The 55,464-nt window shown below is 62.2% G+C and carries 55 protein-coding genes and 1 pseudogene (2 of these 56 only partly in view); 22 read left to right on the top strand and 34 right to left on the bottom strand.

Annotated elements, in window-relative coordinates; genetic code table 11:
* Positions 1–1,106, top strand: the 3' portion of a protein-coding gene (locus RL_RS21075) for a glutamate synthase subunit beta (RefSeq protein WP_011653494.1). The gene continues 349 nt to the left of window position 1, outside the view; only the last 1,106 of its 1,455 coding nucleotides appear in the window; the start codon falls outside the window, past its left edge; the stop codon is at positions 1,104–1,106.
* A gap of 171 nt (positions 1,107–1,277) precedes the next feature.
* Here RL_RS21075 and RL_RS21070 read toward each other — a convergent pair whose 3' ends face one another.
* Both RL_RS21070 and RL_RS21065 read right to left on the bottom strand, forming a co-directional pair.
* Positions 1,278–2,519, bottom strand: a complete 1,242-nt coding sequence (locus RL_RS21070) for an SGNH/GDSL hydrolase family protein (RefSeq protein WP_028742250.1) — start codon at positions 2,517–2,519, stop codon at positions 1,278–1,280.
* 173 nt (positions 2,520–2,692) lie between these two features.
* Positions 2,693–3,916, bottom strand: coding sequence for a lytic murein transglycosylase (locus RL_RS21065; protein WP_011653492.1), 1,224 nt, complete (start codon positions 3,914–3,916; stop codon positions 2,693–2,695).
* Positions 3,917–4,120: 204 nt separating this feature from the next.
* Between RL_RS21065 and galU the strand changes: the two genes are divergently transcribed.
* On the top strand, positions 4,121–5,008 hold the full coding sequence (galU, locus tag RL_RS21060) for a UTP--glucose-1-phosphate uridylyltransferase GalU (protein WP_003542870.1): 888 nt from the start codon (positions 4,121–4,123) through the stop codon (positions 5,006–5,008).
* A gap of 69 nt (positions 5,009–5,077) precedes the next feature.
* Here the strand turns inward: galU and RL_RS21055 are convergent, their stop codons facing one another.
* Positions 5,078–6,616 carry an outer membrane beta-barrel protein gene (locus RL_RS21055; RefSeq protein WP_011653491.1) on the bottom strand — a complete coding sequence of 513 codons (1,539 nt, stop codon included), beginning with the start codon at positions 6,614–6,616 and terminating at the stop codon, positions 5,078–5,080.
* Positions 6,617–6,759: 143 nt separating this feature from the next.
* Here RL_RS21055 and RL_RS21050 point away from each other — a divergent pair, with 143 nt between their 5' ends.
* Positions 6,760–7,755: a KpsF/GutQ family sugar-phosphate isomerase gene (locus RL_RS21050; RefSeq protein ID WP_011653490.1), complete on the top strand. Its 996-nt coding sequence runs from the start codon at positions 6,760–6,762 to the stop codon at positions 7,753–7,755.
* Between the two features lie 28 nt (positions 7,756–7,783).
* Here RL_RS21050 and RL_RS21045 read toward each other — a convergent pair whose 3' ends face one another.
* The 12 genes and pseudogenes from RL_RS21045 to RL_RS20990 form a co-directional block, all read right to left on the bottom strand.
* Entirely contained in the window at positions 7,784–8,239 is a 456-nt protein-coding gene (locus tag RL_RS21045; RefSeq protein WP_003542867.1) for an NfeD family protein, read from the bottom strand.
* A 3-nt stretch (positions 8,240–8,242) separates the two neighbouring features.
* Entirely contained in the window at positions 8,243–9,283 is a 1,041-nt protein-coding gene (locus tag RL_RS21040; protein WP_011653489.1) for an SPFH domain-containing protein, read from the bottom strand.
* A 185-nt stretch (positions 9,284–9,468) separates the two neighbouring features.
* Positions 9,469–10,503, bottom strand: a complete 1,035-nt coding sequence (hemH, locus tag RL_RS21035; RefSeq protein WP_011653488.1) for a ferrochelatase — start codon at positions 10,501–10,503, stop codon at positions 9,469–9,471.
* A gap of 124 nt (positions 10,504–10,627) precedes the next feature.
* Complete coding sequence (locus RL_RS21030; protein ID WP_011653487.1) at positions 10,628–12,589, bottom strand: 5'-nucleotidase C-terminal domain-containing protein; 1,962 nt, start codon at positions 12,587–12,589, stop codon at positions 10,628–10,630.
* Positions 12,590–12,762: 173 nt separating this feature from the next.
* Positions 12,763–13,083, bottom strand: a pseudogene (locus tag RL_RS21025) (hypothetical protein).
* 32 nt (positions 13,084–13,115) lie between these two features.
* Complete coding sequence (omp10, locus tag RL_RS21020; RefSeq protein WP_011653486.1) at positions 13,116–13,484, bottom strand: outer membrane lipoprotein Omp10; 369 nt, start codon at positions 13,482–13,484, stop codon at positions 13,116–13,118.
* Between the two features lie 171 nt (positions 13,485–13,655).
* Positions 13,656–15,107, bottom strand: a complete 1,452-nt coding sequence (locus RL_RS21015) for a homospermidine synthase (RefSeq protein WP_011653485.1) — start codon at positions 15,105–15,107, stop codon at positions 13,656–13,658.
* Between the two features lie 195 nt (positions 15,108–15,302).
* A complete protein-coding gene (locus RL_RS21010; RefSeq protein WP_011653484.1) occupies positions 15,303–15,668 on the bottom strand; it encodes a DUF4440 domain-containing protein in 366 nt (121 codons plus the stop codon).
* 17 nt (positions 15,669–15,685) lie between these two features.
* On the bottom strand, positions 15,686–15,970 hold the full coding sequence (locus RL_RS21005; protein WP_011653483.1) for a YciI family protein: 285 nt from the start codon (positions 15,968–15,970) through the stop codon (positions 15,686–15,688).
* A gap of 2 nt (positions 15,971–15,972) precedes the next feature.
* Entirely contained in the window at positions 15,973–16,602 is a 630-nt protein-coding gene (locus RL_RS21000; RefSeq protein ID WP_041936611.1) for an aminotransferase class IV family protein, read from the bottom strand.
* A complete protein-coding gene (locus RL_RS20995; protein ID WP_041936463.1) occupies positions 16,599–17,759 on the bottom strand; it encodes an aminodeoxychorismate synthase component I in 1,161 nt (386 codons plus the stop codon). Before RL_RS20995 ends, RL_RS21000 begins: the two co-directional genes overlap by 4 nt.
* Before the next feature lie 93 nt (positions 17,760–17,852).
* Positions 17,853–19,709: a M3 family oligoendopeptidase gene (locus RL_RS20990; protein ID WP_011653481.1), complete on the bottom strand. Its 1,857-nt coding sequence runs from the start codon at positions 19,707–19,709 to the stop codon at positions 17,853–17,855.
* Between the two features lie 312 nt (positions 19,710–20,021).
* Here RL_RS20990 and RL_RS20985 point away from each other — a divergent pair, with 312 nt between their 5' ends.
* Both RL_RS20985 and RL_RS20980 read left to right on the top strand, forming a co-directional pair.
* Positions 20,022–21,566, top strand: a complete 1,545-nt coding sequence (locus RL_RS20985) for a sigma-54-dependent transcriptional regulator (protein WP_041936462.1) — start codon at positions 20,022–20,024, stop codon at positions 21,564–21,566.
* A 178-nt stretch (positions 21,567–21,744) separates the two neighbouring features.
* Positions 21,745–23,592 (top strand): DUF882 domain-containing protein, encoded by a 1,848-nt coding sequence (locus tag RL_RS20980; protein WP_011653479.1) that lies wholly within the window; start codon positions 21,745–21,747, stop codon positions 23,590–23,592.
* Positions 23,593–23,751: 159 nt separating this feature from the next.
* On the opposite strand, the gene RL_RS20975 is transcribed toward RL_RS20980, so the two are convergent.
* From RL_RS20975 to RL_RS20965, 3 genes are all read right to left on the bottom strand, one after another.
* Positions 23,752–24,015 carry a DUF2312 domain-containing protein gene (locus RL_RS20975; RefSeq protein WP_003542853.1) on the bottom strand — a complete coding sequence of 88 codons (264 nt, stop codon included), beginning with the start codon at positions 24,013–24,015 and terminating at the stop codon, positions 23,752–23,754.
* A gap of 91 nt (positions 24,016–24,106) precedes the next feature.
* Positions 24,107–24,412, bottom strand: a complete 306-nt coding sequence (locus RL_RS20970) for a DUF1244 domain-containing protein (protein WP_011653478.1) — start codon at positions 24,410–24,412, stop codon at positions 24,107–24,109.
* A 49-nt stretch (positions 24,413–24,461) separates the two neighbouring features.
* Positions 24,462–25,250: an N-formylglutamate amidohydrolase gene (locus tag RL_RS20965; RefSeq protein ID WP_011653477.1), complete on the bottom strand. Its 789-nt coding sequence runs from the start codon at positions 25,248–25,250 to the stop codon at positions 24,462–24,464.
* A 201-nt stretch (positions 25,251–25,451) separates the two neighbouring features.
* On the opposite strand from RL_RS20965, the gene RL_RS20960 reads away from it, so the two are divergent.
* The 3 genes from RL_RS20960 to RL_RS20950 all read left to right on the top strand — a co-directional run bounded on the left by RL_RS20960 (position 25,452) and on the right by RL_RS20950 (position 28,135).
* Entirely contained in the window at positions 25,452–25,937 is a 486-nt protein-coding gene (locus tag RL_RS20960) for a DUF1036 domain-containing protein (protein WP_011653476.1), read from the top strand.
* On the top strand, positions 25,937–27,376 hold the full coding sequence (gene pyk / locus RL_RS20955) for a pyruvate kinase (RefSeq protein WP_011653475.1): 1,440 nt from the start codon (positions 25,937–25,939) through the stop codon (positions 27,374–27,376). The genes RL_RS20960 and pyk overlap by 1 nt, the downstream gene beginning before the upstream one ends.
* Positions 27,377–27,499: 123 nt before the next feature.
* Positions 27,500–28,135, top strand: coding sequence for a LysE family translocator (locus tag RL_RS20950; protein ID WP_011653474.1), 636 nt, complete (start codon positions 27,500–27,502; stop codon positions 28,133–28,135).
* A 2-nt stretch (positions 28,136–28,137) separates the two neighbouring features.
* Here RL_RS20950 and RL_RS20945 read toward each other — a convergent pair whose 3' ends face one another.
* Genes RL_RS20945 through RL_RS20935 form a run of 3 tightly spaced genes read right to left on the bottom strand, consistent with a single transcriptional unit; the run spans position 28,138 to position 29,512 of the window.
* Positions 28,138–28,695: a DUF4865 family protein gene (locus RL_RS20945; protein WP_011653473.1), complete on the bottom strand. Its 558-nt coding sequence runs from the start codon at positions 28,693–28,695 to the stop codon at positions 28,138–28,140.
* Positions 28,692–29,096 carry a cupin domain-containing protein gene (locus RL_RS20940; RefSeq protein WP_011653472.1) on the bottom strand — a complete coding sequence of 135 codons (405 nt, stop codon included), beginning with the start codon at positions 29,094–29,096 and terminating at the stop codon, positions 28,692–28,694. Before RL_RS20940 ends, RL_RS20945 begins: the two co-directional genes overlap by 4 nt.
* A complete protein-coding gene (locus tag RL_RS20935; RefSeq protein ID WP_011653471.1) occupies positions 29,093–29,512 on the bottom strand; it encodes a tautomerase family protein in 420 nt (139 codons plus the stop codon). The genes RL_RS20940 and RL_RS20935 overlap by 4 nt, the downstream gene beginning before the upstream one ends.
* Positions 29,513–29,629: 117 nt before the next feature.
* Between RL_RS20935 and RL_RS20930 the strand changes: the two genes are divergently transcribed.
* Together RL_RS20930 and RL_RS20925 are read left to right on the top strand one after the other, a co-directional pair.
* Positions 29,630–30,526: a LysR substrate-binding domain-containing protein gene (locus RL_RS20930; protein WP_011653470.1), complete on the top strand. Its 897-nt coding sequence runs from the start codon at positions 29,630–29,632 to the stop codon at positions 30,524–30,526.
* Positions 30,527–30,757: 231 nt separating this feature from the next.
* Complete coding sequence (locus tag RL_RS20925) at positions 30,758–31,564, top strand: phytanoyl-CoA dioxygenase family protein (RefSeq protein ID WP_011653469.1); 807 nt, start codon at positions 30,758–30,760, stop codon at positions 31,562–31,564.
* 38 nt (positions 31,565–31,602) lie between these two features.
* Here RL_RS20925 and RL_RS20920 read toward each other — a convergent pair whose 3' ends face one another.
* Entirely contained in the window at positions 31,603–32,547 is a 945-nt protein-coding gene (locus RL_RS20920) for a GlxA family transcriptional regulator (protein WP_041936610.1), read from the bottom strand.
* Positions 32,548–32,674: 127 nt separating this feature from the next.
* On the opposite strand from RL_RS20920, the gene RL_RS20915 reads away from it, so the two are divergent.
* Positions 32,675–33,472, top strand: coding sequence for an SDR family NAD(P)-dependent oxidoreductase (locus RL_RS20915; RefSeq protein ID WP_011653467.1), 798 nt, complete (start codon positions 32,675–32,677; stop codon positions 33,470–33,472).
* 67 nt (positions 33,473–33,539) lie between these two features.
* On the opposite strand, the gene RL_RS20910 is transcribed toward RL_RS20915, so the two are convergent.
* The 3 genes from RL_RS20910 to RL_RS20900 form a co-directional block, all read right to left on the bottom strand.
* The gene (locus RL_RS20910; RefSeq protein ID WP_011653466.1) at positions 33,540–34,514 is read right to left on the bottom strand and encodes a threonine ammonia-lyase; all 975 of its coding nucleotides are present in this window, start codon (positions 34,512–34,514) and stop codon (positions 33,540–33,542) included.
* Between the two features lie 156 nt (positions 34,515–34,670).
* Positions 34,671–36,407 carry a gamma-glutamyltransferase gene (ggt, locus tag RL_RS20905; protein WP_011653465.1) on the bottom strand — a complete coding sequence of 579 codons (1,737 nt, stop codon included), beginning with the start codon at positions 36,405–36,407 and terminating at the stop codon, positions 34,671–34,673.
* Between the two features lie 138 nt (positions 36,408–36,545).
* On the bottom strand, positions 36,546–37,403 hold the full coding sequence (locus RL_RS20900; RefSeq protein WP_041936461.1) for a helix-turn-helix transcriptional regulator: 858 nt from the start codon (positions 37,401–37,403) through the stop codon (positions 36,546–36,548).
* Between the two features lie 116 nt (positions 37,404–37,519).
* Between RL_RS20900 and RL_RS20895 the strand changes: the two genes are divergently transcribed.
* The gene (locus RL_RS20895; protein WP_011653463.1) at positions 37,520–38,236 is read left to right on the top strand and encodes an SDR family oxidoreductase; all 717 of its coding nucleotides are present in this window, start codon (positions 37,520–37,522) and stop codon (positions 38,234–38,236) included.
* 50 nt (positions 38,237–38,286) lie between these two features.
* Here the strand turns inward: RL_RS20895 and RL_RS20890 are convergent, their stop codons facing one another.
* From RL_RS20890 to RL_RS20865, 6 genes are all read right to left on the bottom strand, one after another.
* Positions 38,287–39,363: an alpha/beta fold hydrolase gene (locus RL_RS20890; protein ID WP_041936460.1), complete on the bottom strand. Its 1,077-nt coding sequence runs from the start codon at positions 39,361–39,363 to the stop codon at positions 38,287–38,289.
* A gap of 113 nt (positions 39,364–39,476) precedes the next feature.
* A complete protein-coding gene (locus tag RL_RS20885; RefSeq protein WP_028742225.1) occupies positions 39,477–40,112 on the bottom strand; it encodes a hypothetical protein in 636 nt (211 codons plus the stop codon).
* A gap of 112 nt (positions 40,113–40,224) precedes the next feature.
* Complete coding sequence (ykgO, locus tag RL_RS20880; RefSeq protein WP_003566454.1) at positions 40,225–40,350, bottom strand: type B 50S ribosomal protein L36; 126 nt, start codon at positions 40,348–40,350, stop codon at positions 40,225–40,227.
* A 163-nt stretch (positions 40,351–40,513) separates the two neighbouring features.
* Positions 40,514–41,590, bottom strand: a complete 1,077-nt coding sequence (locus tag RL_RS20875; RefSeq protein WP_011653460.1) for a 5-(carboxyamino)imidazole ribonucleotide synthase — start codon at positions 41,588–41,590, stop codon at positions 40,514–40,516.
* Positions 41,587–42,081 (bottom strand): 5-(carboxyamino)imidazole ribonucleotide mutase, encoded by a 495-nt coding sequence (purE, locus tag RL_RS20870; RefSeq protein WP_011653459.1) that lies wholly within the window; start codon positions 42,079–42,081, stop codon positions 41,587–41,589. Before purE ends, RL_RS20875 begins: the two co-directional genes overlap by 4 nt.
* An 18-nt stretch (positions 42,082–42,099) precedes the next feature.
* A complete protein-coding gene (locus tag RL_RS20865) occupies positions 42,100–42,303 on the bottom strand; it encodes a YdcH family protein (RefSeq protein WP_003542832.1) in 204 nt (67 codons plus the stop codon).
* Between the two features lie 228 nt (positions 42,304–42,531).
* Here RL_RS20865 and RL_RS37105 point away from each other — a divergent pair, with 228 nt between their 5' ends.
* Positions 42,532–42,705, top strand: a complete 174-nt coding sequence (locus tag RL_RS37105) for a YdcH family protein (RefSeq protein ID WP_003542831.1) — start codon at positions 42,532–42,534, stop codon at positions 42,703–42,705.
* A gap of 205 nt (positions 42,706–42,910) precedes the next feature.
* Here the strand turns inward: RL_RS37105 and RL_RS20855 are convergent, their stop codons facing one another.
* Complete coding sequence (locus RL_RS20855; protein ID WP_003542830.1) at positions 42,911–43,171, bottom strand: ArsR/SmtB family transcription factor; 261 nt, start codon at positions 43,169–43,171, stop codon at positions 42,911–42,913.
* 96 nt (positions 43,172–43,267) lie between these two features.
* Complete coding sequence (locus RL_RS20850) at positions 43,268–44,032, bottom strand: sulfite exporter TauE/SafE family protein (RefSeq protein ID WP_011653458.1); 765 nt, start codon at positions 44,030–44,032, stop codon at positions 43,268–43,270.
* Between the two features lie 107 nt (positions 44,033–44,139).
* Here RL_RS20850 and RL_RS20845 point away from each other — a divergent pair, with 107 nt between their 5' ends.
* A complete protein-coding gene (locus RL_RS20845) occupies positions 44,140–44,793 on the top strand; it encodes a thiamine phosphate synthase (RefSeq protein WP_003542828.1) in 654 nt (217 codons plus the stop codon).
* A 10-nt stretch (positions 44,794–44,803) separates the two neighbouring features.
* Positions 44,804–45,886 (top strand): tetratricopeptide repeat protein, encoded by a 1,083-nt coding sequence (locus RL_RS20840; protein ID WP_003542827.1) that lies wholly within the window; start codon positions 44,804–44,806, stop codon positions 45,884–45,886.
* 133 nt (positions 45,887–46,019) lie between these two features.
* Here the strand turns inward: RL_RS20840 and RL_RS20835 are convergent, their stop codons facing one another.
* Complete coding sequence (locus tag RL_RS20835) at positions 46,020–47,762, bottom strand: hypothetical protein (RefSeq protein WP_003542826.1); 1,743 nt, start codon at positions 47,760–47,762, stop codon at positions 46,020–46,022.
* A 342-nt stretch (positions 47,763–48,104) separates the two neighbouring features.
* Here RL_RS20835 and RL_RS20830 point away from each other — a divergent pair, with 342 nt between their 5' ends.
* The 7 genes from RL_RS20830 to RL_RS20800 form a co-directional block, all read left to right on the top strand.
* Positions 48,105–48,434 (top strand): STAS domain-containing protein, encoded by a 330-nt coding sequence (locus RL_RS20830; protein ID WP_028742222.1) that lies wholly within the window; start codon positions 48,105–48,107, stop codon positions 48,432–48,434.
* Positions 48,431–48,799: a response regulator gene (locus tag RL_RS20825; RefSeq protein ID WP_003542824.1), complete on the top strand. Its 369-nt coding sequence runs from the start codon at positions 48,431–48,433 to the stop codon at positions 48,797–48,799. Before RL_RS20830 ends, RL_RS20825 begins: the two co-directional genes overlap by 4 nt.
* Positions 48,796–50,847, top strand: coding sequence for a chemotaxis protein CheA (locus RL_RS20820; RefSeq protein WP_011653456.1), 2,052 nt, complete (start codon positions 48,796–48,798; stop codon positions 50,845–50,847). The genes RL_RS20825 and RL_RS20820 overlap by 4 nt, the downstream gene beginning before the upstream one ends.
* A complete protein-coding gene (locus RL_RS20815; protein WP_003542822.1) occupies positions 50,844–51,353 on the top strand; it encodes a chemotaxis protein CheW in 510 nt (169 codons plus the stop codon). Before RL_RS20820 ends, RL_RS20815 begins: the two co-directional genes overlap by 4 nt.
* Before the next feature lie 33 nt (positions 51,354–51,386).
* Positions 51,387–53,096 carry a methyl-accepting chemotaxis protein gene (locus tag RL_RS20810; protein WP_041936459.1) on the top strand — a complete coding sequence of 570 codons (1,710 nt, stop codon included), beginning with the start codon at positions 51,387–51,389 and terminating at the stop codon, positions 53,094–53,096.
* 269 nt (positions 53,097–53,365) lie between these two features.
* Positions 53,366–55,288 carry a HAMP domain-containing methyl-accepting chemotaxis protein gene (locus RL_RS20805; RefSeq protein WP_011653454.1) on the top strand — a complete coding sequence of 641 codons (1,923 nt, stop codon included), beginning with the start codon at positions 53,366–53,368 and terminating at the stop codon, positions 55,286–55,288.
* A 173-nt stretch (positions 55,289–55,461) separates the two neighbouring features.
* Positions 55,462–55,464: the beginning of a methyl-accepting chemotaxis protein gene (locus tag RL_RS20800; protein WP_011653453.1), read on the top strand. Its footprint extends 1,815 nt past the window's final position; 3 of the gene's 1,818 nt are visible here — the first part of the coding sequence; its start codon is at positions 55,462–55,464; its stop codon lies off the right edge, out of view.

Here is a 55,464-nt window from a genome sequence, read left to right as displayed (position 1 = left end):
CCATCAAGACGGTCGAACAGGCAATTGCCGACAAGGCCTATGAGCTCGGCTTCATCCGGCCGCAGCCGGCCACGGTCCATACCGGCAAGAAGGTCGCCGTCATCGGCTCCGGCCCCGCCGGCATGGCGGCCGCCCAGCAGCTCGGCCGCGCCGGCCACGAGGTGCATCTCTATGAGCGCGAGACCAAGCCGGGCGGCCTGCTGCGCTACGGCATTCCCGATTTCAAGATGGAGAAGAACTTCATCGACCGCCGCGTCGAGCAAATGAAGGGCGAGGGCGTCACCTTCCATTGCGGCGTCAATGTCGGCGTCGACGTCAAGGTTGAGCAACTGCTCATCGATCACGACGCCGTGCTTTACTGCGGCGGCTCCGAGACGCCGCGCGAGGCGGGCATTCCGGGCACCGACCTTGCGGGCGTGCATGATGCGATGCCCTATCTGGTGCAGCAGAACCGCCGCGTCGGGCGCGAGAACATCGATAGCGTCGGCTGGCCGTCGGACCCGATCCTTGCCGGCGCCAAACATATCGTCGTCGTCGGCGGTGGCGATACGGCTTCGGACTGCGTCGGCACGGCGTTCCGCCAGGGCGCCGTCAAGGTCACCCAGCTCGACATCCGGCCGCAGCCGCCGGAGAAGGAAGACAAGCTTGCCGTCTGGCCTTTCTGGGCGACGAAGATGCGCACCTCTTCCTCGCAGGCCGAGGGCGCCGTGCGTGAATTCCAGGTGGCCACTCTTGAATTCGTCGGCGAAGACGGCGTGCTGACCGGCGTCAAGTGCTGTGAGGTCGACGAGCGCCGGCGGCCGGTTCCAGGCACGGAATTCGTCATCCGGGCCGATCTCGCCTTCATCGCCATCGGTTTCCGCGGGCCGTTCACCGGCAGCGTGCTGAAGGAACTCGAGGGCAAGCTGACGCTCAACACCGACAAGCGCGGCTCGACCAACGTTGTCGCCAACGACCGCGACTACAAGACTTCGGTCGACAAGTTCTGGACGGCGGGCGACGTGCGCCGCGGCCAATCGCTGGTGGTCTGGGCGATCCGTGAAGGCCGCCAGGCGGCGCGCGCGATCGACGAGGAACTGATGGGCTCGACCGTCCTGCCGAACTGAGCGTCAGCCGCACACCTTTCCGAAGACACGAACTCCGCCCCTCCGGCGGAGTTTTTTCATGGCGCGCCGCGCTGTAGTGCGACCGCTTGACGCGGCCCCAGGCAATGCCGGGAAGCGAGATTTTCCGCCGGACGCGGGCTCAGAAGGAGCCGGCCACCTCGCGCGGCCTTTTCACTTGACCGAGACTTCGGCCGGCGCCTTTGCCACAGGCAGGCGGTAGTCATCGACGCGGCCGGGAGGTGCTGGCGTCATTTCGCCCTGCTCGACCAGCAGGTCGCGCGGCGACCGCGTCAAGGCCACAGGCGGCGGCCTGGCGCCGAGAAGCTCCGTGCCGCCGTCGAGATTGGGATCGGAGAGGCTGATCGGCACGGTATGTTCGACCGGATTGGCGGGAAGGCCGAGGCCGGGCAGATTGCTGGAGTCGAGGCGTACCAGATCGGGGCTTGCCTGCGTGCCGAGAAGACGCCGCGCCGGTTTTTCCACATAGAAGGCGAGCTTGCGCCGGCCGGCCTGGGTAAGGTTGATGCCATCGGAGGTGCGCAGGCGCACCTGCTGGCCGTTCACATCCGAACCGGTGACGATGAAGTTGCCGTTTTCGTCGACGAAACCATCCCAGATATCGACGAATTCACCGCCGATGCTTTCGACCTGGTTGCGGTAGAGCTGGTTCATCTGGACGGCATCGGCCGTCATCGAATCGGATTCGAAGGCGGGAAGGCCGACCCAGAGCAGCGGGATCTTGCGGGCGGTGACCTCCTTGCCGAAAGAAAGGACACGGCGGCGGTATTCGCTGAACCAGCCATCGGTGCGGAATTTTTCCTTGGCGGTGTCGGTCACCATCTGCTGGCGGTCGTTGGCACCGATCATGACGACGACCATTGCCGGCTTCAGCTCGTCAATCATCTTCGGCAGCTGTTCCGGCCAGTCGTAATAGTCGTCGCGGACAAGACCCGATGAGACGTTGCCGCGGGCTTCGACGACGACGCCCGGCGAGGTCTCGAAGGCGGCGGTGAGGCCGTCGCCGAGGCCGCTGGCCAGGAAATCGCCGACGATCAGGATCTTTCGGGCGTCGGCAAGCTTCTGTACTGCCGGCTCCTCCTCCTGTACGGGAGCGCGGACCGGCGGTGCGGTGCGGGTATTGACGATGGCTTTCTGGGCCGGCGGGCGTTTGCGCTGCTGGCGTCTCGGCTGCTGGACGTCAGGGGCCTGCGGGCCGTCGTCGAGATAGCGCCGGCCAAGGAAGAAATCGAAGATCGACCGGCGCTGATAGCGCTGCTCCTGGGCTTCGGCGACATGAACTGGCGCAGACACGCCAAGGCATAACGAGACCGCCGCCAAGGCGAGCACCAGCCAACGGATTTTACGGGTCCGATCAGTTTTCTTCGTCATGGGCAGTTCCGCATCTGCCTGCATCTTGCACGCAGGGTAGGCCAGCGTCCACTCCCACTATTATCTAGGTCACGGTTCTGCCTGTTGTAGAGCATCATGCCGAAAAGTGTGTGGGGTTTCGGGCGATATCATGCCCTACTTCCTTGATTCAAATGCGGATTGAGATTTCTGGCCGGTCCTGCCGGGATCGTCCCGATCTAGCGGCGCAGTGCGTTCAGAAGCGGCAATGAGGGCTCACCGTCCGGCTGCATGCCGATGCGCGACTGCACGGCCGATATCGCCGCTTTCGAACCCGAGCCGAAATTGCCGTCGACCTCGCCATTGTAATAGCCGAGCGTCTTCAGACGGGTCTGCAGCTCGAATTTCTCGGTGATGTCGAGTGCGCCGTCCGGGCGCGGCCAACGCTGTAGCACGCCGCCGTAGCCGGCGATCTGGTCGGCCAGCAGGCCGACGGCAAGCGCGTAGCTATCCGAGGCATTGTAGTTCTTGATGGTGTAGAAGTTGGCGGTCATCAGGAAGCCTGGGCCGCCGGCTCCGGCCGGCATCTTCAGCACGGCTTTGGTGGCGCTCTCGCGGAAGGCCTTGCCGTTCGGGCGTGTCAGGCCGAGTGCCGCCCATTGGGCCAGCGTGTGGCTCTTGCCGGCCTGCTTGGCGGCCGCTGCGGGAACGACGACCTCATAGCCCCAGGTCTTGCCGGTATCCCAGCCGTTCTTCATCAGGAGATTGGCCGAGGTCGCCAGCGCGTCGGGGATCGAGTTCCAGATATCGCGATGGCCGTTGCCGTCGGCATCGATGGCATAAAGCAGGTAGCTTGTCGGAATGAACTGGGTGTGGCCCATGGCGCCGGCCCAGGAGCCGGTCATCTCGCGTGCCGGCACGTCGCCGTTCTGCAGGATCTTCAGTGCCGCGACCAGCTGCTTCTTGGCGAATTTGGCGCGGCTCGGATCGGCATAGGCAAGCGTTGCCAGGGCGCGCGGCACGTAGTGCAGCCGGTCGTCCTTGTCGAGGACTGCGCCGTAATTCGATTCCATCGACCAGATGGCCAGCAGAATGGTCTTGTCGACGCCAAAGCGCTGCTCGATCGCAGCGAGCGTCCTTGCGTGCTTGGCGGCCATCTCGCGGCCGATCTTGACCGTATAGGGATTGACGCGACTATCGACATAGTCCCAGATCTTCGAGGTGAATTCCGGCTGGTAGGCAGCCTTTTCGAGCACGGTCGGATCGGGCTCGCTCACCCCGGAAAAGGCCTTTTGATAAGTTGCCTTACTGATGCCACTCTGAGCGGCAGTCTGGTAAAAATCCGCGATCCATTTCTGGAAGCGGGAATCAGCTTTCGCGTTGTCGGGGACCAGTGCCACCTGGACGGCGACAACGAGGGCGAGAGCAAGACCACGAAGGGAGTTTTTGTGATTCTGGGTCATCGACAGTCGTATCCGTCATCTTTAGTTTCTGGTGCAGTGGGGCATCACGTCCGCCCAGACCCGAGACTACAGGAACGGAGTCAACAAATTCTTTACCATGGCGGTCCGCTGCGGTCACCATTTGCAAAACAGTAGCAATTCTATACTAGTTAAAGCTAAAAAGCTCTATTTCCAAAGCGATATGATCGAAGCAGGAGGCCGGGTGTGGCTCAACACAACAAAGTTCGTAAAGCAGTATTTCCGGTTGCCGGATTGGGAACGCGATTCCTGCCGGCGACAAAGGCTGTTCCGAAGGAAATGTTGACCGTCGTCGACAAGCCAATCATTCAATATGTCGTCGATGAGGCGATTGAGGCGGGGATCGAACATCTGGTCTTCGTCACCGGACGCAACAAGCACGTCATCGAAGATTATTTCGACATTCATTTCGAGCTGGAGCAGACGCTGCGCGAGCGCGCGAAAAAGGCGGAAATTACGCTTCTCGCCCAGCAATTGCCGAAGGCCGGCACGGTGAGCTTCACCCGCCAGCAGGAGCCTCTCGGCCTCGGCCACGCCGTGTGGTGTGCGCGTGAGATCGTCGGCGACGAGCCCTTCGCACTGTTGCTGCCCGATATGATCATGAAGGGTGACAAGGGCTGCATGAAGGGCATGATCGACCTCTATGCCCAGAGCGGCGGCAATATCATCGCCGTCGAGGAATGCGCGCCGGATCAGGCGCATAAATACGGCATCGTCGGCGTCGGCGAGGCGATCGGCGACGGCTTCCGCATCACCGGCATGGTGGAAAAGCCTGCCAAGGGGACGGCGCCTTCCAACTTCTTCATCAACGGCCGCTATATCCTGCAGCCTGAGATCTTCAAGATCCTCGAAACCCAGGAGCGCGGCGCCGGCAACGAGATCCAGCTCACCGACGGCATGTTGAAGCTGCTGAAGGAACAGGATTTCGCCGGGTACCATTTCCGCGGCGCGACCTACGACTGCGGCGCAAAGGACGGCTTCATCCTGGCGAACGTCGCCTTCGCCCTCGAACGCGCCGATATCCGCCCCTCCGTCGAAGGCGGCTTCAGGGAACTGCTTGCCGGCCTGAAATAAGTTGCAGATTCAATGCGATAAAGCGCCGCGTGTCCTAACGGATGCGCGGCGCTTTATTTTCCGACATTCTTAGCGTTTCAGCTTGAGACCGACGCCGGCTCGCCATTGCTGCGAGTCGCTGCCTTCCTTGCGCGTCGTCAGCTCGTAGCCGAGCGTGCTGGTCAGATCGAGATAGCGGTTGATGTTCCAGGTCAGGCCGGTTGCGGCGGTATAGACGAGCTCGTCGTTGATGGTGCTGTCCGTGGGATAATCACGCCATATGACCCCGCCGATCATCGTCCCGACCAGATTGTCGCGCAGCTGGTGGGTGACCGTCGTCGTCAGCGCGTGCGAGACGTAGCCGCTTTCGCCTGCCGTGGTCGAGGGCTGGATGCTCGTCTGCAGGTCGAGATTGACATCGGTGCCGCGGATCGGCGACCAGAGCAGGCTCGCATCGAGCGTGGCGGTATCGATCGAGGACAGCCGGCTGTCTTCGAAATCCGCCATCTCGTAGCCGACGCCGACTTCACCCTTCAGCTTTTCGCCGAGATCGACCTCGACGCCTGCCTTGGCGCCATAGCTATGGCCGGAACGCTCGTAACCGGCGGAATCTTGCGTTTCGTCATAGACCGTGCGGCCGATGTTGGCCTCGATGAAGGGGATGAGCGCGGGTGACAGTTCGTAGCCGACACGGCCACGCAACGTGCCCGTCGTCTGATTGCGGTCGCTGAGGGAGACGGTCGTGCCGTCCGAAAGTTTAGCGTCCGAATAGATCGAGCGTGTCAGCGCAAGTGCCGTCGTGCCGCGCAGGATGCCAAAATCGCGCTGGACGGAGGCGCCGGCCGAAAATTCCTGGACGTCCGACTGCTGCGCGGCGTTGGTGATGGCGTCGGGATCGTCCGTATCTTCACGGTAGAAATTATAGCCAGCGGTCAGGTGCGCGGTCGTATCGTCGGGAAGATCCAGCCTGAGATCGCCGTTGACTTTAAAGGAAGGCTGCTCCTCGCCCTCGCCGCTGATATTCCTCTGCCAGGCGCCTTCCGAGGTGACGGTCAGCTGGTGCCGACCCCAGTCGGAAGTCAGTGTCGCTGCCGCATCCGTTTCGAGAAAGGCGCGCCGCTGCCTGGTATTGCCGTCCTTGGTGGTCTCGGTGTTGAGGCTCTGGGTGACGCTCGGACGCAGCACGAAAGTGCCGATCGGAATTCCTGGCGGTTCTGCCGTCGAAGCACTTTCGGCAGCCCTGCGGCGCGGCAGCGTCTCATCCATCGGCGCCTCGCGGGTGTTCAGCCGGCGTATGTCCTCGTCGAGGATGGAGCCGGTAATGTCGTCGCCGGCTTGCGCATCCGGTATGGCGGGCCGCTGCTGGGCATCGTCCGCGTTCGCGGTCGCGCCGTTTGCCGCAGGCGTGGCGGTGTCGCCGGTCTCGTCATGGAAACCGGCTGCGGATGCGGCATTGTTGGTGGCGCGGTTATCCTGAGAGGCGGCGGAGCGGCCGTTTGCCAGCTGCGAGGTGGACTGCGCGAAGGCTGCCGTCTGGCTGAGAAGCAGGATACCCAGCACGGCAAAAGAGACGGCACGGCTCATGGCGCGGAGCGGCGTCACACTGCTCGTCTGTTTTGGCTGGCCCATGCAATTCGCGCCTGACATGCTTTCGGTTCTTACCCAAAGGTAAAGCCTCGTGGTTAATCATTCGTTGCCGGCGGCGGGCGCTGTTCACAATTCGGAAAGAGTGCGGGGTGGACTTGGAAAGTGAAAAGGTCTAACGCAATTTCATGAACAGAAGAGCGATCAACCTCGTTGAAAACAGCGTGCTCGAATCGGCAAAACGCACGATAGAGAGCGAAAGACGCGGTCTTGAAGCGCTCGAACAGGCTTTTGACAATGGATTGGCCGGTCCTTTCACACGGGCCGTTGAAGTCATCGGCGACATCTCCGGCCGCGTTATCGTCACCGGCGTCGGCAAGAGCGGGCATATCGGCGCCAAGCTCGCGGCGACATTCGCGTCAACCGGGACGCCCGCCTTTTTCGTGCATGCGGCGGAGGCCAATCACGGCGATCTCGGGATGATCGCGCGCGACGACGTCGTGCTGGCGATTTCCAAAGGCGGCGAGAGCGCCGAGCTCAAGAGCATCATTTCCTTCACGCGGCGCTTCTCCATTCCGCTGATCGCGATTACCTGCAGCGAAGGTTCCTCGCTCGCGGCCGCCGCCGATATCGTCCTTCTGATACCGAACGAACAGGAAGCCTGCCCCAATGGGCTGGCGCCGACGACCTCGACGCTGATGCAGCTTGCCATCGGCGACGCGTTGGCGGTGGCGCTCCTGGAGGCGCGCGGCTTTACCGCCACGGATTTCCACGTCTTCCATCCCGGCGGCAAGCTGGGCGCGAGCCTGATGCATGTCGCCGATATCATGCATACCGGCGAGCGGCTGCCGCTCGTTGCCAAGGGCACACCGATGCCGGAGGCGATCACGGTGCTGTCGCGCAAGCACTTCGGCTGCGTCGGCGTGCTGGACGAGGATGGGCGGCTCTGCGGCATCGTCACCGAAGGCGACATGGCGCGCAACCTGACGCGCAATCTCGCTGAACTTTCCGTCGACGACATCATGACGCGGACGCCGAAGACGGTGAGGCCGACGGTGCTGGCGACCGCGGCCCTGGCGCTGCTCAACCAGCATCACATCGGCGCGCTGATCGTCATCGACGACGACCGCCGGCCTGTCGGGCTGGTGCATTTCCACGACCTGCTGCGGATCGGTGTCGCCTGATCAGCTTCGTTTGATCAGAATCATTCGATCAGACGGGCTCGACCGTCAGGTCGCGGCCATTGCTCGACACCACCTTCACCTGTGTTCCGACGGGCAGGTCCGGTCCCATCACCTGCCATAGCGTATCGTCGAGGCGGATGCGGCCGCGGCCTTCGCGGATCGGTTCGTGCAGCGTCGCCGTGCGGCCGACGAGGCTCGCGCCACGCTGATTGAGAAAGGGCTCGTCGGTGGTCGCATTGCGCAGCGTCAGCCGGCGGCCGGCGAAGGTCGTGGCAACGGCGAGAAGCGCAAAAAGGATTGCCTGCAACTCCCAGACCCAGAAGGCGCTGTCCCAGAAGAGCAGCGATAGCGCACCGACGATCAAGGCGGCAAGGCCGATCCAGACCAGGAAGAAGCCGGGAACGATCATTTCCGCGGCGAGCAGCACGAGGCCCGCGACCCACCAGCTCCACGGACCGAGTTCGGCTACGATCTTCGCCAGCATGGCTTAACGCTCCTGCTCGGGATTGAAAGGATTGGGGGTCGACGGATTGATAGGCGGCGTCGAGCGCGCCGGTGCGGGGCGCGGACGCGGTGGCACGGGCAGCGGCGTTGACGGGCTGTTGCCGGCATCGCCGAAGACCTCACGGGCAATGGCGCCGATACCACCGAGCGAGCTCAAGATGGAAGAGGCTTCCATCGGCATCATCACGATCTTGGAATTGGGCGCCGAACCGATCGAGGTGAGCGCTTCGGTGTATTTTTGGGCAACGAAATAATTGATCGCCTGAATGTCGCCGGCGGCGATCGCTTCCGAAACCATCTTCGTCGCCTTGGCTTCGGCCTCGGCCAGGCGTTCGCGGGCTTCAGCGTTGCGGAAGGCGGCTTCGCGCTGGCCTTCGGCTTGGAGAATGGCGGATTGCTTGGCGCCTTCGGCCCTGAGGATCTGTGCGTTTCGCGAGCCTTCGGCTTCCAGCACCTGGGCGCGTTTCTCGCGCTCGGCCTTCATCTGGCGGGCCATCGCATCGACGAGGTCGCGCGGCGGCTGGATGTCCTTGATCTCGACGCGGGTAACCTTGATCCCCCAGGGATGCACGGCTTCGTCGACGACGCGCAGCAGCCGGTCGTTGATCGCATCGCGGTTGGAGAGCAGTTCGTCGAGATCCATCGAACCCATGACCGAGCGGATGTTGGTCATGGTGAGATTGAGGATGGCGTTTTCGAGGTTGGAGACCTGATAGGCAGCCTGGGCGGCGTTCAGCACCTGATAGAAGGAGACGGCATCGGCCGAAACCGAGGCGTTATCCTTGGTGATCACCTCCTGGGTCGGCACGTTCAGCACTTGCTCCATCACGTTCAACTTGGCGCCGACGCGCTCGATGAAGGGGGTGATGAGGTTGAGGCCTGGCTCCAGCGTGCGGGTATAACGCCCGAAGCGCTCGATCGTATAGCGGTAGCCCTGCGGGACGGTCTTAATCCCGGCAAAGAGCACCAGGATGACGAAGATGACCAGCACGATCACAACGATGTCGAAACCGCCGAACAGCATGAAAAATTCCTCCTATCGGCGCATGCGCGCCTGCCCAACTAATGTGGTGAGTTAGCACGTTCTTTGCGAGGAAGAAATGATGGCACAACCGGCTAGCCTCCAAGCGAAAAGGAGGTTCCGTTTCGTCTAAGTCATTGGGCTGTTTCCAGTTTCCTCGTCCGATGCTGCTTTCCGAAGACGGTTTCTCAGACCCAGCCCTGCAATTCGCGGCGGACGACCTTTTCCAGCACTTTCATGCCGTCCTCGCCGTCGTTGAGGCAGGGGATATGCGCGAACTTCTCGCCGCCGTTCTCGTGGAAGGAATGGGCGGCCTGTTCGGCAATCTCCTCCAGCGTTTCCAGACAGTCGGAGACGAAGCCGGGATTGATGACGGCGATGCGCTTGACGCCGTCCTTGGCGAGCTTCTCCACCGTCTTGTCGGTGTAGGGCTGCAGCCATTCCTCCGGCCCGAAGCGGGACTGGAAGGTGACCAAAAAGTTTTCCTTGGTGAGCCCGAGCCGCTCGCGCAACAGCCGGCCGGTCTTCTGGCATTGACAGTAATAGGGATCGCCCTGCTTGAAATAGGACATCGGTATGCCGTGGAAAGAGGCAAGCAGCATCTCGGGCTTCCAGTCGAGGGTCGAAAGATGCCTTTCGACCGACGCGGCGAGCGCCTCGATATAGGTCTCGTCGTCATGATAGGCGGGAACGGTGCGCAGCGCCGGCTGCCAGCGCATCGAGAGCAGTTTCTGGAAGGCCTTGTCGTTGACGGTGGCGGTCGTCGCCGCGGCATATTGCGGATAGAGCGGGAAGAGCACGATGCGGTCGCAGCCCTCTTCTTTCAGCGCGTCGATGCGCGAGCCGATCGACGGCGTGCCATAACGCATCGCCCAGTCGACCTTGACGTTATCAAGATCCTTCAGGCGCCCGGCCATCAGCTCCGACTGGTTGCGGGTATAGGTGCGCAGATAACTTTCGTTCTGCTCCTTGTTCCAGATCAGCTCATAGGCCTTGCCGACCTTCTGCGGGCGGGTGTTGAGCACGATGCCGAACAGGATCGGATACCACTTCCAGGGCGACCACTCGATGACGCGGCGATCGGTCAGGAATTCCCTGAGGTAACGGCGCATCGAGGTATAATCGGTGCCGTCAGGCGTGCCGAGATTGACCAGCAGCACACCGACCTTACCAAATCTGACGGCCGGATGATCGGCCGGGCGGAGTGAAATATCTGCTGTCATTCTGGCCCCAACGCTCTTTTGTCCCGTCGGCTCATACGCAGCCTGGAGATCGTGGTTCACCCTATAGAAAGAAAAGCCGGCCCGGGAAACCCCGGACCGGCCAGTGGCATCGAGACAAATCGTCTTACTTGGCGGGGACCTCGATCTCCTTGCCGACCGTCAGGTGACGCGGGTTCGGGTTGCCATTGGCATCCGAAAGCTTCCGCCACATCGTGCCGTCGCCATAGAAGGTCACGGCGAGATCCCAAAAGGTGTCGCCCGCGGCGATGACGTGGGTGGAAGGCGTCGTCGCGGCAGGTGTAGAGGCCGCCGGTGCCGGTTCCGCCGTGGGTGCGGGTGCTGCTGGTGCCGGTGCAGCGGGTGCGGGAGCCGGCTCGGTGGATGGAGCAGGAGCAGCCGGTGCAGGGCTGGGTTCGGTAGAGGGAGCCGGAGTTGCCGGTGCGGCAGGCGCCGGCTCGGAAGCAGAAGGAGCAGGCGCTGCCTGCGCCAGTTCCGTGACGCGGCCATCCGTGTAGGGCTTGTAGGGCGAATGTGCGGCGACATATTCGGCGGTCACGTCGGCAAGATCCGGGCCGTAATCATAGGCGTTCTTGCCGTCCTTGAAGATCGAATAGCCATCGCCGCCGGCCCGCATGAAGTTGTTGGTGGCGACTTTGTAGGTCTTGGCCGGGTCGATCGGAGTGAAGCTGTCGCCTTCCTTCACCTGGACATCGCCGACGCGGCTGCCGACAGGCTTCGCCTGGTCGAAGGAGAACTTCAGGCCGGCGACCTGCGGGAAGCGCCCGGCGCCCTGCTCGATCTGGCTGACACCATTTTCGAGCGCTTTGACGACATCTGCGCCAGTCGTCTCAAACGTAGCGAGCGTGTTCTGGAAAGGCAGGACGGTGATGACCTCGCCCTGGGTGACCTCGCCGCCGTCGATCGAGGCACGCAGGCCGCCGCCGTTCTGCACGGCGATGGTGACGCCCTGGTTTTTGGTGCGATCGAGCATGGCGTCGGCCACCAGATTGCCCATCGAGCATTCCTTGACGCGGCAGACCTTGCGGTCGCCTTCGATCGGGCTTTCGGAAGAGCCGATCACCTTCTTGCGCAATTCCTCGATCGGCTTTGCCAGTTCGGCGATACGGGTGATGACGGCCGGATCGGGCGTGAAGCTGGAATCGATCAGGATCGGATCGCCTTTGGCATCCTTGACCACGCCACTATCGTCGAAATTGACGACGAGATCGCCGAGATACTTGCTGTAGGAGGCGGCCTGGACGACCGGCACCTTGTAGCCGCCGGGATTGTCGACCATCGTCGGGTACGGACCTTCGGCCTTCGGATCGGTGTTGGAGAGCAGGCTATGGGAATGGCCGCCGACCACGACATCGACATCCGGGATCTTGGCGATCAGGGCGAGATCGCGGGGATAACCGACATGGGTCAGCGCGATGATCTTGTTGACGCCCTGGCCCTTCAGATCCTGAACGGCCGCGGTAATGGCCTCAACGTCATCGGCGATCGTGACGTTCGGGCCGGGGGAGGAAAGCTCTGCCGTGTCATTGGTGACGGCGCCGACGATGCCGATCTTCTGGCCGGCGACATCGAGCACCAGCGAGGGCTTGATGCGGTCGCCGAGCTTGGAGGCGGCTGTCGCCTTGACATTCGCCGTCACGACAGGGAACTGCACCTTGTCGAGGAAGGTCGCAAGCCCGTCCTCGCTGTCGTCGAATTCATGGTTGCCGACAGTCATGGCGTCGAACTTCATCAGGTTCAGGAACTCGGCTTCGGCTGCTCCCTTGTAGGTCGTGTAGAAGAGCGAACCCTGGAAATTGTCGCCGGCATTGAGGAGGACGACGTTCTTGCCGGATAGCGCCTGACGGCGCTGGTCGATCACGGTCTTCAGGCGGGCAGCACCCCCGAAGCACTCCTTCTTGCCTTCCTCCTCGGCCGAGCAGGTGGAGTCGAATTTGTTGATCGATTCGATGCGCGAATGGAAATCGTTGATATGAAGAATATTGAGTTCGTAATCCGCAAAGGCGGCGCCCGCGCTGAGCGCCAGCATGGACGCGGTCAAAAGACCGAAGCTGAAAGACTTCGTCATCCCTGTTCTCCTGATTGAGGCGAAAGATCCCCCTGATCCTCGCCGATCCCTTTCATTATGCGCCGGGGCGGTTTCCCGGTCTGCGGATGTTCCATCAGACGATGCACGACCGCAAGAGAAAGCTGGGCCAGGCGAGGCGCTTTCCAAGGGGGCAGGGCAAAAAAGCCGGGTTCCTATCCTTGGCATTCGCCGTCGGCGGCGTTTCGATAGAGTTCGTGCACGGCCTCTGCGATATTCGGGACCGTCGCGAGCGCGACGATCAGGCAGAGAAGGGAAACGAGGCGATGAAAGCGCCGACCGGCCCGATAGGCAAGGAGCGCGCCTGCACCATAGATCAGGACTGCCGGCACGGCGAAGATCAGCACCTGCAGCGGCCCGTCGCAATCGGGAGCGGCGATGCCCTAGGCACGATATTCGTTGGCCGGCGAAACAACCGCAAGTGCCGCAAGCGGCATGGCGAGCAGCAGGACGAGGTAAGAGGCGAAGGCCCGCATGCTGTACTTAGTCTAGCCTATCGCCGCACCTTTCAGCCGCGGCGGGAGAGCGTGAACTGTGCGCCGGAATCGGAGGTGCAATTGAGCTGGCTCGGGTTGACGAGGGCGCAATTGACCTTGGACTGCGTCTTGCGCACCAGCGAGGTCATGTTGATTTCCACCAGGGTCGGTGAGGTATTGATATAGGTGCCCGAGGCAAGAAGCTGGTTGCTGTCGGTCGTGCGGGTGGTGAAACTACCGCCCTGGAAGGTGGAAACGATGCCGTTCGGATCGCTCCAATTGCCTTCGACGCCGGTGGCGGCGGGCGCGGTTGCAACCGGCAAGCGACGCGGCTCTGATGAAACGCAGGCGGCAAGAGCGGCCGCTGCACCGACAAGAACAAGACCAGTTCTGATGTTCATAAGGCTTCTCCCGGCGAATCGGCACGGCGGACAGCCGCCAAGTTCGGGCAAAACATGGCGCGCGCCCGGCATGAAGGCAAGCCTTGGTGGGGCGGCGAGCGGCATTTAGACAGCCGGCGTTACAAAAATGCCCGCCTTGCGGCGGGCATTGTCAAAGCCGTGCAGGTAATCTCAGCGAACCAGAATGTTCCTGAACTGCCACGGATCCTTGGTGTCGATATCCTCGGGGAAGAGGCCTGGACGGCCGTCGAGCGGGGTCCAGTCGGTGTAGTGGCCTTCGACCGGGCCGAGATAGGGCATCTGCACTTCGAGGCAGCGCTTGTAATCGATCTCGTCGGCTTCGACGATGCCGGCATTCGGGTTTTCCAGCGCCCAGACCATGCCGGCGAGGACGGCGGAAGTCACCTGCAGGCCGGTGGCGTTCTGGTAGGGCGCGATGCGGCGGGTTTCTTCCAGCGACAGGCGCGAGCCATACCAATAGGCATTCTTCTCGTGGCCGTAGAGCAGGACGCCGAGTTCGTCGATGCCGTCCTCCAGCTCGTCCTCGTCGAGAACGTGATGGACCGGCTGCGGCGTGCCGCCATTGCCGAACATCTCATGCAGCGAGAGAACGGCGTCGTTGGCCGGATGGTAGGCATAGTGGCAGGTCGGACGGAAGGTCACTTCGCCGTCCTTGTCGCGGACCGTGAAAAAGTCGGCGATCGAGATCGACTCGTTGTGGGTAACGAGGAAGCCGTACTGCGGGCCGGGCGTCGGGCACCAGGTGCGCACGCGGGTGTTGGCGCCCGGCTGCTCCAGGTAGATCGCCGCCTTGTTGCCCTTCTTGTGCTTCTTGGCGTTCTTCGGCATCCATTCTTCATGCGTGCCCCAGCCGAGTTCGGCCGGCTGCAGGCCTTCAGAGATGAAGCCTTCGACGGACCAGGTGTTCCAGAAGACGTTGAGCGGCTTCGGATGCTTGGTGCGCTGGGTGTCGCGCTCGGCGATGTGAATGCCCTTGACGCCGACCTTCTTCATCAGCTTTGCCCAGCCTTCGCGATCGTGCTGGTCCGGCTCCTCGAACTTGAGGCCGATGTCGTTGGCCAGGTTGACGAGCGCCTGCTTGACGAACCAGGAGACCATGCCCGGATTGGCGCCGCAGGTGGACACGGCGGTGGCGCCGCCCGGGTTCTTCGCCTTTTCCTTGCGCATGGTTTCGCGCAGCGCATAGTTGGTGCGGTCGGCATTGCTCATGCCCTTGTCGAAATAGAAGCCGAGCCAGGGCTCGACGACGGTGTCGATATAGGGAACGTCGAGTTTGCGGCAGAGCTTGATGATGTCGAGCGAGGAGGTGTCGACCGAGAGGTTAACGCAGAAACCCTGACCTTCGCCTTCCGTCAGCAGCGGCTTCAGCAGTTCCTTGTAATTGTCCTTGGTGACATATTCCTTGATGTGGCGAACGCCGTGCTTCTTCAGGATCTCCATGTCGGAGGGCTCTTCACGAGGGTCGATGACGACCATCCGGCTCTTGTCGAATTTGAAATGGCGCTCGATCAGGGGCAGCGTGCCGCGGCCGATGGAGCCAAAGCCGATCATTACGATCGGACCGGTAATTTCGGCATATACCGGATAATTCTGTTCCGTCATTCTTTTCTCCTGTGGAAGGCGACGAAGGCGTTCAGCCCGAAGAATTGTTTTGAAATTGCCGCAGAGAGTGCGAGGTGACCGGCTCTAACCATAAAACGACGTCACAATAAAGAGCGTTGAGGGGGAAAGGCCAAATATCGAGTGCCGATAGGGCTGGCGAAACCGTCCTGGGGATCGGCAGCTTGATGGATTGGCTTAACCGATGACGGTGCCCTGGTGGAAGAGCATGCGCCAGTGCCCGTCCTCTTCCAGCCGCCAGATGGAACTGCGCAGCGTCCGCCTTTCGCTTCCGTCGGTGTCTGTGTAAATGGCGCGGTAGGTGACGAGCGCGATGTGCTCCGCAAGTCTTTGGGTTTCGAAATGCTCGCCGCGGGACGTTCCCGTCCGTTGTTCGGCCAAAAGACTGGGCACAATGACGTCGAAGGTATAGAGCCGTCCGGAACTGCCGATTTCACGGAAATCGCGCGAGAGCAGCGTAGTCAGCATCTCCCGCGAGGCGCGAACGGACGGGTCGAAGAGTTTTTCTTCGAGCTCTTTCAGATGGGCTGCGAGATCATCCATGATCGGCTCCTGCAAATTCAGCCCTTCAGGATTTCCAGTCCTTCGACCGCCGTCGTTACGGTAAGCTCGGTGATGTCGTATTCGGCAATGCCATGGATGATGAAGGGATCGGCGGCGACATAGGCCTCGATCGCGGCGCGCTCGCCGATTGCGAAGATGACGCCGCCGGTGCGCGGCATCTTGCGGCCTGAGGCGAGGAACCAGCCCTTGGCATAACCCTCCTTCACCCAGGCCATGTGCGGCTCCATGTGCCTGTCGGCTTCATCGTTGGGTTTCACATAGGTGAGCGAGAGAATGAACATGGTCAGCTCCTGACGAGGTTTGCGCGGATCAGGCCGCGCAGCGAATTGCCGATATAAAGCGTGCCGGCATCGAGATCGGCAAGCGAGATACGGCCGACGCGGGCCTGCCGCCGGCAGATGAGCTCGGTGCGCAGCACGCCGGCAAGCAGGCCGCAGGAGATCGGCGGGGTGCGCAGGATGCCGGTTCCATCGTCCAGGAAGATCGAGGTGATGGTGCCCTCACAGACTTCGCCGCGGTCGTTCAAAAGCATGACTTCATCGGCTTCATCAGGCCTGTATTCGGCGCGAGCGGCCTCGTAGACGGCGCGGCGCGTGGTCTTGACGCGTAGCAGCCTGTCGGCGGAATTCAGACGGGTTTCGGCGAGACGGACGGTCCAGGTGGTATCGGGCGCCAGGGGCACGAAAGCGGCGCTCGTCACCTCGATCTGGCCTTGCGCGTCGAAGGTCAGGCGGACGCGCAGCGGACCGGCAGCACCCGCAACGGCTTCGTCGAGCTTGGCCGCCGCCTCGATCGGCTGCGGGAAGCCAAGGCGACGGGCGGAGCGGGAAAGCCGGGCGAGATGCAGCCGCAGGCGGATGAAGCCCTCGCCGGGCTGCCAGCGCAGCGTCTCGATCAGCGAAAAATCGATCATCGCGCAATCCATTGGTCGCCGACAGCGAAGCGGGCCTTGAGCAGGCATTCCTCATATTCGGCCTCGGCGGTCGAATCGAAGACGATGCCGCCGCCGACATTGAAGACGGCCTTGCCGCCCTGAAAAAGCGTGATCGTGCGGATGGCGACGGAAAAACGCATGGCGCCGGTGGGCGAGATCATGCCGATCGCGCCGCAATAGGCGTCGCGCGGGACATCCTCGAGCGCATGGAGGATTTCCATTGCCCGCATCTTCGGCGCTCCGGTGATCGAACCGCAGGGAAAGAGCGCGGAGAAGATGTCGCGGATCGAAAGATCGGGGCGGAGCCTTGCCTGGACATGGCTGACCATCTGGTGGACGGTCGGATAGGTCTCGATGTCGAAGAGCTTCGGGACGTCGAGCGTGCCGACCTCCGTGATGCGGGAGATATCATTGCGCAGGAGATCGACGATCATGCGGTTTTCCGCCTGCGTCTTGATATCGCTGCGCATGGCCTCGATGATTTCGGCATCCTCGGCGGCGGTAGCGCCGCGTTTCGCCGTGCCCTTCATCGGATGGGTCTCGATCCAGCCCCCTTCGTCGGTGCGGAAGAAAAGTTCGGGCGACCGCGAAAGGATGATCGGGCCGCCGAGATCGACCAGCGCGCCGTATTTGACCGGCTGGCGTTCGATCAGCGACCAGAAGGCGGCACGGGGATCGCCGCTCCAGCGGGCCTCGATCGGCATGGTGAGGTTTGCCTGATAGGCGTCGCCGAGCCGCAGGTGCTGGTGGAGACGCTCGAAACGCTCTTTATATATAGGAAAATTCCAGGCGGCCTTCGGCGCGGTGAGGAATTCCTCGTTTTCGAGGCGCTGTCTTGGCTGGGCAAGCGGATGCGTATCGGCCTGCGGAGCGTCGAACACGCCGAAACAGATGAGCGGGGTCTCGCGATGCTCCCCGGCGAAGGGAGCAAGTTTTTCCTCGAAGAGGTATCCGGCCTCATAGGCCATGTAGCCGGCAAGCCACTTGCCTGCGGCCTTGGCCTGCTCCATCCGGGCAAGGCCTGCAAAGAACTCGGCGCGCGTCCTGGCAACGATGATCTCCGCCGGTTCGGCAAAGAGCATCACCTGTCCGGTCACGTCGTCGCGGAAGAGAATAGTGGGTTGGGTTTCGGCCATCGGCGGCGTCTTTTCTTGGAGCGCGATCCCTCGTCCGCCTGCTGGCACCTCTTCCCGCTTGCGGGAAGAGGTTTGGCGTGGGGACAGGGCTGATCAGGCCGCTCTATCCAACGCTTCCAGTTCGTCGATCAGCCCTTCGATCATCGACAGGCCCTGGCTCCAGAACGACGGATCGGTGGCGTCGAGGCCGAAAGGTTTCAGCAGTTCGGAGTGGTGCTTGGTGCCGCCGGCCCTCAGCAGTTCGAAATACTTCTCCTGAAAGCCCTTCTCCGCCTTCTGGTAGACGGCATAGAGCGAATTCACCAGGCAATCGCCGAAGGCATAGGCGTAGACATAGAAGGGCGAGTGGATGAAGTGGGGGATATAGGCCCAGTAGGTCTCGTATCCCTCGGAAATGCTGATCGCCGGCCCAAGGCTTTCCGACTGTACGGAGAGCCAGAGTTCGCCGATGTCGTCAGCTGTGAGTTCGCCGGCCTTGCGGGCGGTGTGCAGCTTGCGCTCGAATTCGTAGAAGGCGATCTGGCGCACGACCGTGTTGATCATGTCCTCGACCTTCTGGGCGAGCATCGCCTTGCGTTCGCGCGTATCGGTGGTCTTTTGCAGAAGCGCGCGGAAGGTCAGCATCTCGCCGAAGACGGAAGCGGTTTCGGCAAGCGTCAGAGGCGTCTGGCACATCAACGCCCCCTGTGCGCCGGCGAGAACCTGATGCACGCCGTGGCCGAGTTCATGGGCAAGCGTCATTACATCGCGCGGCTTGCCCATATAATTGACGAGCACATAGGGATGGGCCGAGGGAACCGTCGGATGCGCGAAGGCGCCGGGCGCCTTGCCGGCACGGACCGGAGCATCGATCCACTGTTCGTCGAAGAAGCGCCTGGCGATATCAGCCATCTCGGGGGCAAAATTGCCATAGGCCGACAGCACCGTGTCCTTCGCCTCGGGCCACGAGATGATGGCGCTGGAGGTTTCCGGAAGCGGCGCGTTGCGGTCCCAGAAATTCATCTGCTCCATGCCGAGCCATTTCGCCTTCATCTTGTAATAGCGATGCGAAAGGCGGGGATAGGCTTCGCGGACGGCGGCGGCCAGCGCATCGACGACCTCGCGCTCGACGCGATTTGCCAGGTGTCGGCTGTCGGCGATGTCCTCGAAGCCGCGCCAGCGGTCGGCGATCTCCTTATCCTTGGCAAGCGTGTTGGTGATCAGCGTAAAGGTGCGGATATTCGCCTTGAAGGTTTCGGCGAGCGCCATGGCTGCCTTGCGGCGCACTTCCGGATCCTTTTCCTGCAGCTTGTTCAGCGCCACTTCGAGCGGCACTTTCGCGCCATCGATGTCGTAGCGAAGTTCCGCCATGGTTTCGTCGAAGAGGCGGTTGAAGGCGGCGGCCGATGTCATCGACTTCTCGAGGAAGAGCTGTTCCAGCCTGTCGTCGAGCTGGTAGGGCTTGTCCTTCCTGAGGTCGAGCAGCCAAGGGCGATAATGTCCGGCGGCGGGATCATTGGCCATGCAGGCGTCGATCACCGCGTCGTCGATGCGGTTCAGTTCCAGCGCGAAGAACAGGAGATGGCCGGAAAATTCGGTGATCTTGGCCTGTACGTCGCCGTAGAGCTTGCCGTTTGTCGGGTTGGTGGTGTCGGAGAAATAAGTGAGGCCGGCAAAGGAGCCGAGGCGGCCGATGATGTCGTCCAGCGCCTCATATTCTTTCAGCGCCGAGCCGATGCCCTCAGCGCCGGTCTTCGCCGCCGCCTCAGTGAGTGTGCCCTTCCACTTTTCTTCAAAGGCGATCGCGGCCTTGCCGGCCTTTTCCATGTCGGCGACGAAGGCGGTGGAGGTGGCGGAGGGATAAAGATCCTGCAGCTTCCAGACCGGCAGATCGCCGAGCGCCGCATCGGCGGCCCCAGCTGGCACTGCTGCCGATAAAAGAAGGCCAGCGTGCGGGAGCTTGATTTTCATGGGCGCAATTCCTCTCCACTTTCATAACAGGTCTGATTGTCTACCGCATCGGCCCGAAAATCGGAATCGATTTTCGGAAAGCACGATGCGTCGATTCAAAGTGTTACAGCGTCCTTTGCGCGTCTGAAAAAGACGCGCGCCGCTGTAAGCGCGCTAAGGCCAGGCATCAAGGGGCTTTCGGCGCATGAAAGGCCTCGCTTCGGCACGAAAACGACCCGTTGCAATCGTTAAAATGCAATTATTTCTCAAAACTGGATGTTCAAGCCTTGCTGTCAGAGTGCGCTTCATGGTTTCGCATGAAGTGAGGCGACAATGACCGGTTACAATGAGCTCAAGGGAGCAGGGCAAATCCTCGTGGTCGAGGACGACCCCGTGCAGCGCCGCCTGCTCAAGAACGCAATCGAGCGTCACGGCCATGTCGTGCACCAGGCGGAAAATGGCCGCATCGGCCTGGAAATGGTCAAACGCGACAGCGGCCTTTTCAACGTCATCGTGCTCGACCTGATGATGCCGGAGATGACCGGCCTCGAATTCCTCGATGCGCTTCACGAATTCGGCACGCAGATCCCTGTCATCGTGCAGACTGGGCAGGGCGGTATCGAGACGGTGGTACAGGCGATGCGCGCCGGCGCCTTCGATTTCGTCGTCAAGCCGGTCTCTCCCGAACGCATCGCCACTTCGATCTCGAACGCGATGAAGCTCGACCAGCGCGAGGTGAAGGCGCGGGCCGGACGCAGATCGCGCTCAGGCTCGGTCGGTTTCGACGATATCGTCTCGGCAAGCCCGGCGATGCTCCGTGTCATCGATCTCGCCCAGCGGGCGGCTCAGTCCAACATTCCCGTCGTGCTCGAAGGTGAATCCGGCGTCGGCAAGGAACTGGTGGCGCGCGCCATCCAGTCCGGCGGCGACCGCTCGAACAAGCCCTTCGTCACAGTCAATTGCGGGGCGATCCCGCATAATCTGGTCGAAAGCATTCTCTTCGGTCACGAGAAGGGCGCGTTTACCGGCGCGACCGAGCGTCATATCGGCAAATTCATGGAAGCCGACGGCGGCACCATCTTCCTCGACGAGATCGGCGATCTGCCGCTCGAGGTGCAGGTGAAGCTGCTGCGTGCCGTACAGCAGGGCGAGATCGAGACCGTCGGTGCGCGCACCGCGCACAAGGTCAATGTCCGGCTGATCTCGGCGACCAACAAGGATCTGATCGAGGAGGTCAAGAACGGCCATTTCCGCGAGGATCTCTACTATCGCCTCAACGTCTTCCCGATCACCATTCCGGCGCTGCGCAAGCGCAAGGAAGACATTCCGCATCTGGTGCGCGTCTTTGCCGACCGCTTCTCCAGCGAGCAGAAGAACGGCCGCCGCATGACGGTGAATGCCGGCACGCTGGCTTTGCTGACGGCCTATGACTGGCCGGGCAATATCCGCCAGCTCGAAAACGCGATCTTCCGCGCGGTCGTTCTGGCCGAAGGGCCGGAGCTGACCGAGGCTGATTTCCCGCAGATCGCCGCCCAGCTTCCGGAATATGACGTGGTGGATCACCTGGCACTCGTTGCCGACAACACCGGCCTCGATCCCGACAACGGCTATGGCGAGGACTTCAGGGCGTCGATGTCGGGAGAGGTGCACCACCGCCTGTCCGAGGCCTCGGAAAACGCGATCGCCAGCGTCAATCCTGCCGGAGACGTGCGCAAGCTTGCCGATGTCGAGGAGGAGCTCATCCGATTCGCACTCAAATTCTATCGCGGGCAGATGAGTCAAGTGGCACGCAAGCTCGGCATCGGCCGATCCACACTTTATCGCAAGCTCAAGGACTACGGCATAGACCCTGACAATCCCCAGAAAGATGCGGCTTAAGCGCTTTTCATTAAGATTAAGGCAACCACGTTTTGTTACTAGTCATAAACCACTTGTTAGTGGCGCGTTCACTCTGTAAAGAAAAGGTTGATCATGTGTGGCATTTTTGCCATCGTGTGACCGCATTTGACAGTCATCTGAGACAGTACGGGACATTGTCTGTCTGACGGGGATCGAGTTGCCGAATCTGAATGGGAATTCCAAGCCTTCGCGCTTGAGCTGGCGTTTGTTGTGCGCCGACATTTGCGGAAAGGCAATAAGGACGGTAGCGGCCGCCCTTCTTGCGCTCGCGGTTTCCTCACCGGTATTCGTTGGTACGCCTTCGCAGGCAGCGGGCGACACCCGCAGCCTCAAGCTCTATTTCATCCATACCGGCGAAAAAGCCGTCATCACCTATAAGCGTAACGGCAAGTTCGACCCCAAGGGTCTGGAGCAGCTGAACCGCTTCCTGCGCGACTGGCGCAAGAACCAGCCGACGAAGATGGACCCGCGCCTGTTCGACCTGATCTGGGAAGTCTATCGCCAGAGCGGTTCGAGGGATTACATCAACGTCGTCTGCGGTTTCCGTTCGCCGGGGACCAACGAGATGCTGCGCGGCCGCTCGCGCAAATCCGGCGTCGCCGAAAAGAGCCAGCATATGCTCGGCAAGGCGATGGATTTCTTCATTCCCGACGTCAAGCTCGCGACGCTGCGCGCCATCGGCATGAAGATGCAGGTCGGCGGCGTCGGCTTCTATCCGAAATCGGGCTCGCCCTTCGTGCATATGGATGTCGGCGGCGTTCGCGCCTGGCCGCGCATGAGCCGCGACGAACTCGTCAGGCTTTTCCCCAACGGCAACACCATACATATTCCGGCCGACGGCAAGCCGCTGCCGGGCTACCAGCAGGCGATGGCCGACTATAAGCGCCGCGGCAGCGGCCCGCAGATCCAGATCGCTAGCGCTTCCGAATCGGCGCCGAAGCACAAGACGCTGTTTGCCGCGCTCTTTGGCGGCGGAGCGGACGAGCAGGAAGACGAGTCGGATGATTCCACGCCTGTCGCCGTCGCCAAGGCGACGCCGCCGAAGGCCGAGCCTGCCCCTGCAGAGCCGCAGCAGACCGAAGTCGCCGATCTGAACGCGCCGGTGCCGCAGGTTCGCCCGGCATTCAGCAACCAGCCGACGGGCAGCGAAGTGGCGAGCGCGCTCGTCGCGCCGCCTTCGGGTAATGCCGCACAGCAGGCTCTTGCGGCGGCCCTTCCGGCCGATCAGGCCCAGCCCCAGCAGTTCGCCGATCTCAGCGCCTACAGCATTCCGGTTCCCTCGCTTCTCGGCCAGCGCCGCGCGCCTGGCGACGCCGAGGTTGCATCGACCGATCCCGTGCTGACGGGCGCGAATGCGCTGCCGGTTCCGACGCCGATCGAACGGCCTTCCGTTGCCGAGAACCTTCTTGCCGCGGCCGATGCCGATCCGGAGGCAGACGCCGACGAAGCCGATCAGGACGCACTGTCTCCTGCCGTTGCCGATGCACTCGACCAGCAGCGAAACGAGGATGCGGAAAACCAGATCGCGTCGAAGGCGCCGCCGCAGACGGTCGAGCAGGCGATCAACGCCGCGATGACTCAAAGGGCGCCTGCCGCAAAGCCGCCGCTCGAACTCGCCGCCTTGGCGCCGATGACCAAATCGGCAAGCTTTGGCGACGGCTTCGACGAACCGGCTGTCGAAAGTGCCGTGGCGCAGGGGCTTCCCGCCAAGGGCGGTCGCCCGACGCATAAGGAAGCCGCGGCAGCGGATGCCAGCCGCACGACGGTGCGGACCGAACCGAAGCTGACGGAAAAGATGATCTCGCAGTGGGCGCTCACCAATGCCCGCCTGGAAATGGCCTCCAAGCAGGTCAAGGCGCCGCGGTTCGTCAGCCAGACGATGCGCGCCCAGCCGACCGCCGTCTATGCCGAGGGCTTCAACGTCAAGACCGCTTCGGTCGACCCGGCCCGCTTCAGCGGCACGGCTGTGAACTTCATGGAAGTGCGCAAATTCAACACGAACTGAGCCTGCCAATCGAGGAAATGTCAAAAACCGCCGGAGCGATCCGGCGGTTTTTCTTTTTATTTCAATCCGGCAAGCTGTCTGTTTAGGCAGTTGTTTCCACCGCAAAAGAAAAGCCGCCGGGAGGCCGGCGGCTTGTCGACATCGGTAATGCCGGAAGGATCAGCCTTCCGGCGGCGACTCGATCATGCCGAGCGCAAGCAGGTAGGTGTCGAGGATTGCTTCCTCTTCCATGCGTTCCTGCTCGTCCTTCTTGCGCAGCGCCACGACCTTCTTCAGGATCTTGGTATCGAAGCCCATTCCCTTGGCCTCGCCATAGACGTCCTTGATGTCGTCGGCGATGGTCTTCTTTTCTTCTTCCAGCCGTTCAATGCGCTCGATGAAAGCGCGAAGCTGATCGCGGGCGACGCCATGAGCATCAGACATCGTGTTCTCCTGGTTTTTTGGTGATCAATTTTGGATGCCAGTGACTGCCGCGAAGCGGCGTCACGGTCAAGCCTGTTCGCGGTCAGCCAAGCTATTTGTGTGGGTTGTTCAGTTCAAAAGCAGCCTTTTGCACAGGCGAGGCCTCGTTCTGGTGAAATTTCTTCCAGTCCTCATAGGACATGCCATAGACCATTTCGCGCGATTCGTCCCTGGTAACCGGGACACCTTCGGCCTCGGCGGCTTCGCGATACCAGTTCGACAGGCAGTTGCGGCAGAAGCCGGCCAGATTCATCAGATCGATGTTCTGAACGTCGCTGCGTTCGCGAAGATGTGCGACGAGGCGGCGGAAGGCGGCAGCTTCGAATTCAATCTGTTGTTCCTTGCTGAGCGCGGTCATCTCGCTTCCTTTCGTTAAGTGAGGCCTTTCGTTAAATGGGGCCTGTCGTTCAATAGGGGCCGGTGCGCGACAGATGAACGTTGTATCCGTGCAAGGCGGGATCGGCATTCATCGCCGCAAAGATCGGCGCCAGGCGTTCGGCCCATGCTGATATGCCGGACTCGTCTCCGATCAGGTCCTGGCGCACCTCGAGCAGCGCATGCGGAATGCCTGTGATCATGCAATGGCGGTACATGGTATCGCCCTTCAGTGCGCCGTCATAGGGTTCGTTGTCGCCAACGGCGAGATCGGGATCGGCACGCAGCATGTCAAGCAACGGGCCGACGGCACGATGGTCGCTATCCCAGAGCACGGCAGCGTGCCAGGGACGGGGAATGCCTTTCCAGGCCGGCGTGAAGGAGTGCAGCGACAGCACCAGCGGTGCCCTGCCGGTGGCATTCGCCACGCTGTCGATCGTTGTGGCGACAGCGTCGTGATAGGGGCGATGGAAGGTTTCGATGCGGTAGTCCCATTCCTGCGGCGTGATCGGATGATTGCCTGATATGACGGCGCCGTCGGAGATCTTCATGATCAGCGTCGGATCGTCTTCGCCGCGATTCGGATCGATCAGCAGACGCGAAAAGCCGCCGAGGACGGCAGGAACGCCGAGCTTCGCCGAAAGCTGCCGCGTCAGGCCCTCGATGCCGATGTCATAGGCGATGTGGCGGGCGAAGGCCGCGTCGGGCAGTCCGAGCCGGCCATATCGCGCGGGAAGGCGGTTCATCGCGTGATCTGCGAGGATCACCATGCCTTTGTCATGTTTGCCGGATAGGATTTCGAAGGATTGGAAGTCGTCCATCAGGGAATTGCCGTTCGTCATTGCGCCGTCGGGCGCAGTGATCGCATGCACCTGCGGCAGGTTCAAGCGCGGCAGGGTGGGGAGAGGTTGAGTCGGACCCTCGACGGTGGTTATGAAAGGAAATATAATCGATTAGCATTGCGTTGACTTTCGCTTGACGGCGGCGCAAGAAGACACGGATACGAATAACCGTGGAGCTATTTGGGAGCCGTGTTGATCCAAGCCGCGCCAAGTTTCCTCACGCGGTCCGGACCGCTGGTCCGTCTCGCTCTGTTCGCTCTTGCAGCCGCCATGCCGTTTTTCATCGCAGATGCCGCACGCGCCGATTTTCGCGTCTGCAACGGAACACAGAATCTCGTCGGCGTTGCGATCGGATACCGGGCCAAGGATGGCTGGGTGACGGAGGGCTGGTGGCAGGTGCCGGCAACGACCTGCGCCACGCTGATCGAGGGAGAATTGCAGTCGCGTTATTATTACCTCTACGCAGAGGACGCCGCCCGGGGAGGACGATGGACGGGTGACGTGCAGATGTGCGTGGCGGAAAATGAATTCAAGATCTCGGGTGTGCAGGATTGTTATGCCCGCGGTTACCAGAAGATGGGATTCAAGGAATATGATACGGGCCGCCAGGGTAGCTGGATGGTTCAACTCTCCGACACCCCAGGGACGCAAGAAAGCCAGAATTGATGAAGCGTAATCGCAAAGTTAAAATCCTCGCCACCCTCGGGCCAGCCTCCTCCGAGGAATCGATGATCGAGAAGCTGCACCAGGCCGGTGCCGATGTCTTCCGCATCAATATGAGCCATGCGAGCCACGACATGATGCGTATGCTCATCCAGCGCATCCGCTCGGTCGAGGCGCGCTCCGGCCGGCCGATCGGCATTCTCGCCGACCTGCAGGGACCGAAACTGCGTGTCGGCAAGTTCGTCGACGGCAAGGTGGATCTGAGGCCCGGCCAGACCTTCACGCTCGACAACAACGAAGCGCTCGGCGATCAGAGCCGCGTCTATCTGCCGCACCCCGAGATCCTGGAGTCGGTGCAGCCCGGCCACCGTCTGCTGATCGACGACGGCAAGCTCGCCCTGCGCGCAGAAAAATGCGACGGCAAGAGCATCGTCACGACTGTTATTTCGGGCACGCGCATCTCCGACCGCAAGGGCGTCAGCCTTCCCGACACGCTGCTCGGCGTCGGCGCGCTGACGGACAAGGACCGCGCCGATCTCGACGCAGTGCTTGCCACCGACGATGTCGACTGGGTGGCGCTTTCCTTCGTCCAGCGTCCCGACGACCTTGCCGAAGTGCGCAAGATCGCCCGCGGCCGCGTCGGCCTGATGTCGAAGATCGAAAAGCCGCAGGCTCTTGAGCGCATCGAGGAAATCATCGAACTGTCAGACGCATTGATGGTCGCCCGCGGCGATCTCGGCGTCGAAATGCCGCTCGAATCGGTTCCCGGCATCCAGAAGCAGCTGATCCGTGCCTGCCGCCGTTCGGGCAAGCCGGTGGTCGTTGCCACGCAGATGCTGGAATCGATGATCTCCGCGCCGGTGCCGACACGCGCCGAAGTTTCCGACGTCGCGACCGCCGTTTTCGAAGGTGCTGATGCCGTCATGCTCTCGGCCGAATCGGCCTCGGGCGACTATCCCGTCGAAGCTGTGACGACGATGGCGTCGATTGCCACCGCCATCGAGCGCGAGCCGCATTATCCTGGCATCATCTATGCCCAGCGTGCCCAGCCGGAAGCGACCGGCGCCGATGCGATTTCGCTGGCCGCCCGTCAGATCGCCGAAACGCTGAAGCTGTCGGCGATCGTCTGTTATACCTCGTCGGGCACGACAGGCCTTCGCGCTTCGCGCGAGCGTCCGCAGGTGCCGATCCTGGCGCTGTCGCCGATCATCAAGACGGCGCGCCGTCTTGCCGTCGTCTGGGGCCTGCATTGCGTCGTCACCCATGACGCGACCGATCTCGACGACATGGTCAACCGCGCCTGCCGCATTGTCGCGGACGAAGGCTTCGGCAAGCCGGGCGATCGCATCATCATCTCGGCCGGTGTGCCGCTCGGCACGCCCGGCGCCACCAACATGATCCGCATCGCCTATATCGGCTCCGACGGCCAGAGCGGCGTCTGATCCAATTGCATGGTTTCTAGAGCCCGCTGCCTGAAACGGCGGCGGGCTTTTTCGTTCATGGGCCGGCATTGCCAAAGGCGGCGGCGCATGCAAGTTTCGATATTCTGGGTTCGGAGGAGCACTATGGATATCGTCACGCTTCTGGCTTTTGCAGCTGTTTCCTTCGTTGGCATCGCGACACCCGGACCGACCGTGCTGCTTGCGCTGACCAACGGCTCTCGGCATGGCCTGCGCCGGGCAGTTGCCGGCATGATCGGCGCGGTGCTGTCCGATTTCGTGCTGATCGGCGCCGTCGCGATCGGGCTCGGTGCACTGCTCGCTGCATCGGAATTCTGGTTTTCGATGCTGAAATGGGCGGGTGCCGCCTATCTCGCTTTTCTCGGTATCATGCTGCTGCGTTCGAAGGGCACGATCGATGCGGCGTTGAAGTCCGGAGCGCCTGCGGGCGCGACATCGCCCTTCTCGATCGGACTGAAGAGTTTTATGGTCGCGGCGACCAATCCGAAGGGCTACCTGTTCTTCTCGGCCTTCCTGCCCCAATTCATCGATCCGACCATGCCGCAGGCGACGCAATATATGCTGCTCGCCCTTGTCTTTGCCGCGCTCGATTTCCTCATCATGTTCGGCTACGCCTTCTTCGGCTCGCAGGCGGTGCGTTTCCTGAAAACCTCGGGCGCCATGTGGCTGGAGCGGGCCTGCGGTGGCGCGCTGCTGGCGCTCGCCGGCTCGCTGGCCTTCTATCGCCGGGCAACCGTCTGAGTTCAGGGTCGAGCCAGGGATAGATGACCGACGCGATAGGCTTGCGCGTGCTCGCCGATCTCGGGAAGCTCCCGCCAAAGCCTGAAGCGCACCCGCGTCCATGTCGTCGGTTCGAAACCGGAGACGGAGGCGAGTGCGCCGCCTGTCGCCAGGTCTGCTTCGGCCGCCGCGCTTTCGGCGCGGCGAATATCGGCGAGCGGCGCGTAGGGCTGCGTCTGCTGGATATCGCGTGTTGCGAACCTTGCCGCGGCGATGTCGGATGAGACTTCCGACCGCCAGACGATCCAAGTCCTCACCCGCGGCCAGCCGAAGGCACCGGTCAGCGTCTCGAAGCCCGGACCGCAGAGGAAGTCGCTTGCCCCTTCCGGCTTCTGCCAGAGATAGAAGGGCGCATAGAGATTGTCGCGGCTGCGGAACTCCCCCTTGCGGGCGCTGAGATAGGCTTTGAAGCCGAGATTGGGAAAGCCGTCGAGCAGCGGTCCCTTGTCGCGGATGCGGCGGTCGATGATCGACATGTCGTAATCGGCGGGCAGGGTGAAGCTGTACTGCATGGCGATCATGATTGTGCCTCCACCGGTCGCAGCCATTCGACGACGCTGCCGTTTTCCGCCGGCTGGAGGCTGATATAACTGAAGGGGCTGTCATCGGCCGCGCCATGCCAGTGGCGCTCGCCGGGTGCAAACCAGACGGCATCGCCGGCACGCAATGTTTCGATCGGGCCGCCCTCGCTCTGCGCCAACCCATGGCCCGAAAGCACATAGAGCAGTTGGCCCCTGGGATGTGTGTGCCAGCGGGTGATCGTTCCGGGATCGAGCGTGGCGCGCATTGCGGTGTTTTCGCCGTCGGCGCTGCCTTCGAGCAGCATCTCGACCCAGAAAGGCGACGTTGCGACGCCCTCCGGCGAGCGGATCGCCTTGCCAGGGCGTCTAACAGTCATGGTCTTCGGGTTCGAAGCGCTCATTGCCGGGCTCCAGCCACACGGAGCCGCCAGTCTGGGTCGGTCATCTGGGCAATGCCATTACCGAAGGACCAGTCTTCTGGTGTGCTGGTGCTGATGACGATCATTACGTCCTCCGGCCGGAGGCCCGGCGATTGCGCCAGGAGATCGGCGAGGCGCCGATAGAGCGCTGCCTTCATCTCGCCGGTGCGAGGCCTGCCGATCGTGATCGAGATGTAGACGAAGTTGTCCGAGCGCGGGCCGCCGAGATAGCTGCGATCGAAGATCAGCTCGCGCTCGTCATGCTGGTGGATGGCCAGGAAGCGGTCGTTTTCGGGCACGTCGAAGGTCTCGACCAGGGCGCGCTGGATGTTGTCGGCCAGTGCTATGAGGTAGTTCGGCGACTTGCCTTTGCGAAGGGAAATGCGAACGAAGGGCATCGGGATCTCCATGGTTCAGGCCGTCGGTCGGCCTTGACAGCAGAACCATCGCACGGCACGATGATGCTGAAAATCAGAATTTAATGGATGAATGATCCTGAAAAATAGGATTATGTAATGCGACGGACGATCTTCGATCTCGACGTGCTTCGAACCTTTTCGACCGGCATGGAGCTCGGCAATTTCGCCAAGGCGGCCGAGCGGCTCGGGCGTTCGACCTCGGCAGTGAGTGCGCAGCTGAAGAAGCTGGAGGAGCAGGCGGGCACGCCGATCTTCCGCAAGGCGGGGCGCGGACTGGCGCTGACCGATGCCGGCGAGACGATGCTCGGTTATGCCAGGCGGCTGCTGGAGCTCAACGACGAGGCGGCTGCGGCCGTCAACAGCGTCGAGCTGGAAGGCTGGGTGCGGCTCGGCCTGCAGGAGGATTTCGGCGAGACACTGCTGCCTGATGTGCTCGGCCGCTTCGCGCGTGCTCATCCGAAGGTCCGCATCGAAGCGCGGGTGGTGCGCAATGCCGAACTGCTCGAGCGCGTCACATCGGGCAAGCTCGATCTCGCGCTTGCCTGGAGTGACGGTACGCTGACGGCGCATTGCGAGCGGATCGGCGAAGTGCCGATGCGCTGGATCGGACCTTCCGAGGGGCAGCCGGCTTGGCACGCCGCAAGCGGTGAGCCGATGCCGCTCGCCTCGCTGGAAGCGCCGTGCCTGCTGCGCAGCGCCGCGACCAAGGCGCTGGATGAGGCGGGCATCTCCTGGCGGCTCGCCTTCGTCAGTCCCAGTCTCGGCGGTCTCTGGGCCGCGACGGCGGCAGGCCTCGGTCTCACCATCCGCACGCCGATCGGCCTGCCGGCGAAGGTCCGGCCGCTGGCGCCGAAGACCATCGGCTTGCCGGATTTGCCGAAGCTCGGTCTGGTCCTGCATCGGGCGGAAGCCGAACCGCAGCCGGCTGCGGTCCGGCTTGCCGAGCTGGTGCTTCAGTCCGTGCAGGGCGCGCTGCGCGAGGTGTTGGCTTGACATCTCCGCATTGACCCCTCGGGCGCAAGCCTATAGCCTCGAACCGCTATGAAGACGTTCACCCTCAATATCGCTTCGGTCTTCTTCTTGAGCCTCTAAGGCTCTGCCTTCGGGCATCAGAAGATGCGGGCCGCTGACCAGCCTTTGCGGCTGGCGCGTCGCCGTGGACTGTAACCACCCTGTGTCTGGCCAAGGAAAGAGCCGGCAGGATTGGCGATAGAGAGATATGTCATGACATCAAATGTTTATCCGGCGGCACTGAGTGCTGCGCAGATCGAGCAATTCATCGAGGACGGTTTCGTCAGGATCGACGACGCTTTTCCCCGCGCATTGGCCAAGGAAGCTCGCGCCATCATGTGGCGCGACATTCCCTTCGATGCGGATGATCCAAGCACGTGGACGCAGCCAGTCGCGCGACTTGCCGGCTATGGCGGCGGGCCGTTTGAGAAAGCCGTCAATACGCCGGTGTTGCATTCGGCCTTCGACCAGCTCGTCGGCAAGGGTCGCTGGGAGCCACGCAGTGGGCTTGGCAGTTTCCCGGTCCGTTTTCCCCATCCCGATGATCCCGGCGATGCCGGTTGGCATGTCGACCTGAGCATTCCCGGCGAGGATTCCAATCCGGATGAGCAACGGGACTTTTCCGCCTGGCGGGTGAACGTCACCTCGCGCGGGCGGGCGCTGCTGATGCTCTTCCTGTTCTCGGATGTCGGGGAGGAGGATGCGCCGACCCGTATCCGCGTCGGTTCGCACAAGGATATCGCCCGCCTTCTTGAGCCGGCCGGCGAGGGAGGGATGGCCCACCTCTGGCTGGAGCGTGTCGGGGAGGAGCGGCCGCTGGCATTGGCGACGGGACGGGCGGGCACGGTCTATCTGTGCCATCCGTTCCTCATCCATGCAGCGCAGATGCATCGCGGCAAGGAGCCGCGCTTCATGGCGCAGCCCGGCCTTGCGCCTTCCGAACCGCTTCGGCTCGAACGAGATGACGGCGCCTATTCGCCGGTCGAAATCGCAATCCGCCGGGCGCTTCAAGAGCGGTAACGAGGATAGAATACATCCGGTTCAAAAGGCCGGGTGCATCACATCTGCAGTTCCTGCAGGGCGGCGCGCCGAATTGCCTGCGGCGGCTGACCGAAAGCGCGAAGGAAGGCGCGGCGCATGCGCTCGCGATCGGCAAAGCCGGTTTCGCGGGCAACAACATCGATCGGGTGGCGGCCCTGCTCCATCATCAGCCGGGCCGCTTCCAGCCTCAGGTTCTCGACGGCCTTCGCCGGCGATTGTCCGGTTTCGGCGCGGAAGGCGCGGCTGAACTGTCGGGGGCTGAGATGGGCGGCTTCCGCCAACTCCTCGACTGAGAGCGCCGATTTCAGATTGCTGCGGGCGTGGGCGAGCGCCTTCTGGATGCGGTCCGATTTGGGCTCCAGTTCCAGAAGGGCGGAAAACTGCGATTGGCCGCCGGCACGCCTGTGATAGACGACGAGCTTGCGGGAAACCGCGCGCGCCACCTCGAAACCGTGATCCTTCTCGACCATCGCCAAAGCCAGGTCGAGACCGGCCGTCATGCCTGCCGAGGTCCAGATGGAACCGTCGATGATGAAGATCCGATCCTCTTCCATCTTTATCTTGGGATAGCGGCTTTGCAGTTCGCGCGAGACATACCAGTGCGTCGTCGCGCGGCGGCCGTCGAGGATGCCGGCTTCGGCAAGAAAGAAGGCGCCGGTACAGATCGACGCCAGGCGACGTGTGGCGGGCAGGGCGGCGCGAATGAAGTCGGCTTCTGCGGCATTCGGCAGCCTGATATCGGGCGCGCCCGCCACGATCAGGGTGTCGAGGGCCGGGGCGCCGAAGGCCTCCGTCTCCATCATCATGCCAAGCGAGTTGGCAACCGACCCACCATTTTCTGAGAGGTAGCGGATCTCGTAAGCCTTTTCCTCGAGTTCGAGATTGGCGAACTCGAAGGCGGAGACGGCCGCCAGGCTCATGATCTGAAAGCCGGGATAAAGCAGAAAGCCGATTTGCTGCATGATCATCGCGTCCTGAGAAAAGTATGTCCTGAAAGGTGGTATAAATGACATTCAGGACATTTACAATCAGGCGTAAGACTCTCCCCAAGCGCAAGGCATCGTGCCGGCGTATTCAAGGAGACGGATCATGACACAGGACCATAAGGGTACGGCGCTGGTGACCGGCGCATCCTCGGGCATCGGCGCAATCTATGCCCACAGGCTGGCAAAGCAGGGTTACAATCTCATCCTCGTTGCCCGCAACGGCGAGCGGCTGAAGGCGCTGGCAAGCCGGCTGACCGATGAAACCGGCCGGACGGTCGAGACTGTCGTTGCCGATCTCGGCTACCGGGCCGATCTTGCCCGCATCGAAGGGGTGTTGAAGGATGACCGGAGCATCACGCTTCTGGTCAACAATGCCGGTGTCGGTGGAACGGCGCCGCTGCTTTCCGCCGATGTCGAAAAGATGCAGGAGATGATCGAGCTCAACGTCACGGCGCTGACGCGGCTGACCTATGCCGCCGTGCCGGGTTTCGCTACACGCGGCGGCGGCACGATCATCAATATTGCGTCCATCGTAGCGATCGCGCCGGAGCTGCTGAACGGCGTTTACGGCGGTACGAAAGCCTTCGTACTCGCCTTCAGCCAGTCGCTGAAGCACGAACTGGCGGAGAAGAACATTCGCGTGCAGGCCGTGCTGCCCGGCGCTACCGCCACGGAATTCTGGGACATCGCCGGCACGCCGGTCGAACATTTGCCGAATGAGATCGTGATGTCGGCAGAAAATATGGTCGATGCGTCGCTCGCAGGTTTTGAGCAGGGCGAATTTGCAACGATCCCTTCGCTTGAGGATGCAGGCCTGCTTGCCGCCTACGAGCGGGCGCGTCAGGCATTGATGCCGAACCTCTCACGCACCGCGCCGGCGAAACGCTACAAGGTCGCGTAACTATAAAAGATAGAAACCATCCGCGGCTGCTGCTGCGGATGGTCGACGGCGTTCACTTGGACGATGTTCAGCCGAAACGTTCCAGAGCCATGGCGAAGATATCGGCATCGACATTGCCGCCGGAGGTGACCACGATGACCGTGTCGCTTTCCAGGGCATCGCCATGGAAGAGGGCGGCGGCAAGCGCCACGGCGCCGCCGGGCTCGACGACGATCTTCAGCCGTGTGAAGGCGAGCGCCATGGCGCGCAGCGCCTCGTCGTCGGTGACGACGATGCCGGCGCCGGCGAGGCGCTTGAGGATCGGGAAAGTGATATTGCCCGGCTGCGGCGTGACGATTGCATCGCAGATCGAGCCTGACACCGCCGCGTTGCGTTCGATCTTGCCGGAGGCGAGCGAGCGGGTGGTGTCGTCGAAATCCTTTGGCTCGCAGGGGCGGACGCGAAAGCCGGGGGCGCTGGCTTCGAGGGCGAGCGCAATGCCTGAGGTCAATCCACCGCCGCCGCAGGGCACGAGGACTTCGGCTGACGTCACGCCTTCCTCTTCCGCCTGTTCGGAGATTTCGAGACCGGTCGTGCCCTGACCGGCGATGACCAGCGGTTCGTCGAAGGGCTTGATCAGCGTCAGGCCGCGCTCGGCCGAAAGTCTCGCGCCGATCTCGTCGCGGTCCTCGTTGACGCGATCGTAGAGCACCACTTCGGCGCCGAAGGCGCGGGTGTTGGCGATCTTCAGCTTCGGTGCATCGCTCGGCATGATGATGACGGAGGGGATATTGTGCAGCTTGGCCGCAAGCGCAACGCCCTGGGCGTGGTTGCCGGAGGAGAAGGCGATGACGCCCTTCGAGCGTACCGCAGCATCGAGGCCTGAGACGGCCGACCAGCCGCCGCGAAACTTGAACGAGCCGGAATGCTGCAGACATTCCGCTTTCACGAACAGGCGCCGGCCGGCGATCTCATCGAGGAAAGGGGAGGAGAGTAGCGGCGTGCGCCTTGCATGACCGCGCAGACGGGCGCGGGCTGCGACAATCATTTCAATGCTGGCCATTCGGGAATCTTTCTGCTTGCGGGTTCGCCCATGCATAGGGCGCGGCAAGCCAATTGTGAACGGCGACTTTGTCACGGTGACATGAATGGTGCCACCGCTGCTTCTCGAGCCGCGTTGCACTTCCGCCGACGGTTTGATCAGGCGATCCCCGAAGCGTCAGTAGCCGCTTGCAGACCCTTCTGCCGCGCGGCTATCCATGGCGCCGTTATACCGGGCGCCGCCGCCTTTTGCGATGGCCGCAAGGCTTTTGCCGCCGACGAGGATGCCGGCGGCCTGGCCCCATTGCGGCGTGTCGTTGCCGCCGTCGAAGCTGTAGCCCATGGCTGCGAGCGTCTTTTCCGTATCCGGCGAAAGTGCATAGGGTTCGAGAAAGACCTTGTCGGGCTGCCATTGGTGGTGGAGACGCGGGGCGTTGACCGCCTGACTGATATCCATGCCGAAATCGACGACATTGAGGATCGCTTCCAGCGTGATGGTGATGATGCGCGAGCCGCCGGGGCTGCCGATGACCATGAAGGGCTTGCCGTCTCGGGTGACGATCGTCGGGCTCATCGAGGAGAGCGGCGTCTTCTTCGGGGCGATGGCATTGGCCTCGCCCTGCACCAGTCCGTAGAGGTTCGGCACGCCGGGCTTGGAGGTGAAGTCGTCCATCTCGTTGTTCAACAGAACACCGGTGCCGGGCGCTACGACCGCGGCACCGAAGGAGCCATTCAGCGTATAGGTGACGGCGACCGCATTGCCCTCGTCGTCGATGATCGAATAATGCGTGGTCTCGGTGCTTTCCTTGCCGCCGAGCGGCTTCAGGTTCGCCGAGGTGCCGGCCTTGTAAGGGTCGATCTTGGCGGCGATCTCCAAAGCATACTTCTTGTCGAGCAGCTTTGTGACCGGGTTCTCGACGAAATCGGGATCGCCGAGTGCAGCATTGCGGTCGACATAGGCATAGCGCATCGCCTCGACCATGATGTGCACGGTTTCGGCCGAGTTATAGCCGAGATAGGAAAGCGGGTATCCTTCCAGAACGTTGAGGATCTCGCAAATGATGACGCCGCCGGAAGACGGCGGCGGCGAGGAGATGATGTCGTAGCCGCGGTAATTGCACTCGATCGGGTTCAACTCGCGCACGGCATATTGCTCGAAGTCCTCCTTGGCAAGGATGCCGCCCTTGGCCTGGCTCGCCTTGACGATCGCCTCGGCGGGCGCGGCCTTGTAGAAGGCGTCGGGGCCTTTTTCCGAGATGCCTTCCAGGACGGCGGCAAGGTCCGGTTGCTGGAGTTTTTCGCCGGATGCATAGGGTTTGCCATCCGGTTTCAGGAAGATCTTTGCCGCCGTCTCATCTTTGGCGAGGCGTTTGGCGTTGCCGGCGAAACTTGCGGCGTCGCCCTGTTCCAGCGTGAAACCTTCCTTGGCGAAGCGGAGCGCCGGCGCGATCAGTTCTTCGCGCGACTTGGTGCCGTATTTCTCGCGCGCGGTCTCGAAGCCCATGACGGAGCCCGGCACGCCGACGGCAAGATACCCGTCGAGGCTGGCACGCGGCACGATATCGCCCTTGGCGTCGAGATACATGGTCTTCGTTGCGGCAAGCGGCGCGCGTTCGCGGAAATCGAGGAAGGTCTTGGTGCCATCCTTCAGGCGGATGGTCATGAAGCCGCCACCGCCGAGGTTGCCGGCCGAGGGATAGACGACCGCTAAGGCATAACCGACGGCAACCGCTGCATCGACGGCGTTGCCGCCGCCTTTCAGCACCTCGACGCCGACATCGGTCGCCAGATGCTGGGCTGTGACGACCATGCCGTGCTCGGCTTCGACCGGCGCAGGCGAGGCGGCAAAAGCCGAGGTCAGGCTCAGCGACAATGCTGATATGACGGAGATCGTCCCGATATGCAGGCGGCCCATGATTTCCCCTCCTATGGACAATGATGGAAAAACATATGGGACTGCCTGGGCCCGAGGCAATGCAAGGGGTTGGCTTTAAATCATGTCGCGCAAAACTGTGCCGCGGGTTTGCGACGACGACATAGGTAAAAACAAAACCTAAAGCGTGAGGAGTTCGGTGAGTTTCCGGGTGGTTTCGTCGTCATCGAGCGGCGTGTAGACGATGAGCTTCATCTCCGGCCGGCTGGTCAGTGTCAGGCCGGTATGTTCGAAGGACATGCGGCCCTTGACGGGGTGGTTGATGCGCTTGATGCCAGACAGCGGACTGACGACCTCGTGGCGCTGCCACCAGTCACGAAATTCAGGGCTTGCCTGTTTCAGCAGCGCGATCAACCGTTCGAAATCCGGATCGCCGGCATAACGCGCGCTGTCGGCGCGAAACATCGCCAGCGAGACACGGGCAACTGCCTCCCAGTCGATGAGGAGCTTGCGATGCGCCGGGTCGGCAAAGAGGCGATGCATGGTATTGCGCTCGTCGCGGTCGAGCGTGCCGTAGCCGCCGAACAGCACGTCGGCGGCGCGGTTCCAGGCGAGCACGTCCCACCGGCGGCCGAGTACATAGGCCGGTTGGTGAGTCAGGTTGGCGAGCATGCGCTGCAGCGGCTCGTCGACACATTCAGGTGCGGACGACACTGCCTGAGGCACTTGCCGATTGTTGAGGGTGAAGAGATGCCGGCGCTCCGCCTCGTCGAGGCGCAGCGCATCGGCAAGGGCGTTGAGCACCTGCATGGAGGGCCGGATGTCGCGGCCCTGTTCCAGCCAGGTGTACCAGGTGGTGCCGACGCCGGCGAGCATGGCGAGCTCCTCGCGGCGGAGACCCGGCGTGCGCCGGCGAAACCCCTCCGGCAGGCCAACCTCGGAGGGCGTCAGCCGCTCGCGACGGGAGCGCAGAAAGGCTGCGAATTCACGGCGGCGGGCTTCGAATGTGTCGGATCTCTGGTCCATGGAGGCAATCATATCAGTATCGATACCAGGATAAAACTGGAACTGTTTGCCGTTTCCGGGCCGCGCATGATGCCGGTGTCGCAGGTGGTTAAAGCGTCTGCGGCTCGGTCAATTCAAGGAGCAGCATCATGTCTTTGCAGCATGTGGTCGTCATCGGTGGTTCTTCCGGCATCGGCCTTGCCACGGCGAAATTACTTTTGAAACAGGGATATACGGTCACCATTGCAGGCCGCGACGGCGAAAAGCTTGCAGCGGCGAAGGCATCGCTCGACGGCGATCTGCGCAGTGTCGTGCTCGATGCGGCGGAGCTTTCCGGGCTCGGGGAGGCTTTTGCCGGGGTCGGCGCATTCGGTCATCTCGTGCTGGCGATGGGCAGCGGTCACGGCGCCGGACCTTTTGCGACGCTTGACATGGCGGATCTGCTTGCCGGGTTTCAGACCAAGCTCATTCCGCATGCCGCGGCAGCGCAGGCGGCACTGCCGTTGCTGCAGCCGGGCGGCAGCATCACCTTTGTTTCGGCGGTCAGCGCGCAGGCTGCGATGCCCGGCACGGCTGGGCTTGCCGCCGTCAATGCCGGGATCGAGGCGATGGTGCCGGTGCTTGCCGCCGAGCTGAAGCCGCTGCGCGTCAACGGCGTTTCGCCTGGGGTCGTCGATACGCCGTGGTGGAGTTTCGTGCCGCCCGAGCAGCGCGACAGCGTCTTTGCGGATTTCGCCGGCCGTACGCCGGTCGGCCGAGTCGGCAGGCCGGAGGATATCGCGGAGGTGATTGCCTTCCTGATCCGAAACGGCTTCATGAGCGGCCATGTCGTCACCTGCGACGGCGGCATACGTCTCGGCGCCTGAGGCGGATTTCCGGCGATGCTGAGGACAAAATTATGCAGCAGTTCAAAGTGCTACAGCGTGTTTTGTGCGTCGGAAAAGACGTGCGGTGCTGCAGGCTCTAACGACGGTGCGGCTGCGGCCCTCTGATCGCGAGAGGCGGCGGCAAGCCTCTCCTCGGCTCTGCGGGCAATTGCCTGCAGGTCGCGCGGCTTGCCGGCGAGCTTCTCTATGGCGGCGATGGCGACATCGGTCGCGAGATAGTCCGGCTTGTGGCCGACGCCGCTGACGGTGACGAGCTCGGAGCCTGATATATCGCGGGCAAGGCCGCGTGAATGCAGGTGTTCCCAGACGATCTCGTCACGGTCGCCCGTTATAATGACGGTCGGCGCGGTGATCTGCGAGTAGAGCAGCGACTGCTTCTTCACATAGGCGAGCAGTCTTTTGAAATCGGCAGCATTGTTGTGGAAGGCGCTGGGGCGCAGCACCAGCGACGGACCGGTTTTTTCGATGTAGTCGGCCGGGCGAGGATTGGGACGGAAGACATTCAGTGTGCCGCGCTCCAGCCGGCTCAGCCCGAGCGGCACGACGATCGCGTGGTTGAAGAGCCAGCCGACGATCGGCACGGTCGCCACATGATAGTACCAGTCGATGCCGCCCGGCCATGGGTGGGTGGCGGGCGCGAGGAAGAGCAGGCCGGCGGTCTTGTCAGGATGGCGCAGGCCGAAGGCGGCGGTGATCGCGCCGCCGAAGGAATGGCCGACGATGATCGCCTTCCCGATGCCGCGCTTCTCCATCAGCCTGGCGATTGCATCTGCCTGGCCGGAGGGGACGGCGTTCTCAGGGCCGCCGCGCTCGGAATAGCCATGACCGGGACGATCGACGAAGAGCATTTCCGCCCGGCCTTCGAGTGCGGCGCGGAAGGCAACGACTTGGTCGAGCAGATTGCCGCTGGCGCCGTGAATGAAGACCAGCGCCGGCAGATCCGCATTTTCGGGACGCTCGACGTGGACGGCATTCATGCGGTATCCGCCGACATCCGTCAGTTCGCCGATATTCGGATAGGCGTGTTCGAATTGCCGCGCCTTATAAGTGGAGTAACCGATGGCGGCGGCGAGCGGGGCGAGAAGAGCGGAAACTTCTGCAAGCATGATCTCAACGAGCGATAATTGCGGGACGTCCTGCGGCGGACAACCGCCACATCGTTCCCTCTCTATTCTAAAATTGTGCGCCAAGATCCGACGTCAAGGTCGCCGCCCGGGAATCAGGTGCGGTTGCCGGCGAGTTTTTCCGCAAGCGTGTTGGCCTGTTCCTGCGCGGTGCGTTCGGCGGGATAGATATCGAGAAAACGCTCCCACGCCTTCAAGGTCAGCTGGTCGTTGCCGGAATTGCTGAGGATCGCCGCCATGCCGGAGAGCGCGCCGAAATGGCGCGGCTCGAGATCGAGCACACGCTCGATATCGGACATCGACTTGCGATAATTGCCCATGACGAAATTCAGCGTGGCGCGGCGGTTCCAGCTTTCGGCATAATCGGGCTTCAGCGCGATCGCCTCGTCGAGGAAATCGAGGGCGGCGGGATTGCGCTTTTCCTCGATCGCCTTGTCGGCCCACTGCATCAGCAGATTGACGGTGGCGCTACCGGAATCGTTCCATTCCATGCGGATTTCATTGGCGATGCCGCTGGCCTTTTCGGGATCGCGTTCACGCTTCAGCTGGCTGAAGAGCTGGTCGAGGTGCTGCTTCGGCGAATTGTTGGCATCCGCCTGCTCGACGATGACGTCCTTTTTCGTGGCGGCGGCCGACTTTTCCGCGGCGGCGGCCGGAAAGGAGGAGGTGAGCAGCATGAGGGCGAGCGGCAGCGCCGCTGATGTCAAAGCAAAAAAGCGCATGGCGGACATATTAGCCCGCCAGCGCCGAAGATCAAACAAATTTGACGTGATCACCGCAGCGACCCACCGGATATATCTGCCGGCGCAAGCTCACGCGGCAGGGCGATCCGGACGCGCGAAATCAGCCCTGACGAGCCTTGAAGCGCGGGTTCAGCTTGTTGATGATGTAGATGCGGCCCTTGCGGCGAACCAGACGGTTGTCACGGTGACGAGCCTTGAGCGACTTGAGCGAATTCTTGATCTTCATTTTTCTGATCCGCGATCTCTATGGGGGAATTCACATTCGCCCGTATCTTTAACAATCAAAAGCGCGCCATCGGGCGCGCTGTTTAGGTGGGGAGCAGATACCCCGTCACCTTTTCCGTGTCAACCACAGGAAGGTGTTTTTCCCAAGGCGCAGGGGTGTTTTCTCAGGCCAAAACCGGCGATTTCGGCATCAAGGTGGTGACATGGCCCATCTTGCGGCCGGGGCGCCACTCGGTCTTGCCATAGAGATGAACCAGCGTATCGGGGTGCCGCAGCCAGTCGGGAACGGCAAGGATATCGTCGCCGATCAGGTTCTGCATGACGCAGTCGGAATGGCGCTCGGCATTGCCGAGCGGCAGGCCGGCGACGGCGCGGATATGCTGCTCGAACTGGCTGACGACGCAGGCGGCTTCCGTCCAGTGACCGGAGTTGTGGACACGCGGTGCCATCTCGTTGGCAATCAGACCGCCATCGGCAAGCACGAAGAATTCGATGCCGATGACGCCGACATAGTTCAATGCAGCAAGGATTTTCTCCGCCGATTGCCGCGCGGCGTCCGCCGTCGCTGCAGAGATCGCAGCGGGAACCGTCGAGGTGTGGAGTATGCCATTTCGGTGGACATTCTCGGCGGGATCGAAGCAGGCGACCGTACCGTCGATGGCGCGGGCGGCAATGATCGAGACCTCACGCTCGAAGGCGACGAAGCTTTCGAGGATGAGCGGCACGCCGCCAAGTGCTGCATAGGCGCCATCCGGACTGTCTGCGGCCGAGCGGAAAACTTTCTGGCCCTTGCCGTCATAACCAAGACGGCGGGTCTTCAGCACGCCCTGGCCGCCGAAATCCTTCAGTGCCGTATCGAGGTCGGACTGGCTGTCGATCGTGTGGAAACGGGCAGTGGTTATGCCGCAGCCATTGAGAAAGCGCTTTTCGACAAGGCGGTCCTGGGCTGCTTCCAGCGCCTTCGGCGGCGGATAGACGGACACGCTCGCCGAGAGCGTTTCGGCGGCTACGACGGGCACGTTCTCGAATTCGTAGGTGACGACGTCGCAGATATCGGCGAGTTCGGCCAGTGCCGCCGGATCGTCATAGGCGGCGGTAATCTGCCGGTTGGCGAGCTGGGCGGCCGGGCAGTCTGCCTGCGGCTCGAGGATGACCGTGCGAAAATTCAACCTGGCGGCGGCAATGGCCAGCATGCGGCCGAGCTGGCCGCCGCCGATAATGCCGATCGTTCTTGCCGTCATAGATCGTCCATCGGGTATTCGGCGACGGCAGCACTCTGGCGCTCGCGCCATTCGTCGAGCCGGTCGGCGATTTCTTCGTCGGAAAGGGCAAGCACGGCGGCGGCGAGAAGGGCGGCGTTGACTGCGCCGGCCTTGCCTATGGCGAGCGTACCGACAGGAATGCCGGCCGGCATCTGCACGATGGAAAGGAGGCTGTCCTGGCCGGACAGGGCTTTCGACTGGACCGGCACGCCGAAGACCGGCAGCGGCGTCATCGCGGCGGTCATACCCGGCAGATGGGCGGCGCCGCCGGCGCCGGCGATGATGACCTTGAAGCCCTCCGCGCGTGCGCCCTTGGCGAAATTGACCAGCCGGTCGACTGTGCGGTGCGCCGAAATGATGCGCGCGTCATAGGGAATTTCCAGCGCCTCCAGCGTGTCGGCGGCGTTTTTCATGGTCTCCCAGTCGGACTGGCTGCCCATGATGATGGCGACGGGTGGTCTGTCTGTCATCGTTGCTGCTATTCCCTCTCAGGCGATGATGTCAGGGATGATCTGATCTTCCAGCTTGGAGAGCCTGTCCTTGATAACGAGCTTTTTCTTTTTCATGCGCTGGATCCGCAGAGCATCGCATCCGGTCTGGATCATGGCGTTGATCGCGGCGTCGAAATCCTCGTGCTCCTGGCGCAGGCGCGCCACTATGAGCCTGATTTCCGCCTGTTCCTGATCGGCCATATGCATTCCCCGTTATCGTCCTTGGACCTTGTCCGATCTGGCGATGATTTCCGCAAGCTCCTATCACCAAATACAGGTAACGGCTAGTTAGTCTTGATCATGAAATTGCCATCCAGTCTTCATCTTTTGGCCTTCGACAAGCCTTCAAAAATATGTCACAGTCCCGCCCGTTGACACCTTGATCCCCGACGATGTTGGCCGGGGAGGGTAAGAGGAAGGAAGGGTCATATGACTGTTCAAGCTCATCTTGAGTCACTCCAGAAAAAGCATGTCGCTCTCGAGGAGGAGTTGCACGCGCTCAGAACATCTCCCTCTATTTCGGATACGGAGCTTGCCGAATGCAAGCGCCGCAAGCTGCGCATCAAGGACGAGATTCAGCGTCTTAAGTCATCCGTCCACTAATCTTCCCAAGGGTCGCCGGGCGATCATCTTGCGCAACAAGGTAAATCCATCCATTCCGCCAAAAATTTGCAAGAACCGGTGATTTGACACCATATTTGCGCCAGTCCGATGCATCCGGCATCGTGGCTGGCGCTTTTGGGTCGCCACATCTCACATCGCATTCTTATGATTCGCATCGTATCCCCAGATCTTATGGGAACATGCATCAGGCCCAGAACTGATCCAGCCACAAATTGAGCTTGTCGAAGCCGCGGTTATTGACCGTGTAGATGCGTTTGGTGCCTTCCGAGGTCACGGAAACGAGATTGCTGTCGAGAAGCGCCTTCAGGTGCTGTGAAACAGCTGGACGGCTGATCGGCAGGCCTTCGGCGAGCTCATTGACCGTCCGTGGCGCGCGACGCAATTCCTCCAGCAGAAACCGCCGGTTCGGATCGGCAATCGCAGAGAAAGGGTCGGTGTTCGACATGGCGGCAACGCTACGTCAATCCGGCCGCGCCAGCAAGGAAATTGTGCATTGCAGCGAATTGCAGCAATGCGAAGTGCAGCGGCGCGGTAGGGCCTCTTACCAGCCAAGGCCCTCGCGCACGATCAGGAAGGCGGCGATCAGCGCCATTGTATACATGAAGGGATAGAAGTTCTGTGGCCTCATGCGGCGCACGCACCAGGCGCCGGCAATGGTGGCGAGCGGAGCAAAGGGCAGAAGCGTTGCGGAGGTCGCAAGGTTCTGGGTGCCGAGCTGGCCGAGCGCGAAATAGGGGATCAGCTTGACAGCGTTGAGGATCGCGAAGAAGCGCACGCTGGTGCCGGTATATTCGCGTGGCTGCAATTTGAGCGGCAGGGCATAGATCTGGAAGGGCGCACCGCCGGCATGGGCGACGAAGCTGCCGTAACCGGAAAATGTTCCCCAGAGGCTGGCGGCTACCGGCCGCTGGCCGCGCGGCGGGATCACCTTGCCAGCGCCCGGGCCGAAATTGCTCCAGAAATAGCGCAGGCAGAAGAGGATGGTCACCGCGCCGATGACGATGCGCAGCAAGTTGCCCGGAACCAGAGCCGAGGTCGCCCAGCCCAGCGCAATGCCGATGAAGGCGCCGGGCAGCATGATCTTCAGCGTCGCCCAGTCGCCATGCTTGCGCCAGATGACGAGCGAGATCATGTCCATGAAAACCAGGATCGGCAGCAGGATGGCCGCCGCCTCGACCGGCGAGACGACGAGGGCGAGGAAGGGCAAGCCGATCAGCGACAAAGCGTCGCCCATGCCGCCCTTTGCGAGGCCCACCAGCAGAACGGCGGGCACGGCGGCGTAGTAGAATGACAAATCCTGCGGCATGCTTTCGACGTCCTCCTCTTGCCAGCCTCGTCTAACGGAACTACTCACACAAAACGAGTGCGGATCTCTCATTTCGAAGGGGAATTCGCAGGAAACGGAAAGACCCCATGACCGAACCGGAAAACCGCTGCCGCCTTGTGCTCATCGTAGCCGATATCGCCGATGCCGATGAACAGGCAAAGATCGTCGCCGATGCGCTGAAGGGCGGCGATGTCGCCTCGGTGATCGTGCCGCAATACGGGCTCGACGACGGCACCTTCCAGAAACATGCCGAAAAGCTCGTGCCGTTGATCCAGGACGCTGGCGCCGCCGCGCTGATTGCAGGCGACAGCCGTGTCGCAGGCCGGGCGAAGGCCGACGGCCTGCACCTTTCCGGCAATGCGGAGGCCCTTTCGGAGGCGATCGACAAACATGCGCCGAAGCTGATCGTCGGCGGCGGCAACGCGGCCGACCGGCACCATGCGCTGGAGATCGGCGAAGTCAGGCCGGACTATATCTTCTTCGGCAAGCTCGATGGCGACATCAAGCCGGAGGCGCATCCGAAGAACCTGGCGCTCGGCGAATGGTGGGCCTCGATGATCGAGATTCCCTGCATCGTCATGGGCGGCACCGATCCAGCCTCGGCGCTCGCCGTCGCCGAGACCGGAGCGGAGTTCGTGGCGATGCGGCTGGCGGTTTTCGCCGAGCCCGCCCGGGCGCCGGCTATCGTTGCCGAGATCAATGCATTGCTTGACGAAAAAGCGCCACGGTTTGAGGATTGAAATCGCGCTCATGCCGATCCCGCCCGCCCGTCTTTTGAAATATTTCCTCGCCGGTATGGCCGCCTTCCTTGCGGCCGGGCCGAATATCGCCTTGGCGCAGGCGCCGGACAGCGTCATCAGCCAGCCGGGCACGGGCCCGGCTTCGACCTTCCGCACCGACCGGCCTTCCAGCCCGGGCGTGCAACCCTCCGATGGCGTCGGCGTATTCGACCGCATGGGCGCGAAGCTGCCGGACCTGCCGCCGGAGAAGGATTACAAAGGGCCGATCGACGAGGCCTACGGCGCCTTCCAGCGCGGTTATTACCTGACGGCAATGGACAAGGCGCTGCCGCGCGCCCAGCTCGGCGATCCGGCGGCGCAGACGCTGATCGGCGAGATCCTCTCGCAGGGCCTCGGCGTCAAGAAGGACGTGAAGAACGCCGCTTTCTGGTACGGCAAGGCGGCCGAAGGCGGCGATGCGGCGGCGATGTTCAAATATGCGCTGATCCTGATGGAAGGCGAGGGCGTGCCGCGTGACAAGGCCAAGGCCGACGACTACATGCACAAGGCGGCCGAGGCGGGCAATCCTTCGGCGGAATTCAACTGGGCACAGCTTCTCATCGCCGACAATCCCGGCGAGAAGGGACTGAGGCTGGCGCTGCCATTCTACGAGAAATCGGCAGAGCAGGGCATTGCCGATTCGCAATATGCCGTGGCGCAGATCTATGCGACGCTGAAGGACCTGCCGGAAGAAAAGAAGAAGCTCGCCCGCGAATGGATGGTGCGCGCGGCGCGCGCCGGCTTCGACACGGCTCAGCTCGATCTCGGCATCTGGCTCGTCAACGGCGTCGGCGGGCCGAAGGATTACGTCAAGGGCTTCGAATGGCTGAAACTTGCCGCTAACGGCGGCAACGTCGCCGCGCAGAACAAGCTCGCCCATCTCTATATCAATGCGATCGGCACGGCGCCCAATCCGATCGAGGCGGCGAAGTGGTACGTGCTGTCGCGCCGGGCCGGGCTCGCCGATCCGGCGCTCGAGGATTTCTACCTCGGCATCGAGGACACCCAGCAGAAGGCGGCGATCGACGCCGCCAACAAGTTTCGGCGGCGATAGCCGCCGTTTGTCGACCCGGCCGACGAGGCGGACGGGCTATTGCATAATCCCTTAAATCTGAATCGATTTAGGCATTGTGGCTACAGCATCCTTTGCGCGTCTGAGAAGACGCGCGGTGCTGTAGCGTTCCAACCTAAAAAAGCGCATCGGCGAAGAGGTCTTCATCGTTTTCGGCTTTGGCGGTTTCGGCGGGAGCGGAGGTGCTGTCCTCGCCCGCCGGAATGATGCCGCGATGAACACTGCGCTCCTGGACCATCGTATAGTGCTTGAAGATCTTGCGGTCGAGCGGCGCGATCGTCTCAGCGAGATCGGAGATATCGGCGACATCGGTGCCGGCGACGCCTTCGAGCATATCGGCGCAGCCGGCAAGGACTTCGCCCAGATTATGCTGGAAATCGAGCTTGCCGATCAGCAGGCTGATCTTGGTGGCGACCTCGCGACCGTTCTCGGCGAGCACCTTCAGCTCGTTTTCCATCACGTTGGCTGCAGAGCGGATGTTGCCGACGGCCGAGGTCAGGCTTTCTCCGAGATTGCCGGCTCCGGCATCCGTGGCGGGGGCGACGCGCCCGGCCGCAGCTTCGAGCGCCGGCAGGCCGTTGACGATGGCGTCGGCGGAATCGTCGAGCTTGCCGGCGAAGATGCGCAGCTCGGCGGTGACGACGTTGATCGACTTGCCTTCCTCGCCGAGGCGGCTGCAGCGCAGGTTGGTATTCAAAGCCATATAGTGAATGTCGGTCTTGACGGCGCGGATATTGCCGATTGCTTCGGAGAGCTTGGCGGCCGTACCGATCGTCGACTGGCTCACCTGGTCGGCCTGGCGGCTTGCCGTATCGACCTGCTTGACGATTTCATGGGCGGCCGAAACGCTGGATTCCAGCGCGCGCATGAAGTTGCCGCCGGCCTCGCCACTTTGACCGCTCATCTGATCGCGCAGCTTGAGGATCTCCCGCATGTCGTGATCGAAACTCGCGATCGTCTTGACGACGTTTTCGGAATCCCGCTGGAAATTTGCGCACATGTCGCTCATCTGCGCCGCCGTCAGATGGTGAATGACGTTCTGGAGGCGCTGGCGCGCGCCGGCGTCGAGTCTGGCGCCATCCTCGCCGGCAAAGAAATCTTCAAGCAGCGAAAAGGTGGCCTGCACATGCTCGATGCGCTGGCGGGTGATGTCGCCGATCTGCAGGGCAGACAGGGTCGAGGCGACCTTGCCCTGGACGGCGCGGGCAATTGCGCCGACCTCGCGGGCGATGACGCCGAGATCCTTGCGATGTCCGGCGATCTTGGCGGCATCATCGCGCAGGGCTCCGGCGACGGCCGGAACAGTATCGGCATAGCTCTTGGAAACACCGGCGCCAAAGGAGGCGGCGAGCTTGACCTCCTTGTCGAGACTGTCGAGGTGCGTGGCGAAACGATTGACCTCATCGGTGCCGGAATAGATGCGCTCCAGGATCTCCTGGGCGAAGCCGGCGAATTCGGCAAGGCCGGCGCCGGTGATCTTTACGGTCACCGCGAAGGTTCTGAGATAACGCATCGTCTCCTGCATGTCGGCGACGTGCTTGCGCAGCTCCCTGCCGGTATGCGCCAGCGAGACGAGCGCCTGCTGGCGGTTTTCCTCGGTGACGGGCAGCGCCATCAGGCTCTCCACCGTGGCGCGGAGATCGGCGCTGGTGTCGCTCGCCTCCTTGTTGTCGAGCGTCGTGGTGACACTCTCGAGCGAGTTCAACAGACGGTTGAGGACATCCATCACCGAGAGCAGCACGGTGCCGCCTTCGAGGAAACGTTCCTCGACCTGGCTACGAGCAGATTCCAGGGTCTGGCTGATGTCCCGCCCTGACGTGTAGGCTACAGCGTTCGATGATACCAGAGCGTGTACCACTTTTATACCTTTTCTTAAAATACAGGCAATTCGACTCTATTTTTACGGGCAGGATGGAAACGTCCGGTAAACGCGCGGGGACTCGCCAGCGTTGTGATTAACGAAAGATGTCGATGGGGTGCCGGTGAAAGGGTCACGGTGGCGCGGCGTAATTCAACATACTGTTTTTATTTTATTTATTTCTAAATTTTGAGGAAAAAATACAACTTATCCCGGATGAGAATTGGGAGTCGCGGAACGCGCTATACGGCAGTTTCCTACAACCGCTGTTTACTCTGCATTAACGCTGTCGTGAGAGTCCTTTTAGGGTCATCAAGTATTTTTCTGGCCCAGGAGGCTGCATTGGATACTCAGAAACAATATTACGAATCTATAAATTTGCCAGATGTCCTCAGTATTCGTAACGTGTCCGAACTATATTCAAAGTTTACCGATGAATTTCACAGCAATGATACAATCATCATCAGCATTCCCGAAGGCGCGGAAGCGGATCTGAGTTTCGTTCAACTCATCGAATCCTCGCGCCGCCAAGCAAAGGCCAAGGGAAAGACGTTCAAGCTTTCTTCGCCGGCCAGCGGCTCGGTCCTGAAGGTACTTGAGCGCGCAGGTTTCATCGAATCCTTCGATCATGAAGATGCAAAGTTCTGGTTGCATAAAGAGGTGACGTTATGACTGCAAATATCCTGACTGTCGACGATTCTGCCAGCATTCGTCTGACCACCAAGGTCACGCTGACCAATGCCGGCTATAGCGTCACCGAGGCGGTCAACGGGGCAGAGGGCCTCGCGACGGCCAAGGGCAGCAGCTTCGATCTGATCGTGACCGATCTCAACATGCCTGTCATGGACGGTCTGACGATGATCGAGGAACTGCGCAAGCTGCCGGCGCAAGCCGGCGTTCCGATCATCTTCCTGACGACGGAATCGGACGCCGATCTCAAGGCGCGTGCCAAGGCCGCCGGCGCAACCGGCTGGCTGACCAAGCCGTTCGACCCGGAAAGCCTGGTGAAGATCGTGAAGAAGGTTCTCGGACGATGAGCACGCTCGATCCGGTTGCCGTATTCCGCACCGAAGCCGCCGAATGCCTCGAAGCGATCGAGGCCGGTCTTCTCGACCTGACCCACCAGCTCGACAACAAGGATCTCGTCGACGCCGTGTTCCGCGGCCTCCACACGCTCAAGGGCTCCGGCGCGATGTTCGGTTTCGAGGCGCTTGCCGCCTTCACCCATCATTGCGAAACAGCCTTCGACCGTGTCCGCAAGGGCGAGGTCGCGGCGACCAGCGAACTCGTCGCCGCCGTTCTCGCCGCCCAGGACCATATGCGGGCCCTAGTCGACCAGCCGGACGCCGATCACGGCGATATCGGGCATAAACTTCTGACGCAGCTGCAGGCTGCCGTCGGCGGCAGGGAAGCGGCGCCAGCAGCAGCGCCGGCTGCTGTTTCCGTACCCGCAGTCGCGCGCGACGCAGCGGCGAAGAAGAACAGCTGGCGCATCCGCTTCAGCCTACCCGCCAATTCGATGGCCAACGGCACCAACCCGCTCGGCCTGCTGGACGAGCTGCGCGATCTCGGCGAATGCACCGTGCGCGCCAACACCTCGGCCATTCCGCCCCTCGACGCGCTGGCTCCGACGGAACTCCACATTTCCTGGGACGTGACGCTGACCAGCGAGCAGGACCGCTCGGCGATCGACGACGTCTTCATTTTCGTGCTCGACGACATGGAACTCAGCGTCGAGGAGATCAGCGGGCAGGCAGCGGCAACCGCCGCTCCGGTCGAGGAAAAGGCTGCACCTGCCTCTGTCGCGGTATCGGCGGCCCCCGTTCCGCCGACCACCGTCCCGGAGTTCCGTCCTGTCGAGGCGGTTCCGGCCAAGCGCGAGGCGCCTGCCGCCGTCAGCCAGGCGAAGGCGGCCGAGAATGTCCGCGTTCCGGCCGAACGTCTCGACGAACTGATGGACCGCGTCGGCGAGCTCGTCATCGCGCAATCGCGCCTCAGCCAGCTCGCCAGCGCCAGCGCCGACATCGCACTGCGCTCCGTCTCGGAAGAGATCGAACGTCTCTCCGGCGAATTGCGCGACACGATGATGGTGCTGCGCATGGTGCCGGTCGCCACCCTGTTCTCCCGCTTCCGCCGCCTCGTTCACGATCTCGCTCGCGAGACCGGCAAGGTGATCGAACTGGTGACGGAGGGTGAGAGCACCGAAGTCGACAAGACCGTCATCGAGCGTCTGGCCGATCCGCTTGTGCATCTGGTGCGCAACTCGATCGATCACGGCCTCGAAACGCCCGCCGACCGCCTTGCCTCCGGCAAGAGCGAAGCCGGTACGGTGACGCTCTCGGCCCGCCAGGCCGGCGGCGAGGTGATCATCTCGATCAAGGACGACGGCCGCGGCATCAATCGTGAACGGGTTCGCGCCAAGGCGGAGTCCTCCGGCCTTATCCAGCCCGGTCAGCCGCTTTCCGACTCCGAGCTGCTGCAGCTGATCTTCGCCCCCGGCTTCTCGACGGCAGCCGCGATCACCAATCTGTCCGGCCGCGGGGTCGGCATGGACGTGGTGAAGAAGACGGTCGAGGCGCTCCGCGGCGCGATCGACATCGTCAGCGTGCCGGGACAGGGTTCGGAAGTGTCGCTGCGCATCCCGCTGACTCTCGCCATCATCGACGGCCTGTTGGTGCGCGTCGGTTCCGGCCGCTACGTCATCCCGCTCTCGGCGGTCGAGGAATGCCTCGAACTGTCGCTCGAGGAAGATCTTCGCTCGCGCGGCCGCAGCTTCATCTCGCTGCGCGACAGCCTGGTGCCGTTCCTGCGCCTGCGCGACCTCTTCCGCACGGGCACAAAACCCGACGTGCATCAGAAGGTCGTCGTTATCTCGACCGGCACGGAGCGCGTCGGCCTCGTCGTCGACCAGATCATCGGCGACCACCAGACGGTCATCAAGTCGATGTCGAAACTGCACAATAACGTCGCGACCTTCTCGGGCGCCACCATTCTCGGCGACGGCAGCGTCGCTCTCATTCTCGACGTCGGGCACCTGGTTGCCGCGGGTCAGCAACAGGAGGCGCAATTGCGTGTAGCAGGATGAGTGCAACAGCAGCAGCCGAACGATTTGACAATCACTGGAACTATGCCGAGGAAGTCGAAGTCCTGACCTTCGATCTCAACGGCGAAACCTTCGCGCTGGAAGCGGTCATCGTCCAGGAAATCCTCGACCTGCTTCCCGAGACCGCGGTGCCGGGCAGCCAGCCCTTCGTCGCCAGCGTCATCAACTTTCGCGGCAAGGTCATTCCGCTCGCCGATCTGCGTCTCGCCTTTGGAATGGAAGCGGCAGAGGCGACGATCGACAGCCGCATCATCGTCATCGAGATCGATCTGCAAGGCGAGCAGACGCTCGTCGGCCTCAGGACCGACAAGGTGAACGAGGTGACGACGCTTGCAAAGTCCGCGAGCGAGGCCCCGCCGAGTGTCGGCATGCGCTGGCGCGCCGATTACATCAACTGCCTGGTGAAGCGGGGCGGAGAGTTCATCATTCTCCCCAATCTGCAGGCGATTTTTTCATCGAGGCGCGATGCGGCGGGAGCCGCTAATTGACGCTGAATGAATTCAACGAGGGGTTTGGGGACTATGCGACTGACAATCAAGACGAAACTGGTGACCGCGTTCACCTTCATCATTCTGATGCTCGTAGGCACCGCCGCCTACGGTATCTTCAGCCTTGGATCGCTGAACGACACGATCGATAAGCTTCTCGCCGGCCCGGCAGCCCGGCTCGATCTGGCGCAGCAGATCAACATTGCCCAGCTCGAGGAGATCCGCCAGCAGAAGAACCTGCTCACCGCCCGCAGCGCAGACGAGACGGCTGGCGCAATCGCGAAGGGCAATCAGGCCCGCAAGGACTTCACCGACGCCTTCAACCAGGTGTTGGAGCTGGCCACGGAAGAAGGCAAGGCGCGCTGGGCGCGCATCGCCGAACTTTCCAAGAGCTTCACAGCAGCCGACGACCAGATCCGGGAATATATGAAGGCCGGCAATGCCGAAGGCGCAAATGCCGTTTCCGTCACGACGGCGCGGGTCGCTGCCAACGACATCGACTCGACGCTCAGCGAAATCCTGGCACTTGAAAAGCAGCGTATGAAGGCTGCCGACGACGGCGCCGAAGCGCAGTACACGACGACGCGCACAATGATGGTTGCGGTCGCCGCCGTTGCCCTGCTGATTGCTGCCTTTACTGCGTTCTGGATCGCCAGCACGATCAGCAAGGGCCTCGGCCGTGCCAACAGCGTGGTGCGCGAAGTGTCGGAAGGCGATCTGACCAAGATGGCCGATATCACCAGCCATGACGAAATCGGCGAACTTCTGGGCAACGTCAATACGATGATCGAACGCCTGCGCGGCGTCGTCGCCGACGCACTGTCGGCTGCCGACAACGTCTCTTCCGGCAGCCAGCAGCTTTCGGCAAGCTCGGAACAGGTATCGCAGGGCGCTACCGAACAGGCGGCTTCCGCCGAAGAGGCTTCCGCCTCGATGGAGCAGATGGCCGCCAACATCAAGCAGAACGCCGATAACGCCGCCCAGACCGAAAAGATCGCCCGCCAGTCGGCCAAGGACGCGGAGATGAGCGGTGAAGCGGTGACGCGTGCTGTCGACGCCATGCGCACGATTGCCCAGAAGATCGGCATCGTCCAGGAGATCGCCCGCCAGACCGATCTGCTCGCCCTCAATGCCGCCGTCGAAGCCGCTCGTGCGGGTGAACACGGTAAGGGTTTTGCGGTCGTCGCCTCGGAAGTGCGCAAGCTTGCCGAACGCAGCCAGTCGGCTGCCGCCGAAATCAGCTCGATGTCGAGCGATACGGTCAAGGCTGCCGCCGATGCCGGCGACATGCTCGGCCGTCTGGTGCCCGACATCCGCAAGACGGCGGAACTGGTCTCCGAAATCAGTGCGGCCTGCCGCGAACAAGATATCGGCGCCTCGCAGATCAACGAAGCGATCCAGCAGCTCGACAAAGTGACGCAGCAGAATGCCGGCGCTTCCGAGCAGATGTCGGCAACCTCCGAGGAGCTCGCCTCCCAGGCGGAAGAACTGCAGACCTCGATCGCCTTTTTCAAGGTCGATACGGCAGGCAGCGCACGGCCCGGCGCCTACAAGGCGCAGCCAAAAGCTTCGACCAAGGTGATCAAGGCCCCAGCCGCTGTCCGCAAGTCCGCCCCGCAGGCCAATGGCCAGGGCCGTGGCCAGACGGTTTCGGCTCAGCAGCAGCGTCTCAAGGGCTTTGCTCTCGATATGTCGATGGGCGGTCCAGACGCTGGCGACGACGACTTTAGGGAGAGCGCATAGGCGCTCCCCTGGGGAAAGTGCATAGGCGCTCCCCTGGCAAAAGCGCCTGAACGCTTTCGCCATGTGATCCCTCGGGCTGCTCCGGTGGCCCGAGGCGGGATATCCCCCAACGCATGTAGGCGTTGGTGCTGCGATCGATAGATGTCCGGCTGCCGGGAAGTGAATGTAGTCGCTTTCCCCCTTTTCAGACACATCACTTTCACGCTCGACGCCCCACCGATGGGACGTGTCTCTATCCATTCGTTTTGACCGCAAACAGGGGGTCTCACATGCGTTTCACCATCAAGCTCAAATTGGGTCTTGCCTTCGGCATCATGACGCTGCTGCTGATCGGCATCGCGGTTTATGGAAGCCTGAGCCTCGGCACCTTGAACGATGCAAGCGGCAATATGATCGACGGCCCGATGCGCCGCCTGGAACTGGCGCTGAACGCCAATGTTGCCGAAGTCAACGCCATCCGCGCTCAGAAGAACGCGCTGCTTTCCACCGAACCCGATGCTGCTGCCGGTTTCTACAAGGAGGCCGACCAGAACTTGCAGGTGATGTTCGACGCCCTCGATGCCGGCCACGCCATTGCTTCGCCCGAAGGCAAGCCCTATTGGGAAAAGCTGCAGACGGTCGGTGCGAAATTCCGTGAAAAATCCGCCGAGCTGCAGCAACTTGACGCCAGGGGCGACAAGGCCGGCGCGTTGGCGCTTTCACTCGGCGATCTCCGGGCGATGACCGACGACATGGGCGATGCGATCGCCGCGCTTACCGAGATTCAGCGCAAGGGCATGCAGGCGACCGACCACTCGAATGCCGAGCTTTACAACTCGACCAAGTTGATCCTGACCACCGCTTCCGGCATTGCCGTGCTCATCGCGCTTGGTGCTGCACTCTGGATCACGCTCGGAATCAACAACGGCCTCAGGAAGATCACCACGGTCGCAAACGCCGTCGCAATCGGTGACCTCAACCAGAAGGTCGATGTCAAGACCAATGACGAGATCAAGGATCTCATCGATACGGTCAATGCCATGACTGCCAATCTGCGCGCCACGGCAGCGCTTGCCGATCAGATCGCCATGGGCGACCTCAGCACCGATGCCAAGCCGCTTTCGGACAAGGATGCGCTCGGCATCGCGATGCAGAGCATGATCTCCAACCTGCGGACCACGGCCGGCATCGCCGACCAGATCGCGAACGGCGACCTGACGGTGTCTCCGAAGCCGCTCTCCGACAAGGATGCACTCGGCATCGCGCTCGAACAGATGGTCGAGCGCCTGCGCGGCGTCGTCGCCGATGCGATCTCGGCCGCCGAGAACGTCTCTTCCGGCAGCCAGGAACTTTCGGCAAGCTCGGAACAGGTATCGCAGGGCGCTACCGAACAGGCGGCTTCCGCCGAAGAGGCTTCCGCCTCGATGGAGCAGATGGCCGCCAACATCAAGCAGAACGCCGATAACGCCGCCCAGACCGAAAAGATCGCCCGCCAGTCGGCCAAGGACGCGGAGATGAGCGGTGAAGCGGTGACGCGTGCTGTCGACGCCATGCGCACGATTGCCCAGAAGATCGGCATCGTCCAGGAGATCGCCCGCCAGACCGATCTGCTCGCCCTCAATGCCGCCGTCGAAGCCGCTCGTGCGGGTGAACACGGTAAGGGTTTTGCGGTCGTCGCCTCGGAAGTGCGCAAGCTTGCCGAACGCAGTCAGTCAGCCGCCGCCGAAATCAGCGCCATGTCGAGCGATACCGTGACGGCCGCCCAGGAAGCCGGCGATATGCTCGGCCGGCTGGTGCCCGATATCCGCAAGACGGCGGAGCTGGTCTCCGAGATCAGTGCCGCCTGCCGCGAACAGGATATCGGGGCTGCCCAGATCAACGAGGCGATCCAGCAGCTCGACAAGGTGACGCAGCAGAATGCCGGTGCCTCCGAGCAGATGTCGGCGACCTCCGAGGAACTCGCCTCCCAGGCCGAGGAACTGCAGACCTCGATCGCCTTCTTCAGGGTCGATATGGCGGGCGGGCGCCGTGATCGCACGCCGGCCGCAAAACTCACCGTCCGCAGCCGGGCTCCGGCCACACCGCGCAAGCCGGCCAGCAAGGCGCCGGCCAATACGGTCGCCGGCCAGCAGGCCCGCGCCAAGGGGTTTGCCCTCGACATGTCGATGGGCGGGCCGGATACGTCGGACGATGAATTCCGCGAAAGCGCATAGGGCTTTTGGGATGCAGAAGCTGGGGCCGCAGTGGACAGCGGCCCCTCGATTGAACCGGTGCATGGACGCACCTGGTCATGCCGGCTTTTGCCGGTGACGCATGAAGCGTTTTTACGACGGCATGATGTGCGATCCGGCGGAATATCCGCCGCGGTACTAACGGGGGTTTGGAAATG

The organism is Rhizobium johnstonii 3841 (assembly GCF_000009265.1).
GTDB classification, from domain to species: Bacteria; Pseudomonadota; Alphaproteobacteria; order Rhizobiales; family Rhizobiaceae; genus Rhizobium; species Rhizobium acaciae.
This window is presented reverse-complemented; position numbering and strand designations above follow the sequence as displayed.

What these genes read in the sequence shown, in the direction of transcription:
- RL_RS21000 (WP_041936611.1), bottom strand. Translation starts at nt 16,602, where the DNA reads ATGATCGATTTTTCGCTGATCGAGACGCTGCGCTGGCAGCCCGGCGAG.
- RL_RS20990 (WP_011653481.1), bottom strand. Translation starts at nt 19,709, where the DNA reads ATGAAAATCAAGCTCCCGCACGCTGGCCTTCTTTTATCGGCAGCAGTG.
- purE (WP_011653459.1), bottom strand. Translation starts at nt 42,081, where the DNA reads ATGACAGACAGACCACCCGTCGCCATCATCATGGGCAGCCAGTCCGAC.
- RL_RS20920 (WP_041936610.1), bottom strand. Translation starts at nt 32,547, where the DNA reads ATGCAGCAAATCGGCTTTCTGCTTTATCCCGGCTTTCAGATCATGAGC.
- omp10 (WP_011653486.1), bottom strand. Translation starts at nt 13,484, where the DNA reads ATGAACATCAGAACTGGTCTTGTTCTTGTCGGTGCAGCGGCCGCTCTT.
- RL_RS20895 (WP_011653463.1), top strand. Translation starts at nt 37,520, where the DNA reads ATGTCTTTGCAGCATGTGGTCGTCATCGGTGGTTCTTCCGGCATCGGC.
- hemH (WP_011653488.1), bottom strand. Translation starts at nt 10,503, where the DNA reads ATGACAGCAGATATTTCACTCCGCCCGGCCGATCATCCGGCCGTCAGA.
- RL_RS37105 (WP_003542831.1), top strand. Translation starts at nt 42,532, where the DNA reads ATGACTGTTCAAGCTCATCTTGAGTCACTCCAGAAAAAGCATGTCGCT.
- RL_RS20820 (WP_011653456.1), top strand. Translation starts at nt 48,796, where the DNA reads ATGAGCACGCTCGATCCGGTTGCCGTATTCCGCACCGAAGCCGCCGAA.
- RL_RS20985 (WP_041936462.1), top strand. Translation starts at nt 20,022, where the DNA reads ATGACCGGTTACAATGAGCTCAAGGGAGCAGGGCAAATCCTCGTGGTC.
- RL_RS20845 (WP_003542828.1), top strand. Translation starts at nt 44,140, where the DNA reads ATGACCGAACCGGAAAACCGCTGCCGCCTTGTGCTCATCGTAGCCGAT.
- RL_RS21050 (WP_011653490.1), top strand. Translation starts at nt 6,760, where the DNA reads ATGAACAGAAGAGCGATCAACCTCGTTGAAAACAGCGTGCTCGAATCG.
- RL_RS20810 (WP_041936459.1), top strand. Translation starts at nt 51,387, where the DNA reads ATGCGACTGACAATCAAGACGAAACTGGTGACCGCGTTCACCTTCATC.
- RL_RS20925 (WP_011653469.1), top strand. Translation starts at nt 30,758, where the DNA reads ATGACATCAAATGTTTATCCGGCGGCACTGAGTGCTGCGCAGATCGAG.
- RL_RS20890 (WP_041936460.1), bottom strand. Translation starts at nt 39,363, where the DNA reads ATGCTTGCAGAAGTTTCCGCTCTTCTCGCCCCGCTCGCCGCCGCCATC.
- RL_RS21030 (WP_011653487.1), bottom strand. Translation starts at nt 12,589, where the DNA reads ATGACGAAGTCTTTCAGCTTCGGTCTTTTGACCGCGTCCATGCTGGCG.
- RL_RS21055 (WP_011653491.1), bottom strand. Translation starts at nt 6,616, where the DNA reads ATGGGCCAGCCAAAACAGACGAGCAGTGTGACGCCGCTCCGCGCCATG.
- RL_RS21010 (WP_011653484.1), bottom strand. Translation starts at nt 15,668, where the DNA reads ATGGATGATCTCGCAGCCCATCTGAAAGAGCTCGAAGAAAAACTCTTC.
- RL_RS20945 (WP_011653473.1), bottom strand. Translation starts at nt 28,695, where the DNA reads ATGATCGCCATGCAGTACAGCTTCACCCTGCCCGCCGATTACGACATG.
- RL_RS21040 (WP_011653489.1), bottom strand. Translation starts at nt 9,283, where the DNA reads ATGCTGTTCGGCGGTTTCGACATCGTTGTGATCGTGCTGGTCATCTTC.
- RL_RS20850 (WP_011653458.1), bottom strand. Translation starts at nt 44,032, where the DNA reads ATGCCGCAGGATTTGTCATTCTACTACGCCGCCGTGCCCGCCGTTCTG.
- RL_RS20815 (WP_003542822.1), top strand. Translation starts at nt 50,844, where the DNA reads ATGAGTGCAACAGCAGCAGCCGAACGATTTGACAATCACTGGAACTAT.
- RL_RS21065 (WP_011653492.1), bottom strand. Translation starts at nt 3,916, where the DNA reads ATGACCCAGAATCACAAAAACTCCCTTCGTGGTCTTGCTCTCGCCCTC.
- RL_RS21015 (WP_011653485.1), bottom strand. Translation starts at nt 15,107, where the DNA reads ATGACGGAACAGAATTATCCGGTATATGCCGAAATTACCGGTCCGATC.
- RL_RS20825 (WP_003542824.1), top strand. Translation starts at nt 48,431, where the DNA reads ATGACTGCAAATATCCTGACTGTCGACGATTCTGCCAGCATTCGTCTG.
- RL_RS20970 (WP_011653478.1), bottom strand. Translation starts at nt 24,412, where the DNA reads ATGACCGCGCTCAGCAAGGAACAACAGATTGAATTCGAAGCTGCCGCC.
- RL_RS21070 (WP_028742250.1), bottom strand. Translation starts at nt 2,519, where the DNA reads ATGCAGGCAGATGCGGAACTGCCCATGACGAAGAAAACTGATCGGACC.
- pyk (WP_011653475.1), top strand. Translation starts at nt 25,937, where the DNA reads ATGAAGCGTAATCGCAAAGTTAAAATCCTCGCCACCCTCGGGCCAGCC.
- RL_RS20935 (WP_011653471.1), bottom strand. Translation starts at nt 29,512, where the DNA reads ATGCCCTTCGTTCGCATTTCCCTTCGCAAAGGCAAGTCGCCGAACTAC.
- RL_RS20875 (WP_011653460.1), bottom strand. Translation starts at nt 41,590, where the DNA reads ATGACGGCAAGAACGATCGGCATTATCGGCGGCGGCCAGCTCGGCCGC.
- RL_RS20915 (WP_011653467.1), top strand. Translation starts at nt 32,675, where the DNA reads ATGACACAGGACCATAAGGGTACGGCGCTGGTGACCGGCGCATCCTCG.
- RL_RS20995 (WP_041936463.1), bottom strand. Translation starts at nt 17,759, where the DNA reads ATGGCCGAAACCCAACCCACTATTCTCTTCCGCGACGACGTGACCGGA.
- RL_RS20885 (WP_028742225.1), bottom strand. Translation starts at nt 40,112, where the DNA reads ATGTCCGCCATGCGCTTTTTTGCTTTGACATCAGCGGCGCTGCCGCTC.
- RL_RS20950 (WP_011653474.1), top strand. Translation starts at nt 27,500, where the DNA reads ATGGATATCGTCACGCTTCTGGCTTTTGCAGCTGTTTCCTTCGTTGGC.
- ykgO (WP_003566454.1), bottom strand. Translation starts at nt 40,350, where the DNA reads ATGAAGATCAAGAATTCGCTCAAGTCGCTCAAGGCTCGTCACCGTGAC.
- RL_RS20910 (WP_011653466.1), bottom strand. Translation starts at nt 34,514, where the DNA reads ATGGCCAGCATTGAAATGATTGTCGCAGCCCGCGCCCGTCTGCGCGGT.
- RL_RS20930 (WP_011653470.1), top strand. Translation starts at nt 29,630, where the DNA reads ATGCGACGGACGATCTTCGATCTCGACGTGCTTCGAACCTTTTCGACC.
- RL_RS20900 (WP_041936461.1), bottom strand. Translation starts at nt 37,403, where the DNA reads ATGATTGCCTCCATGGACCAGAGATCCGACACATTCGAAGCCCGCCGC.
- RL_RS20855 (WP_003542830.1), bottom strand. Translation starts at nt 43,171, where the DNA reads ATGTCGAACACCGACCCTTTCTCTGCGATTGCCGATCCGAACCGGCGG.
- RL_RS20865 (WP_003542832.1), bottom strand. Translation starts at nt 42,303, where the DNA reads ATGGCCGATCAGGAACAGGCGGAAATCAGGCTCATAGTGGCGCGCCTG.
- ggt (WP_011653465.1), bottom strand. Translation starts at nt 36,407, where the DNA reads ATGGGCCGCCTGCATATCGGGACGATCTCCGTCATATCAGCATTGTCG.
- RL_RS20975 (WP_003542853.1), bottom strand. Translation starts at nt 24,015, where the DNA reads ATGTCTGATGCTCATGGCGTCGCCCGCGATCAGCTTCGCGCTTTCATC.
- RL_RS20965 (WP_011653477.1), bottom strand. Translation starts at nt 25,250, where the DNA reads ATGGACGACTTCCAATCCTTCGAAATCCTATCCGGCAAACATGACAAA.
- RL_RS20840 (WP_003542827.1), top strand. Translation starts at nt 44,804, where the DNA reads ATGCCGATCCCGCCCGCCCGTCTTTTGAAATATTTCCTCGCCGGTATG.
- RL_RS20805 (WP_011653454.1), top strand. Translation starts at nt 53,366, where the DNA reads ATGCGTTTCACCATCAAGCTCAAATTGGGTCTTGCCTTCGGCATCATG.
- RL_RS20940 (WP_011653472.1), bottom strand. Translation starts at nt 29,096, where the DNA reads ATGAGCGCTTCGAACCCGAAGACCATGACTGTTAGACGCCCTGGCAAG.
- RL_RS21045 (WP_003542867.1), bottom strand. Translation starts at nt 8,239, where the DNA reads ATGCTGGCGAAGATCGTAGCCGAACTCGGTCCGTGGAGCTGGTGGGTC.
- RL_RS21005 (WP_011653483.1), bottom strand. Translation starts at nt 15,970, where the DNA reads ATGTTCATTCTCTCGCTCACCTATGTGAAACCCAACGATGAAGCCGAC.